General features: G+C 61.6%; 40 protein-coding genes and 1 tRNA gene. 13 read left to right on the top strand and 28 right to left on the bottom strand.

Annotated elements, in window-relative coordinates; all coding sequences use genetic code 11:
- Together B097_RS0105265 and B097_RS0105260 are read left to right on the top strand one after the other, a co-directional pair.
- On the top strand, positions 1 to 198 hold a 198-nt coding region (locus B097_RS0105265; RefSeq protein WP_018581462.1), incomplete at its 5' end, for an integrase core domain-containing protein.
- Between the two features lie 103 nt (positions 199 to 301).
- Positions 302 to 1,939 carry an alanine/glycine:cation symporter family protein gene (locus B097_RS0105260; RefSeq protein ID WP_018581498.1) on the top strand — a complete coding sequence of 546 codons (1,638 nt, stop codon included), beginning with the start codon at positions 302 to 304 and terminating at the stop codon, positions 1,937 to 1,939.
- Here the strand turns inward: B097_RS0105260 and B097_RS0105255 are convergent.
- From B097_RS0105255 to B097_RS0105240, 4 genes are all read right to left on the bottom strand, one after another.
- On the bottom strand, positions 1,936 to 2,553 hold the full coding sequence (locus tag B097_RS0105255; protein WP_026254328.1) for an FMN-dependent NADH-azoreductase: 618 nt from the start codon (positions 2,551 to 2,553) through the stop codon (positions 1,936 to 1,938). The genes B097_RS0105260 and B097_RS0105255 overlap by 4 nt on opposite strands.
- A 162-nt stretch (positions 2,554 to 2,715) precedes the next feature.
- Positions 2,716 to 2,946, bottom strand: a complete 231-nt coding sequence (locus tag B097_RS0105250; RefSeq protein ID WP_018581496.1) for a hypothetical protein — start codon at positions 2,944 to 2,946, stop codon at positions 2,716 to 2,718.
- 364 nt (positions 2,947 to 3,310) lie between these two features.
- Positions 3,311 to 3,387 (bottom strand) — tRNA-Met (locus B097_RS0105245).
- 154 nt (positions 3,388 to 3,541) lie between these two features.
- Entirely contained in the window at positions 3,542 to 6,541 is a 3,000-nt protein-coding gene (locus B097_RS0105240) for a UPF0182 family protein (RefSeq protein WP_081618010.1), read from the bottom strand.
- Positions 6,542 to 6,693: 152 nt separating this feature from the next.
- Between B097_RS0105240 and B097_RS0105235 the strand changes: the two genes are divergently transcribed.
- Together B097_RS0105235 and B097_RS0105230 are read left to right on the top strand one after the other, a co-directional pair.
- Positions 6,694 to 7,200: a PPA1309 family protein gene (locus B097_RS0105235; RefSeq protein ID WP_048403112.1), complete on the top strand. Its 507-nt coding sequence runs from the start codon at positions 6,694 to 6,696 to the stop codon at positions 7,198 to 7,200.
- Positions 7,201 to 7,242: 42 nt separating this feature from the next.
- Positions 7,243 to 7,965: a hypothetical protein gene (locus tag B097_RS0105230; protein WP_018581493.1), complete on the top strand. Its 723-nt coding sequence runs from the start codon at positions 7,243 to 7,245 to the stop codon at positions 7,963 to 7,965.
- On the opposite strand, the gene B097_RS0105225 is transcribed toward B097_RS0105230, so the two are convergent.
- The gene (locus B097_RS0105225) at positions 7,962 to 9,038 is read right to left on the bottom strand and encodes a YlbL family protein (RefSeq protein ID WP_018581492.1); all 1,077 of its coding nucleotides are present in this window, start codon (positions 9,036 to 9,038) and stop codon (positions 7,962 to 7,964) included. The genes B097_RS0105230 and B097_RS0105225 overlap by 4 nt on opposite strands.
- 131 nt (positions 9,039 to 9,169) lie before the next feature.
- Here B097_RS0105225 and B097_RS0105220 point away from each other — a divergent pair, with 131 nt between their 5' ends.
- A complete protein-coding gene (locus tag B097_RS0105220; protein ID WP_018581491.1) occupies positions 9,170 to 10,594 on the top strand; it encodes a zinc-dependent metalloprotease in 1,425 nt (474 codons plus the stop codon).
- A 16-nt stretch (positions 10,595 to 10,610) separates the two neighbouring features.
- Here B097_RS0105220 and B097_RS0105215 read toward each other — a convergent pair whose 3' ends face one another.
- The gene (locus B097_RS0105215) at positions 10,611 to 11,099 is read right to left on the bottom strand and encodes a M48 metallopeptidase family protein (RefSeq protein ID WP_026254327.1); all 489 of its coding nucleotides are present in this window, start codon (positions 11,097 to 11,099) and stop codon (positions 10,611 to 10,613) included.
- Between the two features lie 67 nt (positions 11,100 to 11,166).
- Between B097_RS0105215 and B097_RS13110 the strand changes: the two genes are divergently transcribed.
- Entirely contained in the window at positions 11,167 to 12,033 is an 867-nt protein-coding gene (locus B097_RS13110) for a hypothetical protein (RefSeq protein WP_018581489.1), read from the top strand.
- Here the strand turns inward: B097_RS13110 and B097_RS0105205 are convergent.
- From B097_RS0105205 to B097_RS0105170, 8 genes are read right to left on the bottom strand one after another with little or no spacing between them, the layout of a single operon-like run.
- Positions 12,030 to 14,090: an ATP-dependent DNA helicase UvrD2 gene (locus tag B097_RS0105205; protein ID WP_018581488.1), complete on the bottom strand. Its 2,061-nt coding sequence runs from the start codon at positions 14,088 to 14,090 to the stop codon at positions 12,030 to 12,032. The two genes, B097_RS13110 and B097_RS0105205, sit on opposite strands and share 4 nt — an antisense overlap.
- Positions 14,087 to 14,848: an NAD(+) diphosphatase gene (locus B097_RS0105200; protein WP_018581487.1), complete on the bottom strand. Its 762-nt coding sequence runs from the start codon at positions 14,846 to 14,848 to the stop codon at positions 14,087 to 14,089. Before B097_RS0105200 ends, B097_RS0105205 begins: the two co-directional genes overlap by 4 nt.
- Entirely contained in the window at positions 14,848 to 15,939 is a 1,092-nt protein-coding gene (locus tag B097_RS0105195) for a potassium channel family protein (RefSeq protein WP_018581486.1), read from the bottom strand. Before B097_RS0105195 ends, B097_RS0105200 begins: the two co-directional genes overlap by 1 nt.
- Positions 15,936 to 19,235, bottom strand: coding sequence for an ATP-dependent helicase (locus tag B097_RS12525; protein ID WP_040429409.1), 3,300 nt, complete (start codon positions 19,233 to 19,235; stop codon positions 15,936 to 15,938). Before B097_RS12525 ends, B097_RS0105195 begins: the two co-directional genes overlap by 4 nt.
- Before the next feature lie 10 nt (positions 19,236 to 19,245).
- Positions 19,246 to 22,287: an ATP-dependent DNA helicase gene (locus B097_RS0105185; protein WP_018581484.1), complete on the bottom strand. Its 3,042-nt coding sequence runs from the start codon at positions 22,285 to 22,287 to the stop codon at positions 19,246 to 19,248.
- A gap of 3 nt (positions 22,288 to 22,290) precedes the next feature.
- Positions 22,291 to 23,043, bottom strand: coding sequence for a hypothetical protein (locus B097_RS0105180; protein ID WP_237559426.1), 753 nt, complete (start codon positions 23,041 to 23,043; stop codon positions 22,291 to 22,293).
- 30 nt (positions 23,044 to 23,073) lie between these two features.
- Positions 23,074 to 23,994, bottom strand: a complete 921-nt coding sequence (locus B097_RS0105175) for a DUF3152 domain-containing protein (RefSeq protein ID WP_018581482.1) — start codon at positions 23,992 to 23,994, stop codon at positions 23,074 to 23,076.
- A 21-nt stretch (positions 23,995 to 24,015) separates the two neighbouring features.
- Positions 24,016 to 24,240 (bottom strand): DUF3107 domain-containing protein, encoded by a 225-nt coding sequence (locus tag B097_RS0105170; protein WP_018581481.1) that lies wholly within the window; start codon positions 24,238 to 24,240, stop codon positions 24,016 to 24,018.
- Between the two features lie 126 nt (positions 24,241 to 24,366).
- Here B097_RS0105170 and B097_RS0105165 point away from each other — a divergent pair, with 126 nt between their 5' ends.
- Positions 24,367 to 25,716, top strand: coding sequence for a DEAD/DEAH box helicase (locus tag B097_RS0105165; RefSeq protein ID WP_018581480.1), 1,350 nt, complete (start codon positions 24,367 to 24,369; stop codon positions 25,714 to 25,716).
- Complete coding sequence (locus tag B097_RS0105160; protein WP_018581479.1) at positions 25,713 to 26,915, top strand: Rv3212 family protein; 1,203 nt, start codon at positions 25,713 to 25,715, stop codon at positions 26,913 to 26,915. The genes B097_RS0105165 and B097_RS0105160 overlap by 4 nt, the downstream gene beginning before the upstream one ends.
- On the opposite strand, the gene B097_RS0105155 is transcribed toward B097_RS0105160, so the two are convergent.
- Positions 26,896 to 27,363, bottom strand: a complete 468-nt coding sequence (locus B097_RS0105155; RefSeq protein ID WP_018581478.1) for a hypothetical protein — start codon at positions 27,361 to 27,363, stop codon at positions 26,896 to 26,898. The two genes, B097_RS0105160 and B097_RS0105155, sit on opposite strands and share 20 nt — an antisense overlap.
- A 548-nt stretch (positions 27,364 to 27,911) precedes the next feature.
- Between B097_RS0105155 and B097_RS0105150 the strand changes: the two genes are divergently transcribed.
- Positions 27,912 to 28,172: a WhiB family transcriptional regulator gene (locus B097_RS0105150; RefSeq protein ID WP_018581477.1), complete on the top strand. Its 261-nt coding sequence runs from the start codon at positions 27,912 to 27,914 to the stop codon at positions 28,170 to 28,172.
- Positions 28,173 to 28,262: 90 nt separating this feature from the next.
- Positions 28,263 to 28,337, top strand: coding sequence for a 50S ribosomal protein bL37 (locus B097_RS13905; RefSeq protein ID WP_100227335.1), 75 nt, complete (start codon positions 28,263 to 28,265; stop codon positions 28,335 to 28,337).
- A gap of 83 nt (positions 28,338 to 28,420) precedes the next feature.
- Here B097_RS13905 and B097_RS13470 read toward each other — a convergent pair whose 3' ends face one another.
- The 4 genes from B097_RS13470 to B097_RS0105135 all read right to left on the bottom strand — a co-directional run bounded on the left by B097_RS13470 (position 28,421) and on the right by B097_RS0105135 (position 30,390).
- Entirely contained in the window at positions 28,421 to 28,741 is a 321-nt protein-coding gene (locus B097_RS13470) for a hypothetical protein (protein ID WP_147287123.1), read from the bottom strand.
- Positions 28,742 to 28,775: 34 nt separating this feature from the next.
- Positions 28,776 to 29,054: a mycothiol system anti-sigma-R factor gene (locus B097_RS0105145; RefSeq protein ID WP_018581476.1), complete on the bottom strand. Its 279-nt coding sequence runs from the start codon at positions 29,052 to 29,054 to the stop codon at positions 28,776 to 28,778.
- On the bottom strand, positions 29,054 to 29,647 hold the full coding sequence (locus B097_RS0105140) for a sigma-70 family RNA polymerase sigma factor (RefSeq protein ID WP_018581475.1): 594 nt from the start codon (positions 29,645 to 29,647) through the stop codon (positions 29,054 to 29,056). The genes B097_RS0105145 and B097_RS0105140 overlap by 1 nt, the downstream gene beginning before the upstream one ends.
- 65 nt (positions 29,648 to 29,712) lie before the next feature.
- Complete coding sequence (locus tag B097_RS0105135; RefSeq protein ID WP_018581474.1) at positions 29,713 to 30,390, bottom strand: SOS response-associated peptidase; 678 nt, start codon at positions 30,388 to 30,390, stop codon at positions 29,713 to 29,715.
- A gap of 18 nt (positions 30,391 to 30,408) precedes the next feature.
- Here B097_RS0105135 and aroA point away from each other — a divergent pair, with 18 nt between their 5' ends.
- Both aroA and rsgA read left to right on the top strand, forming a co-directional pair.
- Positions 30,409 to 31,704, top strand: a complete 1,296-nt coding sequence (gene aroA / locus B097_RS0105130; protein ID WP_026254324.1) for a 3-phosphoshikimate 1-carboxyvinyltransferase — start codon at positions 30,409 to 30,411, stop codon at positions 31,702 to 31,704.
- Complete coding sequence (gene rsgA, locus B097_RS0105125) at positions 31,697 to 32,719, top strand: ribosome small subunit-dependent GTPase A (RefSeq protein ID WP_018581472.1); 1,023 nt, start codon at positions 31,697 to 31,699, stop codon at positions 32,717 to 32,719. The genes aroA and rsgA overlap by 8 nt, the downstream gene beginning before the upstream one ends.
- A gap of 16 nt (positions 32,720 to 32,735) precedes the next feature.
- Here the strand turns inward: rsgA and B097_RS0105120 are convergent, their stop codons facing one another.
- Positions 32,736 to 33,230 carry a DUF6912 family protein gene (locus B097_RS0105120; RefSeq protein ID WP_018581471.1) on the bottom strand — a complete coding sequence of 165 codons (495 nt, stop codon included), beginning with the start codon at positions 33,228 to 33,230 and terminating at the stop codon, positions 32,736 to 32,738.
- The gene (locus B097_RS0105115) at positions 33,230 to 33,640 is read right to left on the bottom strand and encodes an HAD family hydrolase (RefSeq protein ID WP_018581470.1); all 411 of its coding nucleotides are present in this window, start codon (positions 33,638 to 33,640) and stop codon (positions 33,230 to 33,232) included. Before B097_RS0105115 ends, B097_RS0105120 begins: the two co-directional genes overlap by 1 nt.
- A gap of 144 nt (positions 33,641 to 33,784) precedes the next feature.
- Here B097_RS0105115 and B097_RS0105110 point away from each other — a divergent pair, with 144 nt between their 5' ends.
- A complete protein-coding gene (locus B097_RS0105110) occupies positions 33,785 to 34,189 on the top strand; it encodes a hypothetical protein (protein WP_018581469.1) in 405 nt (134 codons plus the stop codon).
- 6 nt (positions 34,190 to 34,195) lie between these two features.
- Here B097_RS0105110 and secA read toward each other — a convergent pair whose 3' ends face one another.
- The 7 genes from secA to B097_RS0105075 form a co-directional block, all read right to left on the bottom strand.
- Positions 34,196 to 36,757, bottom strand: coding sequence for a preprotein translocase subunit SecA (gene secA / locus B097_RS0105105; protein ID WP_018581468.1), 2,562 nt, complete (start codon positions 36,755 to 36,757; stop codon positions 34,196 to 34,198).
- Positions 36,758 to 36,915: 158 nt separating this feature from the next.
- Entirely contained in the window at positions 36,916 to 37,587 is a 672-nt protein-coding gene (gene hpf / locus B097_RS0105100) for a ribosome hibernation-promoting factor, HPF/YfiA family (RefSeq protein WP_018581467.1), read from the bottom strand.
- 89 nt (positions 37,588 to 37,676) lie between these two features.
- Positions 37,677 to 38,267 (bottom strand): ComF family protein, encoded by a 591-nt coding sequence (locus B097_RS0105095; RefSeq protein WP_244911213.1) that lies wholly within the window; start codon positions 38,265 to 38,267, stop codon positions 37,677 to 37,679.
- A gap of 19 nt (positions 38,268 to 38,286) precedes the next feature.
- Positions 38,287 to 40,017, bottom strand: a complete 1,731-nt coding sequence (gene lpqB, locus B097_RS0105090) for an MtrAB system accessory lipoprotein LpqB (protein WP_018581465.1) — start codon at positions 40,015 to 40,017, stop codon at positions 38,287 to 38,289.
- A complete protein-coding gene (mtrB, locus tag B097_RS0105085) occupies positions 40,014 to 41,552 on the bottom strand; it encodes an MtrAB system histidine kinase MtrB (protein ID WP_211216842.1) in 1,539 nt (512 codons plus the stop codon). The genes lpqB and mtrB overlap by 4 nt, the downstream gene beginning before the upstream one ends.
- A 46-nt stretch (positions 41,553 to 41,598) precedes the next feature.
- Positions 41,599 to 42,282 carry an MtrAB system response regulator MtrA gene (gene mtrA / locus B097_RS0105080; RefSeq protein ID WP_018581463.1) on the bottom strand — a complete coding sequence of 228 codons (684 nt, stop codon included), beginning with the start codon at positions 42,280 to 42,282 and terminating at the stop codon, positions 41,599 to 41,601.
- A gap of 64 nt (positions 42,283 to 42,346) precedes the next feature.
- Positions 42,347 to 42,544, bottom strand: a 198-nt coding sequence (locus tag B097_RS0105075) for an integrase core domain-containing protein (RefSeq protein WP_018581462.1), incomplete at its 5' end; no start/stop codon positions are given.

Genomic DNA, 42,544 nt, shown 5'->3' with positions numbered 1-42,544 from the left:
TCCCGGATCTTCACCCCGGAGCGCTTGGAGTCGATCGTGGACGTGGAGCTGGCGACCATGTCGTGGGTGCAGTGGTACAACACCCGTCGACTGCACTCCACCCTCGGGATGGTCCCACCCGCGGAGCACGAGGAGACCTACTGGGCCGGGCACGCTACAATCACCGAGTCACCTGAGAGGGTGGCTCAGCCAATCTAACGGTGGCAACAAAACCGTGACGGTTCAGCAGTGACCTAAACCACTAACCTTGGATCATATATTAGTTTGACTATATGCGTATTTATCCTAGATCTGAGGCTTCATGGATCAGTTTGATCAAGTCATTGAATCCGTTGTCGGCCCTGTCGCCGATGTGCTCTCCGCGATTGTTTTCGCGGAGATTCCCATTTTCGGGGGCATTCCCCTCATCGTGCTGTGGCTGATGGCCGCAGCGATCTTCCTCACCGTTTGGCTGAAGTTCCAGCCCATCACGGGTGCCCGCCACTCCCTCAAGGTAATCACCGGCAAGTTCACCCGCAAGACTGACCCCGGTGAGATCTCCAGCTTCCAGGCGCTGGCCACAGAACTGTCCGGCACCATCGGCCTGGGCAATATCGCCGGCGTGGCGGTTGCTGTCTCTGTCAGCGGACCAGGTGCGGCACTATGGATCGCTGCCTTCGGACTTCTGGGCATGAGCGTGAAGATGGCGGAGGCCACCCTCGGTGTGATGTTCCGCCGCATCAATGAAGACGGCACCATCTCCGGCGGCCCCATGTACTACCTGCGCGACGGCCTAAAATCCATCGGATGGAAGAAGACAGGTGGCGTGTTGGCATGGCTCTACGCTCTATTCACTCTGCTCGGTGTGTACGGCGCTGACTTGTTCCAGTCCAACCAGGTGGCGGCAATCCTCTCCTCGTCGTTAGATAATGAGTTCCTAGAGAACAACAACTGGCTGCTTGGCCTGATCATCGCGGTCCTGGTTGGCTTGGTCATCATCGGAGGTGTGACCTCCATCGGCAAGTGGACGTCGCGCATTACGCCAGCGATGGCTTTGCTCTACCTGGTTTCGGTGCTGGCGGTGATCGTGGTCAATATTGATCAGCTTGGAACCGCGCTTGGATCTATGGTCACAGGCGTCTTTTCACCGGAGGGCGTTGCAGGCGGCGCGATTGGTGTGGCGGTAATCGGCATCCAGCGTTCCTTGTTCTCTAACGCGGCTGGCGTGGGTACTGCAGGCTTTGCGCACTCGGCGTCGAAGACTCGTCGTCCCGCGTCCGAGGGTTTCAACGCTATGTGGGGACCATTCTTCGACTCCGTGGTGGTGTGCATGCTCACCGCTACCGCGATCGTGATTACCGGCGTCCATGAAACTGCCGGCGCAGACGTGGAAGGTGTCACGCTAACGGCATCCGCTTTCGCCACTGTTGCATCGTGGTTCCCGTACCTGCTGACCGTCGCAGTCACCCTGTTCGGGTTCTCCACCGTCTTGGCCTACGCCTACTACTTTGAGCAGGCTGGTGTGTACATCTTCGGCGATTCCCCAGCTACCCGCTGGACCTTGAAGGCGATCTGGGTGATCGGCCCGGTCATCGGCGCCTCGGCTTCGCTGAACGCCGTGATCACATTCGCCGATGCTTCCTTCTTCCTCATGGCCATCCCCAACCTGCTGGGCATCTACTTCCTAGCCAACGTTTTACGCCGCGAGATCCTCTCCTACCGCGAGGCCGTCAGCGGCGGGCATATCGACGAAGCCCATGAGCAACTACAAGTGGGGATGGGCGATCACGAGCCTTCCCCCGAGGACGAAGAACTTGCTGCAGCCATCGACGCGCAGGGTATCGACGATGGCCCCTACGCCCCCCAAGGCCCCCGTCACGGTATCGACGAGTCGATCTTCCTCAACTCCAGCGACTCCCCCGATACAGACGCCGGTGGCTCCACCGCGAGAACGCCTTAGATCTTCTTTGCCAAGTCCCTGACGCGTTCGAGTGTGTCATTCATGATTTCGTCGGCACGATGAGGCTCATGATCAAGCCCTTCGGCGATGACGGACGAGACCTCGCAGCCCAGGAATGCGCCAATCTGCTTGATGTACTGGGCGGCGGGGTCATTGCCGCCAAAATGCCCGCCCGATGCCTGCAGATGGACCAACTTCTTGCCCTGGACCAGACCTTCTGCGGCGCCGGTGTCGGTATAGCGGAATGTCACGCCGGAGCGGCAGATCGTGTCCACCCATGCCTTCAGGCGAGTGGGGATGGACAGGTTCCATAGCGGGTTCGCTACGACCACCAGGTCAGCGTTGAGGAACTGGTCGGTGTAGTTGTCATACAAGGTCAGCTTGGCCTGCTGCTGTTGGGTGAGGTGGGCGAAGTGCTCGCCCCCAGCGAGCGCCTCCCAGCCGGACAGCAAATCCATATCGATCTCTGGGATTGCCACTTCATAGAGGCGCAGTTCTTCGACTCGTGCATCGGGGTGTGTTTCCTTGAATGCATCCCGGAACGTGTCCGCCATGGTCATCGACCGAGATTTGTTGGACTCCAGTGGGTGCGCGCGGACAATCAGAACTCTCACGAAAATACCTTTCATATAGATCTATGGTTTCGGAAATTTGAAACGTACAGTATGTACAGATCCACCGTAGCGAGGACTTGCCTACTCCGCTGGACGCGTCGATGAGCAACAAAATACCCCGCCAGACTGAATCTGACGGGGCACATATCGAGGGGCAATTGCCTAGTTGCGACTTGCTACCCTCTCCTCTTCCAGCTTGCGCTGGTTAGCGGTTCCAGGGTTAGCATCGTTAGCCACCATGACGGCCAACACGATGCCGACGATGGTCTGGATAATGGTGAAGATGGTGTTCCAGCCCACCTGACCAGTTTGCATATTGTGGAAGGCTGCAAAAACACCCATCAGGATACCGATGAGGGCGAAGATGAGAATGACTTGGCGGGTACGTGACATAACAATTCCTCCAAAGATTCGACGCAATCAGCTCTTATGTGCCATTATAGCCACAAAAGCATCTTACTGTTGCCTGTTTCACCTATCGACCCTTTGAAACGATCCCGTCACTGTTGGTCTGATCATTCCACTCGCCAACTGAAGGTAAGTCAGAATTTTGGAACCAGTACCGGACGCAAGAAATAATAGAAACAAAATTCAAGCTCGAAACAAACCCAGAGCAGTTCACTCGGCCAGGTTGGCTGGAGCGTGACAGACCTTTTTGCAGTGGCAGAATTTTTTAACGTTGATGTTGCTGATCTTCTCCCCCGGACAGTCAGCCACGACGAAAAAAGCCCCTCTCCCGAAGGAGAGGGGCTGAAGATGGTAGCGGGGGCAGGATTCGAACCTACGACCTCTGGGTTATGAGCCCAGCGAGCTACCGAGCTGCTCCACCCCGCGATGGGTGATCTTCTTTAATTTTTCACCTGCTACCCTTGTACCGGGCAACAATGATCTACTATACATAGCTTCATTAAAAAGGCCAAATCCCCTGGTACGGAACATTTCCGCACCAGGGGATTCAACTTGTAGAAAACTACCGTTTACCAGGTGTTTACTGGGTCAGGCTTTGGTAATCAGCCACTGCCTTATCCAACTCATCAAGTGCACGACCGTATTCCTCGAAGGAGCCGTCGCGTGCGCCCTCCAAGCCGCCCAGTGCATCGTCGATACGCTGCAGCGCGGCATCCGCATCGGCCGGAGGTGCAGCCGGTGCACTAGTCTCCCTAGCCTCCTCAGTGTCCGTCTCCTCCTGCGCCTCATCGTTGGCAGAAGATTCCGTCTCTTCCGGATTCTCGATGGTATTGCCGTTCTCGTCGACAAGATCGATGTCCTGAGCCGCAGCGGAGTCAATACCGACCTGCTCCAGTGCCTGGGACACCGTCGGGGCATAACCGACGCGGCCCTTGTAGAACACCAGCATGCGCAACAGCTTCGGGAAGGCCGAAGCCTGGTCCTTGCGCTGCGAGTAGATCGGCTCCACCCACAGGATCTCGCCACCGCCGACAGGCAGGGCCAGAAGGTTACCGTTGTGCAGGTCGTTCGTGCCCTCCCACAGGGTGCGGTCACGGGCAACCTGGTCAGAAGACATCATCGCGTCCTGGACCTGCTTCGGACCCTGGGTCTGGGTGTTCGTCGGCAGAACACGCATGGTGATCTGGCCGTAGTTCTCCGGATCCGAGGTCACCGTCATGTGCGCAGACAGGAACTCACGGTTCAGGCCGCGGAATGGGGAAATCATCTGGAAGGTTGGCTCACCAGACTCAGGATCAGCTGCCACAACGTAGTACGGCGGCTGGTTCAACTCTTGGCGGCCTTCCGGCGCGGTCGGGTCGTTCGGCACGGACCAGAAAGCGTCATTGTTGAAGAACACGCCCGGGTCGTCCACATGGTAACGGGCCAGCAGCTCGCGCTGAACCTTGAACAGGTCCTCTGGGTAGCGCAAGTGCTCATTCAGCTCATCGGAAATCTCGGACTTCGGCTGCACCGTGTCCGGGAAGACGTTCATCCACGCCTTCAGAACGGGATCCGATTCATCGTAGGCATACAAGGTGACGGTGCCATCGTAGGCATCGACCGTGGCCTTCACCGAGTTACGGATGTATCCAACCTCATTGGTGATCAGACGCTGCGTCGTGCCATCAGGGTTCAACGCGTCCTGCGTAGCACCGCTGAGCGAAGTACGCGTGGAGTATGGCAGCTCGCTAAGCGTGGTGTAGCCATCGACGACCCACTTCACGCGACCATCCACCACGGTGGGATAGGTCTTAGAGTCCGTCGTTAACCATGGGGCGACCCTCTCCACGCGCTCGCGTGGGTCGCGGTCATACAGAATCTTGGACTCGGAGTTCACACGGTCCGACAGGATCATGTTCATCTCGCCGTACTTCAGCGCATACGCCACACGGTTGAACCAGTTGCCCACGTTCACGCCGCCCTCACCGTCGTAGGTGAACTGGCTGGTGTCAGTGTCATACTCCACGTCCGTGCCGTCATCACTACCGACGATGGCGTAATCCATGCCGTCCTCAGCAGAAGCGATCACTGGACCGTAGTAGATGCGTGGCTGCTCAGCGTAAATGCCGAGCTCCTGAGCATCTTCGCTTTCGCGTGCAGCCTGGTTGGTCTGCAGATCAGACACGGTGAACACTGGGAAACCACCACGGGTGGAACCGGCATCCTGAGCCGCCTCGTCGACAGTATTGGCCTGTGCGGCCACGAAGCCGTTGCCGTGGGTGTACACGGTGTGGCGGTTAATCCAGTCGCGCTGGTTTTCACTCAACGCGTTCGGGTCCAGCTCACGGGCTGCAACCACGAAGTCACGCAGCTCACCATCCACCTCATAGCGGTCCATCGACAGCTCGTCGGGGAAACCGTAGAAGTTACGCAGCTGCTGGTTCTGGGTGAAGGTTGGGGAAATGATCTCTGGGTCCAGCAGGCGGATGTTGGAGATCGTCGCTTCCTCGTTCGCCACTTCCTCGTCGGACACGTTGTCGGTGCCCCAGTTCTCGACGTAGTTCACCTTGTCGTTGGTAATCCCGTAGGACTCACGAGTGGACTGGATGTTGCGCGAGATGTACTCGGCTTCCTTGGCCTGGCGGTTCGGCTTAACGGAGAACTGCTCCATCAGCACCGGCCAGCCCTGGCCAATCACCAGCGCAGACAGCACCATCAGGACCACGGCCAGCACTGGCACGCGCAGATCCTTGTACACGATGGAGAAGAAGAACGCCGCGGCCACAACCACCGAGATGATCATCAAGATGATCTTCGCGGGCAGCTGGGCGTTGATGTCGGTGTAAGAACCACCGGTGAAGATGTCATTCTCGTTGTAGAGCAGGGTGTAGCGCTCCAGCCAGTAGCTCAGTGCGCGCAGCAGCATCCACAGGCCGGCGATAACAGCCAGCTGGATACGCGCCGCCTTCGACACGTGTCCCTTTTGGCCCGTGGCTTGGTTGCCAATACGAATTCCACCCAGCATGTAGTGCGCAACGGCCGAAATGACCAGTGCAATCACCAGCAGGGTCGACAGCGTGCCCACAATGGAGTTCAGTGCCGGCAGGCTAAAGGCATAAAACCCGAGATCGCGGCCATATTGCGGGTCCTGCACGCCGAAGGACTCTCCGTTGACCCACAGGAGGAAGGTGCGCCAATTTCCCTGGCCCAGGAAGCCGGCGATGATGCCGACCACCACAGGAACCCAGGTGAGCAGGCTCTTCACGCTGGATTCGATGTTGGCGCGGTAGTGCGCCATGGGCGAGTTCGGATCGATAAACGACAGATCGTCGGGACGCCCGCGCCAGGCCATGTAGGCCGCAAGGTACGTAATCAGACCGCCGACGAGCGCGAAGATCACGAAGAGGACCACGCGCGAGAGGATGACATTATTAAACACCCCCCGATAGTCGAGTTCACCGAACCAGAGGAAATCGGTATAGAGCCCCACGATGGCCGGTAGCAGCACCAAAAGTGCGCCAATGACCACCAAGGTCACCACCCATTTACTGGATGGCTTCTTGATGGGTTGTTGAGGATTAGTCAGGCCAGTAGCCAAAACCGTGCTCCTTAAGAAATAGTGGTACAAGAAGGCGTATAGTCTTCTACTCTAAATTGTCCAACGAATAATTGACCAGAAGGGTTCCCTCATTGTCCGATTCGTCCCCCACCCCACCCACCGAGTTCCCCCAACAAGCACTCAACAAAGCGATGATGGAGGCGGTCGAATTCGTCCACGCCGAAGGCTGGGATGCCAAGCCCACGTTGTTCGCGCTCGTTCCCACGGCAATGCTCGTGGACCAGCTTGCTGAGTTAGGCGGGCTTGACGACGATGCCCAAGCCTCTCCCCTCACCCTGGTCGTGCAAGATCACCTCCCCGAACATATCGACCCGGGATCCGAAGAACTGGCCGACTACTGCGCGCGTCTGGCCTGGCCCCACGAGGTAGAAGGCGTGGTTCTGGCACAGGAGATCATGTTCCGGGATGCGTCCGCGGATGATCCTGAACCGCGCCAAGCCCGCCTCTTCTCAGGTGTGCTGCGTGATGAGGACAAAGAGCTCACTCTCTTGCAGATCCGCCCCTCGGAGGAAGAGATTGCAGAGGCCGGCCCGTTCGCCGAAGATGAGATTTCGCTGCGCGGTGGACCTAACGTGGCACCGGGCGTGATCGCTGCCCTGCGCTACGGCCTTGAGCAGGACCCGGAAGAGGTAATCTAGACTGAGTAGAAAACACATCCCAACACGTGAGGAGTTTGTGCCGTGCGCCGCACTGACATCACCCGTTTGACCGCCGGCATCGCTGCCGGTCTGCTCACCGGCAGCGTGCTCGTCGCGTGTAACTCCGGTGAGGCGGTGGATGACCCCACCACGTCCAGCGCCCCAGCAGAGACCGCGGCGCCAACCAGCGCTGAGTCCTCAAGCTCCCCCGAGACGACGACAACTGAGGAAACCACGGAGGAATCGTCGACAAGCAGCAGTCGATCGTCGACAAGCACAAGCCCAGTTAGCACTGGTGATAAAGCCGACCGCAGGAGCGTCAAAGAGGTGCAGGAGAAGTTCTCCTCCTTGGCGCCGGATTCCCTGTTCGACGAATTTGACTCGTGCACCAGTACAGGTTTGAAGGGATCCTACGATTGTTCTGGGCCGGATGTCGGCCAGTTCCAGTTCTTTGATTCTTCCTCCAAGGCCGCTTCGACCACGCAGCTGTTGACGGAGCTGCGCTCATCCCGTGTTGTGGAAGACACCGGGCGCAAGGTGGTGGGCTGGTCCACGCTGGGCACCACGGCTGTCATCACCGTCGTGGATAACGACGAAGGCCTGGTCCTGCAGCAGATGGTCTCCTCGGATCAGGAAGACCCTGAGACGAAGATTTATGAACTCGGGCTGGCCGAGCGCCCCGCTGACAACGAGAACCGCGAGGAGCGGGACAAGGACGCGGAGCGTGACGACGAGAACGCCTCCGCAAATATCGACAACGCCTAGCGCGTGCAGGTGGCCACTTCTTCGCCTGCCTCGAACGCGTCCATGGCAGCAATAGCATCATCCAACGTGTTGACCTTCGCGATCACTAGGTCGCCTGGGCGCGCCCGAAGAGCTTCTGCACAGTTGTCCGCCGGAGCGAGGAAGAGTTCAGCGCCTTCCTCCTTCGCGGCCGTGACCTTGTGCTGAATCCCGCCGACAGGCCCCACGGTGCCATCTTCAGAAATGGTGCCGGTACCGGCTACGAAGTTACCCCCGTTGAGTTCGCCCGGCGATAGCTTGTCGATCACGGCCAAAGAAAACATCATGCCGGCGGAGGGCCCGCCGATGTCGTTGAGGTTGTACTCCACATTGATGGATTCCTCCGGTTCGGAGGTCATCGTAATTCCGAGTAGGGCAACACCTTCTTCTTCTGGGTGCTCCCCCAGCGTGATCGTTTCGGTGCGTTCCTCGTCGTTACGCTCCAAGGTGAGCTCAAGTGTGTCACCCGGTGCCTTCGAACGGACGATCTCCTGGACCACGCCCGGCTGGGATACTTCGGTGCCGTCGACGGCAAGGATGATGTCCGCGGGTTCGACGGAGCCGTCCGCAGCAGTCCCCTCCACGGTGTCATGTACGACGACGATGGTGGGCTTGCCCAGGTAGTTCATCGCAGCGACCGTCGCTGCCGCCTCCGAGGAGACGAAAGCTTGCTCGTTGCTTTGCTGGATTTCCTCTTCGCTCTTATCAGGCGGCATGACCTGCTCGATGGGCACCATCGTGTCATCGGTGAACAGCCACCGCCCCACAGCCTGCGCCAACGTCATGTTGGTGCGCACAGAAACCGTCGTCATGTTGAGGTTGCCGCTGGTCTCATCCGAATCTACCCCGGTGATTTCCACGACTGGGGCGCCGTCAACCTCACCTAAAGTGTTGAACGTGGGGCCTGGCCCTTGCGCCGCATAGGGCACTGCCAGGGAAATATCGGTGCCTGGGATGTGATCCAAAGTCACCAAACCTGCCAGGGCCACAACTGGAATGGCCCCAAGAACAATCGTTGAGAGCCTGCGATGGGAGGTCGAGCGCGTTTCGTTCACGAAGAACCACCTTAATGCATGTTCACCCGGCGACGTAGTGGGCGTGTGCTCTGTACTTGTTCGCCCACAGCGTTGCGATGGCATGGCTTTCTCATGGCTAGGTGGGGTGGAAAGACGGTACTGTGGGGTGCATGAGTAACGGATTCGGTTTCTCCTTTCCCAACGACAGCAACGACGATAACGACGGCGATAACAACGGCCGCGACGATAACAACGCCAACAACCCGTTTGGCGCGTTCGGCTTTCACGTTGGTGGCCCTCAAGGCGGTGCTGGCGGTCTTGGCGATATCTTGAACCAATTCGGCCAGATGCTCTCCGGCATGGGTGACTCCATGAACTCGGCGAACACCTCCCCCGTCAACTATGAGATTGCGCAACGCACCGCGCGCCAACAGATGGGCAACGTCTCTTCTGTCAGCGATGGCGACAAAAATGCCGTCGAGGAATCCGTGCGCTTGGCGGATCTGTGGCTGAACGACGCCACCACTTTGCCAACCGCAGAGACCCGCGTAGAAGCCTGGAATGCCACTGACTGGCTAGAAAAGACGATGCCGATGTGGCAGCGCTTTGTTACCCCGGTCGCTTCCCAGATGAACCGCGCCCAGCTGGACGCGATGCCGGAGGAGGCCCGCGAGATGATGGGCCCGATGGCACAGATGATGAACCAGGTCAACAGCATGCAAGGCGGCATCCAGCTGGGTCACTCCCTCGGCGAGCTAGCTACCCAGGCGATCAGCGGTTCTGACTTCGGCCTGCCCGTCGCACCTGTTGGCACCACTGCCGTGCTGCCAAACAACGTGGCCCAGATTTCCAAGGACCTCAACGTGGCAGGCCAGGAGGTCTTGGTTTACATCGCCGCGCGTGAAGTTGCACGCCAGCGCCTATTCAAGCACGTTCCCTGGCTGGTGGAGCGCCTCGTTTCATCCGTCGAGGAGTACGCCAATGGTTTGGTCATCGACACCTCCCACTTGGAGGAGGCAGCCCGCGAACTGAACCTTGAATCCGGTGACCCGCAGGCGATCCAGGACGCAATGAGTAAGCTGCAGGGGATGGACTTTTCGCCCCGCATTAGCTCGCGCAACGCCACCGCGACCGCACGTCTGGAAACGCTGCTGGCGTTGGTGGAAGGCTGGGTGGACGTTGTTGTCACCGAGGCTCTGCAGGAACGTTTCCCTTCCGAGGTAGCGATGAGCGAGGCATGGCGCCGCCGCCGCGCCACCGGTGGTTCTGCGGAGCAGGCGTTTTCCAAGATCGTGGGCATCGAATTCGAGACCCCCCGCGTGGATAAGGCCGCGGAGCTATGGCGCCGAGCCACCCAGGCCGTCGGTGTGGGTCGTCGCGACAAGGTGTGGGATCACCCCGACCTGCTGCCCTCTGCCGAGCACTTGGATAATCCGGCTGCGTTCATCGACGCGCTTCTCGACGACGCACCTGACACGAAGTTCGACGAAGAAATCGCCAAGCTGGAAGAAATGCTGCGCAACGAGCCCTCCCCCGATGAGCGTGAGGAAGGCGACGGGAAGGACGATGGCCGCGACGACGGCACGGAGCTCTAAGCAGCTTTAAGCTGCTCTAGCGAAACCGACCGAACGCCTCCAAAAAGCCCTTCGCCCGCTCGGCGAGGGGCGTTTTGTCTGCCCACTGCCAAAAATCCGGCCCATGCCCTGGGATAAATGTGTGCGTGAGCTCATGGACGATGACCGAATCCACCACATAGTCGGGGGCTTCTTTCAGCCGGTCACTAATGCGGATATCGCCCGTGGCCACGGTGCATGAGCCCCAGCGCGTGTTCTGGTTGCTTACCCACCGAATGGAGCCCACGCGTGCTCGGCCGCCGAGGATCTCGTCGTTAAGCTTCTCGGCCCTGGCCTGCAGGTCAGCGTCACTGGTATGGCGGGAGCGGTTCTTGGCGGCTAGTTTGGCCACCATCTCCGCCACGGCGTCTTCTTCTTGTCGTTTGGTGAATGTGGCCGGGATGCGCACCTCAATATGGTCGCCCTTGTCGCGGGCCTGAATGGTGCGGCGACGCTTGGCGGACCGGATCACTTTCACCTTCGACATGACAGACGATTGTAGCTGTGGTGAAATCAAGGCAGGCTCATCACATTCTCAAGGGGGAGAGTTTGTCATGACAGAAGTAGTGACAGAGACGACGTTTCTTATTGCTCGCGGGGTCGCCATCGTCGTCCGCGACAGCGATCACCTGCAGTTTGGGCTTGACGCCACGCGCGCCGGCATCATCGCCACGCCACATGCCGAAGCACTCGCGGAGATCTTCGAGAAACTGCACCAGCCAGTAACGCGTACGTCGCTGGTCAGCACCATCGCTGCCCGCACCGCCACTGATCAAACAACGGCAGGGGTGCTTGTCGACGATCTGATCGCCTTTCGCATCCTCGCCCCGCAGACGCGCGACAGTGTGTACGTGCTGGGGCATAGTCCTTTGGCCCGCGCACTGTGCTCCCACCTGAACGATGTCGGGTTTTCGGTGCGGCGCCCCATGAGGCACGAGACAGATGTTGAATTCATTGGGCGCGTTCCTCCTCCTTCGGCGACGGTGCTCGTCGATAAGCTTGCTTCGGCGCAACCTTTGGCTCTGCGTTTAAGGCGCGTCTCCAACGTTATTTTGCCTGTTAATGCTGTGGACCAGCACGTGGTCGTTGGGCCGGTGCGGATGCGTGGGGTGGGCCCGTGCCTGGTGTGTACCCAGCTGCATTATGGGCAGGTTGATGGGATGTGGAACTCGATCACCTTGCGTTTTCCGGCGGGCCCGCCAAGTACTGATCCCACGGTGATTGCGGCCGGTGTCGCCGCGGTCAGCACGCAGCTGCGTCGCTCGGTTGGCCCGGGCTTGCCGCCCGGGCTCACGCACACGCGCCCAATCCCCGGCGAGGTGGTGGTGGCGGACCCGTTTGCTACCCCGGCCCTCTCCACGCGCATGGTGGAGCGACACCCGAAGTGCCCCGTGTGCAGCGGCGCAGTCGATGGTGACTAATTGAACCCCGCGAGGACCTCCAGGACATCGTCGCCGAAGTTCTCCACCTTGGAGGGGCCGACGCCGGAGATGTCCAGAAGCTCGGCGTGGCTGGTCGGGTTCGCCTCCGCGATGGACATGAGGGTGGCGTCCGTGAATATCATGTAGGCAGGCTGGTTCCGCTCCCGCGACAGATCCAGGCGCCACTGCTTCAACGCGAAGAAAATGTCCTCATTAAAACCCGGATCGCAATCAGCATGCCTGCCTAGCGATTTCTCCGCAGGCGTGTCCAGCGGGAAACCGCACACGCGGCAGCTCTTCGCGCGCTTCAGCCGCTCAGGAGACTTCTCCACCTCGAGTTCCGGGGCGATGCCGTCGAGGAAGCGGGAACGCTTGCGCGACTTATTGCCGCCTTCCTGGCGGGCAAGCGCCCACGACAAGTGCAGATGCACCCGGGCGCGGGTGACACCGACATAGAACAGGCGGCGCTCCTCCTCGATCTGCTCATCGCCGGCCTTAATCGCATGCGAGATCGGCACAGTGTTTTCCACCAGGCCCACGAGGAACACGGCGTCCCACTCCAAGCCCTTGGCGGCGTGCAAGCTGGCCAGCGTGACCCCGTCGACAGCGGGCGGCTGCTTGGACTCGGCACGCTTGTGCAAGGACTGCAGCACGCCGACTAAGTCTGTGGCCTCGCCGTGATTGACGATGCCTTCGATCAAGTCCACCAGCGCACCTAGGACCTGCCAGCGTTCGCGGGCGCGGGCACCCTGAGGCTCTGTGGGGGTCAGCCCCAGCGGAGCAAGGACCTCCCGGGCAGCCTGGACGGGGCTTTGTTGCAGGTGCGGCTGCCTCGTCGCGGCGGTAAGAGCCTGGATGGCTTCGCGCACCTCGGGGCGGGTGAAAAAGCCCTCGCCGCCCCGGACCTGGTAGACGATGCCTGCATCCGACAGAGCCTGCTCAAACTCCGCCGACTGCGCGTTCACCCTGTAGAGGACCGCGATCTCCCCTGCCGGAACACCCGCATTGATCAGGCTGAGGATCTTTCCGGCCACTTCGCGGGCCTCGGTGGGTTCGTCGTCGTAAGCGTTGAAGGTCGGCTGGGGGCCGTGCTCACGCATACCGATCAGTTCCAGGCGGGTGCCCGCGGCCCGGCCGGTGGCCTTCCCAATCACGGTGTTGGCCAGGCCCGCGATCTCCGGGGTGGAGCGGTAGTCCCGCTGCAGCTTCACCACGGTGGCGTTTTCATAGGTGCGCGAGAAATTCAGCAGGTAATCAGGGGTTGCGCCAGTGAAGGAGTAAATCGTCTGGTTCGCATCGCCCACCACTGTGAGGTCATCGCGCTGCCCCAGCCACGCCTCCAGTACGCGCTGCTGCAGCGGGGTAACGTCCTGATACTCGTCGACGACAAAGGTGCGGTACTGGTTGCGGAACTCTTCGGCGACTGCCGGCGAGTTCTCCAAGGCACCGGCGACGTGCACCAGCAGGTCGTCGAAATCCAGCAGCATGCCCTCGGGGCTGGTCTTGGATTCCTCATAGCGGCTGTACACCTCGGCCACCTTGGCGGCGTCCACCGGCGGGGTGCGGTGATAATCGTCGACCCGCTCCTTATAGCCATCCGGGCTGAGCAACGTGGCCTTCGCCCACTCGATCTCACCGAGCAGGTCGCGGACCATATCTTTGGAACTATCCAGTCCCACGCTGCGCGCGGCCCTACCCACTAGCGGAAACTTATTGTCGATCAGCCGCCAGGGCATATCGCCGTATACCTGTGGCCAGAAGTAACGCAGTTGGCGCAGCGCCGCCGCGTGGAACGTGCGGGCCTGCACTCCCCCGATGCCCATCGTGCGGAGGCGGTCGCGCATCTCACCGGCTGCCCGCGACGTAAAGGTCACGGCAAGCACCCGGTTCGGGGAGGCCTGCCCCTGGTCAATCAGATGCGCAATGCGGTAGGTAATCGTGCGCGTCTTACCCGTACCTGCACCGGCCAGGATGCACACCGGCCCGCGTGGTGCGGTGGCGGCGACGCGTTGGTCGTCGTCAAGCACACTCAGATCAATCGTGCCCTGCTCCATCATGCGCCTGCCTTTCTAATCTCATGCTTGCCTGCACGCCACGTGTCGATGAGACTGCGCGCCAACGATCCGGGCAACGGTAGCGGCAAGCGGTCCACGTCATCGCGTGTGGCCCAGATGATATCGGCAAGTTCGCCGTCGGTCTCTGCGGCCGGAGGCTCGTCGGTACGCTCGGCGAAAAATCCCATCATCAACGATCCCGACATGGCCCACGGCTGCGATGCCCAATAGGTGACATTGTGGCAGCCGTAGCCGGTTTCCTCCTTGACCTCGCGCGCGAAAGCTTCCTCCAGGTTCTCGCCGTGCTCGACGTAGCCGGCAATGCAGGAGTAGAAACCGCGGCGATGGCGGTTTTCGGCCAGCAGGATGGCGTCAGCTCGCTTATCGACGACCACCCCAATCACCGCCGGGTCTAAACGCGGGAAGATGGGCCAATCCCGATCGCCACGAGCCACGAACCCGGCCTCGTCGTAACGCAGCGGGGAGCCGTCGGCGGGATCAAATAGGGTGCGCGCCCGGTTGGCCAGCAGGCTCACCGCGCGTGAAATCGTCCGGTTCTGCGCAAAGTTGCGGGCATAGGCCACCCCGTGCGCGGAGACGTGGCGCACCACCTCACGTGGGACCCGCACCGCATACGTATCGTCGCTGACATGGACGGACACGCCAAGCGACTCCCCCGCCGCGCTGGCCACGTACAGGGGGCGGCCGGACTGGTCGACGGGAAAGGCACCCTGGTCGTCGAGAAGTAGATAGCGTGCCATTATTCGCGCGGGACCTCCGGTTCTGCCGGGGCGTGGCGGATATACAGGAGGCGGTCGCCCGGTTCGACCGTCTCGGCCTCTGGCGAGTCCAGGCGGTACAACTCGCCGGAGCGCACCAGCCCCAGCACGATATCAGCCAAGTGGCGGGGATTAGCACCCACCTCGTCTTCGGAGATGGGGCGTTCTGCCACGGCGAAACCTTCGTCGGGGCTGAGCAGGTCTTCGGTCATTTCCACCACGGACGGGGTGACGGTGGCCAGCCCCAGCAAGCGGCCGGCGGTCTCTGAGGAAATCACCACGGAGTCCGCGCCGGATTGGCGCAGCAGGTGTTGGTTCTCTCCCTCGCGGACGCTGGCGACAATCATGACGGACGGGGCGAGTTCACGCACCGACAGTGTGCACAGGACAGCGGTATCGTCGCTGCTGGTGGCCACTACCACGGATTTCGCGCGGGTGACGCCGGCGATCTTTAACACGTCCGACTTGGTGCCGTTGCCCTGCACTGCGACCAGCCCGTCGGATTCGGCGCGCGATAAAGCGGTGCGGTCATTGTCGATGACCACGATATTTCCTGGGGCAACACCGTCGGCCAGCAGCGCGTCGACGGCAGAACGGCCTTTGGTCCCGTAGCCGATGACGATGGTGTGGTTGCGCACTGTTTTCCTCCAGCGTTGAATTTGAAGCGTTCTGCGTGAGTCCTCGGTCAAGACGGACAGGGTGGTGCCGACCAGCAGCATCAGGAAAGCGATGCGCGCCGGTGTCATCACCAAAATATTAAACAGACGAGCGCCTTGAGTCACCGGCGTAATATCGCCGTAGCCTGTCGACGACAGCGACACGGCCGTGTAGTAGACCGCATCAATGAACGTCAGTTTTTCCGTGTAGCCGTCCCTGTCCAGGTAGACGAAGAACGCAACGACAACCAAGATCACCGCGGCGTAGGCGAAGCGGCGGCTCATCAGCGCCCACGGGCTGGAGCGGAAGTTTCCCGGCATGCGGATGACTTCCAGCAGCGCGTGATCCGGCTGTTCCGCAAGTTCTACGTCCCCACGGAACCGGGCCCGCGACCGGATTTTCGGTAATCGGCTCACGACGGGCCTGCCTTCCTTTTCTCACTGTTGTCTCCTTGTGAGAACTCTAGTAGCTTTTCCAATTCTTCCCGATCCGGCACATCTCGCGGAGCGAAATCCTCCCCGGTCCGCACGTAGAAAAACGCTGTGGCTACGTCGCGCCCGTCGTCGGCAATGCGCTTCCACGCCTCCCGATACACGGCGAGCTGAATCTTGGCCGTATCCATCTCCGCCCCCGTGGGGCGCAGCCCGGTCTTCCAGTCCACCACCCACCAGGTGTCGTCGATCAAGAACACCGCGTCCATGCGTCCGCGCACCACCGAGTTGCCCAGCGCGATCTCAAAAGGATGCTCAATATACCGTGGTGTCTTCTGCGCCCAGTGGCTGTTCTGGAACCCCTCTTTCAGCATCACCAGTGTGTCCGCGTCAACGTCCGCCTCATCATTACCGGGCAGCTCGTCCTCATCGAGCAGCGGGCGTGCCCCATAGAAGTCTTCGATCCACTCATGGAACGCGGTGCCGCGCTTGGCATAAGCGTTGGGCTTAAATGGCACGGGCCGCCTTGCCCGGCGCGCGAACTGTTCTGGGTCCGCCTTGATGGCCACCATGTCGGAGGCCGTCAACTCGCTGGGCACTTCCACGTCCACGTCGGGCGATTGCAGCGCCTCATATTCCTCGATCAGAGCGGTGGTGTCGCGTTCCCACAGGTCGAAGAGTTCGCCGGAGGTTGCTTCCGGCAGGTCTTTCAGGGCTGCATCGATTTCTTTAGTGGCTTCGAGCGTTCGCTTATCGACGACCTCCTGCGGCCACGTGCCCTCTTCTACCTGCGGGTGGGCTGACTCCTCGTCGGCAGCTGCTTCCTCACTGCTGACCCACGTTGCGATCTGACTGTCGTCGACAAGCGAGCTGAGTGCCTCGAAGTGTTCGTAGGGCCCTGTTGCCTTCGTCGTCGTGGGCGTGGCTGCTGAGCCGGTGATCAGCAGCCGGCGTTCGGCGCGGGTGATGGCCACGTAGAACAGCCGCGCGGTTTCTTCGGCGGATGCCTGGCGTACTCCTTTGAGGAATTCTTGTCCGGCATCTTCGAATTCTTTCTTGTCGCTGGCTTCTTCGATGGCGGTGAATACTTCGCTGGGCAGGCGTTGGACCTGGGTGAGGAAGGTTTCGGCTTTTGCCGAGTAGGTGCGCTGGTCTGCGTGGACGACGGCGACAGTGTCCCATTCCAGCCCTTTGGCCTTGTGGGCGGTGAGAATCTGCACGCGGTCGGTGCGCACCGCGACGGTGCCAGGCGTCAGTCCGTCCTCGTGTTCGCGGGCTAGCGCGAAGTAGTCCAGCAGCCCGTCAAGGCTTGCGCCCGGGTAGGCGGCCACTTCGTCGGCAAGCCTGTCGAGGTGCACCGTTCCCGTGGTACTCGGCCGCGAGAGCACTTCGGTGCGGATGTTGAACAGGGAGATGATGTCTGCGATGACGTCCGGCAGCCGTTTGCCCAGGCTGTACATGCGCAGCTGGCGCAGTTTCGACGATAGTTCCCGCAGTCGGCGCAGCCCCTCCTTGCTATAACGTTCCGGTTCGCCGAGGTCTGCCACTGCGTCCGTTAAGCCTGCTTGTTGGTCGGGGTAGCTTGTCGCTGCGTGCGTATCGACGACCAACTGGTCCAGCTCTTGCCGAAGCCGGTCCAGGGGGTCAGTCGGATGCTGTTCCGCATCATCGTCGACGCCCCCGGCGTCGGCGTCGGCGTCGGCTTTATCGCTGTTCCCTGCAGCGGTGAGGTTGGCTGCTCGGTTGGCCAGAGCCACGAGGTCGGCCGCGCCAAGCCCGCAGGCCGGGCCGGTGAGGATGCGCAGAGCTGCCTGAGAATCGTCGGGGCGCACCAGCATGGTGGCCAGTGCGACGACATCGGCGACTTCGGGAACGTCCAACAGGCCCGCCAGTCCCACGATTTCGTAGGGAATCCCGCGCTGATCTAGCTGCTCGGCCATGAGTGCGGAGTGTGCGTTCTTGCGCACCAGGACCGCTGCAGAGAACTCATCCTCGCTATGGAACTGATCGGCTAGGGTGTCGGCGACGAACGCCATCTCTTCCGCCTCGGTGGCGAAAAAGCCCAGGGTGACCTCACCTGGGTCTGGGTTGGGGCGCGATTCCAGCCGTGCTACCGCGCGGGTGGCTGGGCTTTTGCCCAGCACCGCGTCGGACACACTGTTGGCAAGTGCGAGGACTTCTGGCGGGTTGCGCCACGAGGTAGTCAGTTCACGCTTAGGCGCGGGCTGGCCGTCTGGCAGCGGGAAGTCTTCTACGAAGGCTGCGAGGTTGGCGGCGGTGGCCCCGCGCCACCCGTAGATTGCTTGCATGGGGTCGCCTACCGCCGTCACCGTTAGAGGTGTGCGGTTGTGCTGACTGTGGTCCTGATAGTCGCGGCCTTCACCGAAAAGGCTGCGCAGCAAGACGCGCTGCGCGTGGGAGGTGTCTTGGTACTCGTCCAGCATGACCACCCGGAATCGGCGACGCTGCGAGGTGCCCACCTGCGCGTGGTCGCGGGCTAGACGCGCCGCCACCGACATTTGCTCATTAAACGTGACCACACCGCGCTGTGCTAGTTCCTGTTTCAAGGCGGTAACCAGCGGCAGGTAGTCGCGGCGAAGCTGTTGTGCGTTCAGCCACCTCTCCATAGTTTTGGTCAGTTCGGTGCGCTGCCGGGGACCCTTCGGCAGCGAGTCCACCTCCGCGATGAACGCATCGGCTTCTTCGCGGACCCACTCTGGCGGGTGCAGGTCATTGTCCATCTCCGTGACCAGGGCGAGCAGGTTTTCGGTCACGGTCCCCACGGTTGAACTTGCGCCGAGTTCTCCGGTGTAGTTGGTGACCACATCGCAGGCGATTGAATTCAGCTCCGCTGCGGTGATCAGGCGCGCGTCCGGTTCCACAGGCACCAGCAACCCGTATTCGCGCACCAGGTCCGCGGCGTAGGCATCGTAGGTGGCCACTGTCGGCGTAATCACGGTGAGTGCGTCGGCCAGCGTTCCTGTCGGGTCCAGGCGGCGCATCAAGTCCGTATTGGCGGCCAGGGTGCTCAGCCGGTCACGAATGCGGCGCCCCAGTTCCTGGGCAGCCTTGCGGGTAAATGTCAGCCCAAGAATTTCCACAGGCCGGGCAAACCCGTTGGCCACCAACCACACCACACGTGACGCCATGGTTTCAGTCTTGCCCGCGCCGGCGCCAGCGACGACCAGCAAAGGTCCAGGGTCCGCCCCAATGACAGCCGCTTGCTGATCAGTCGGGGGAAATTTTTGGCCCAAGTAGTTCGATAGGACCTTCGGGGACATGGGGTTGTTGTTAACCACGGGTGATGTCCTCTCCTTCTGGCTGTACGGGGCACATCGCCCGCACTGGGCAATGTTCACACTGCGGTCCTGTCCGCGCGGTGATGGTGGGGCCGGTGAGTTCGTCAATCAGCGGGGTGACGCGCTGGGTGAACTCTGCTAATTCCTCATCAGTTTTCGCTACTTGGTCACGGGTGGTGACACTCGCCGCAGCAGTGGCCGGATGAACCAAGAGTGCGCCACCGACCTCAATGGGGTCTTCGTCGCCACGCGCCGTGCGAATAGCGTTCCCGCCAAGCGTTCCGTGTGCCAATGCCAGCTGGTAAGCGGTCAGCTGCGCATTGTCGCGCGTGGCGTCCACGGTGGGCGCGTTCTTCCCAGTCTTCAAATCGACGATGATCGCACGGCCTTCACCGTCGTGCTCAAGGCGATCGAGCCGGCCACGGATGCGCAGGTCCGGGGTGACCTCCACATCAACCGGCAGCTCCGTACCGACGAGCGTAAACGCAGCGCGTGACGACGAGACCCACTGCGATGTGCGGTCTAGCAGACGTTCGAACTGTTCCAGATCGCTCTCGCGCTGCCACGACGGCACCTCTTGCACCTGCTCATAGGCCTCCATTGTCTCCCGGCGCGCCAGTTCCTCGTCTGCCCCGTTTCCAATGGCTTCGAAGTAGGCGTGCACCATGGAACCGCGCACCATGTGGACGGTGCTGGTTGTCTGGATCAAACGCTCCATGACCTCCTGGAGCGGGCATGCGAGCAAGCCTTCGATACGTGATGGCGACAGCGCCCGAGGCGTGTCCAAAGGCTCATTGGTAGAAGTCTCCGTTGTGGTGTACCACTCCTGGTGCGCGGCCCCCGGAATGGAGGCTGCGGTGAGTCTGGCAAGTTGACGGGTTGCCTGGGCGCGCACGGATTCGGAGACATCCTCGGCGGTCACTGCCCGTCGCAGCTCGGCGATCAGGTCCGACCGCGACAGGACGCGCGCTGTGGACGGCAGCGCGGGGATGTCTTCTGCCCAGTCAGGATCGTCGTCTGCGTCGTGTTCAGTAGGTGTAATTCCGAAGTGCTCACAGAACTCTTCGATGAAGCGTGACGGTTCTTGGGCTTCGTCGTCGTCCGGTGCGTTGACCGCTGTGACCAGCAAAGAGGACGTTGCCCGGGAGGTGGCGACGTGGAACAGCCGGCGTTCTTCCTTGAGCCGATCGGCGCTGTGAGAGACCGGGATGGCTGGGTCAATGCCTGCATCGAGCAGATCGATCAGGTCCTCCTGGCCGAACAACGAGCCTGTCTCCCCCAGGCTTGGCCAGCTGCCTTCCTGCACGCCTGCAACCACGACGTGGCTGAACTCGAGGCCGACAACACCGTGGGCGGTCAGCAGCGAGACCGCGTCAGGGGTGGCAGTTCGGCGATCACGCACGCCGGTCGGCAACTCTTGCTCGGAGATGTGGGTGATGAATGCTTCGATGCCTGCCTCTGGGCGGCGTTCGGCGAAGTCACCAGCGGCGTCGAAAAGCGACATCATCGCGTCCAAATCGCGGTCCGCTTGTGAGCCTGCTGCCCCACCGCGCAGGGCGTGCGCCATCAGCCGGTCGCTGAGTCCCGTGGCGTTCCACACCGCCCATAGGATGTCTTCCACTGTTCCGTCGGCGGAAATGGCGGCGTGGCCTGCCTGCATCACGGTGCGGATTCGTTCCAGGATGTCCAGTTCGCGGTCAGTCAGCATGGAGCCGAAGTCTGGCAACGGAGCCTCAGGCCGCAACAACTGACGCAACGTCTCTTCCGCGCGCGTGTCCGGCGAGAAGCGACGCAGGCCACGCAGCAGACGACGCAGCGTCACCGGATCAGTCCCGCCAACAGGTCCGAGCAGCAGGTCGCGCCACTCGCTAGTACTCAACTCCTCAAAAAGTGCGCGCACGCCCAAAATCATCGCGGCCACGATCCGCTGCTCACTGAGCACGATGTCCGTGGGGTTAATCGCCACGGGAACCCCGGCCTGCAGCAAAATGCGGTGGATTGGTTCCAGCATGCCGGTCGACCGGACGACGACGGCGATCTCACTCCAAGCCACCCCATCATCGAGGTGGGCGCGGCGAACGTGGTCGGCGATGACGCGGTGCTGGGTGGAATCGGTGTCACTAATCACCACCTGACGCTGTGACGTACGCCGTGACTCACCCAGGTCAATCGTGGTGGCATCTAGGGAGGAGAAAAAGGCTGGCGAGGCACCTCGGAAGTGGAAGACGGATTGGTCCAGGTCACCACCGACAACGGCGAGGTCTGCCTGCTGAATTAGCTGCTCCAGCAGTTGCCCAGAGGTGGGGTCAAGGTGCTGGGCATCGTCGATAAGCACGGTGTGCCACCGGGACTCAACCGGCTGTTCCAGCACTGCCGCGACAAGCTCCGAGGCGGAGTAGCTATCCACGCCCCATAGGCGCATCACCTGTTGGTATTCAGCGAGGAAGTCCCCTGCTGCGGACCAGATCGGCATCTGGTGGCGCGCGCCCAACTGGCGCAAATCATCCGGTGTGAGCTGGCGTTCCACTGCACGCAGCAAAAAGTCGCGCAGCTGCCGGGCAAACCCCACGAACGTGAGCGCTGGGCGCAGTTCTTCCGGCCAACTCCCCGTACCGTACTCGGCGTTACCATCCAGCAATTGCCTGATGACCGCGTCCTGCTCAGCGCCGGAAATCAAACGGATTTGGTCCTGGGCGCGCTGGCGCACAATCGCAAAGGCAAGGGAGTGCACCGACCGAACCAGCGGCTCATTGGCCACAAAACCCGAGTCCGCCACGCGCTCCGACAACTCACGGCGCAGGCGTGCCCCCGACTCCTTCGAGGCAGTGATCACCAAAACACCATCCGGGTCACCCGTTCGTCGGATCGCCTCCATCGCCGTATCCAGAAGGAAGCTGGACAAGCCCGAGCCAGCCTGGCCCGTCACCCGCCACACGCCACGCGTAGGTAGGTCAACGTCCCAGGTCCGCTGCGGAATGTGAGGCTCCCGCGGGACCAGGCGTGCGCGCGGGTGGGGAGGAAGTTCGACAACCATAGGTTAGATTGTCGCAGACTCCTCGGACATGAGGATGCTACGCACCCGACCAACATTCGAACGCGCATTCGACGACTGGTTGCGCACCAAGATTTCGCGGTAACGCAATGCGCGCTCCGTCAGCTCCCCGATGTTGGGAATATGCGCCCAGCGGTCTACCACCGCGTCATCAACAGCCCGGGCGATCAGCGCGTCGACCAGCACCAATGCTGCCGTATAACCATGAGGGCGCAACTGGCTGGTCGGAACAATATCAGTCAAGGCTGGGGGCATCGTGCCCGAGTAGATGGCGCACGCCAGAAAATCGGCATGGCACACCTGTACGGGACCCGATACCTCAGCACCCTCCCACGCGGCGGCGTCGGCACGCGCCCACTGATCATCACGATTCGATGGTGGTGCTTCACAGGCGGCAGCTGCGTCGTCGAAACGCAATGCCGCAGCAATAGTTTCGTCGACCCGGCGCGCAGTGTCTCCCTCGATGAAGTCGCTCGCTTTGAAACCGCCGACGACGAATCGCCCGTCAGTCGCCCGGACGGGACGGGAGACACGCACGCCATCCACGGCAATCTTCTCGCGCACCTTCGCGGCCCACGCCGAAGTACTGGTCGCTTGCGCGAAGACAGTGTTCCCGATCAGCACCCCGTTATCCCACGCCGGGCCCAGGGCCTGCGGGTGGGCAGGCTCGGCTTGGAACGCCGAAGCGACATGACCTGGGACCACGCCAGACATGTCGCACTCTTGTGAATCAGACACAATAATTCTCCTCACTACAATCCGAGCGCGCTACAGCACGTCGGGGCGCGGGAACGGCCACGGGTTTGCGCGGCACGTATCGGAGTTATCGGGGTACACCTCGGTGGGATCCAGCTCGTACAGCTCACCATTGTTCAGGCTGAGCGTTTGCTGCATCATGATCGGCGCCAACGCTCCATCACGCCCGCACGGCTCGTGCGCGGCATAACCCAAGCCATGACCGACTTCGTGGTTAATAAGATACTGCCGGTACGCACCCACGTCACCCTGGAAAGGAGTGGCGCCACGCACCCACCGCGCCTCATTGACGACGACGGTGTTTCCACCACCCAAGGTGGTGCGGCAGCTTGTTTCCATCTCTAGGTTCACCCCGCACATCTCTGCGGTAGTACCCACGCTGGTCAGCTGGATGTGCATGTCGGGATCATCTTCAGGGCTGACGTGTTCGAAGCGGTAACGCGGATCATTGGTCCACCCGCGCGGGTCGGCCAAGGTGGCGTCGACAAGCGCCGCAAAAGCATCATCGCCACCGTACCCAGCGGTGTCCACCCCGTTTTCCACCTCGACGACGAACTTCACCGTCATCTCAGTGCCCTCACCCGCGGTCATGCCCGGTGTTCCGACAACGCGGTAAGTCCCATCCCCCTTTTCGGTGAAGGGACCACCAGGAGGCAGGTCATTCAGCTCCAACTCCGGCAGCGGGCTTGCAGCAGGGTCCGGTCCGCGCTTATCGACGGCCGACTCGTCGCCGTTTTGGGCCGTGGTTAATGTGCCGCTGGACTGCAGAACCGGTTCCGCAGGTGTGCGCACGATGTCTACCACCAAGAAGATTGTGATCACGGCCAGTACGGGGATGGCGTAAGCACGCCACCCCCACTCACGGGCGAAACGAACCAGAAAGGAATCGCTCGTTGAAACTGACTGATCATCATGATCTACGTGGTCGGACATAATGGCTATTAACTTAGCGCATTAGCCTGCGAAGCCCACTGCGTGAGGTGCGGTCTGCCCCACCTCGACATAAGAAATACGCTCGGTGCGGATGACAAACTTGCGGCCCTTCGAGTCCTCCAAGGTCACCGTTGGTTGGTTCGATTCGATCGCCTGGTTGATCTGTCCGACGACGTCGTCCTGCTCCGACTGGCTAGAGATGACCAGTTCGCGAGGGCTTTCAGCTAGTCCAATTTTGATATCCATAATATGAGAGTTCACTATCCTTTTCGGTCGTTTTACTTCGGCAGGATTCCGCGCAGGAACCTACCCTTTGGTCCGCATCTTGTGCGGTGGTGATTCCATTGTAATCAGGTCCGCTAGACTGGGTACGTGTCCTCCGATGTTGCAAATCCGAATCCCACTACCCCGTCATTTGCCGAACTCGGCGTGGCAGCAGAGATCACAGATGCGTTGGCCGCGCACGGTATCACGCATCCTTTTTCTATCCAGGAGCTGACTCTCCCCCTTGCCCTTGACGGCACGGATCTCATCGGCCAAGCGCGCACGGGTATGGGCAAGACCCTCGCGTTCGGGGTTCCCCTGCTAGACCGTGTTTTTGACGATGCTGACATCGAAGAATTAGACGGCACTCCACGCGCACTTCTTGTGGTCCCCACCCGCGAGCTGGCGGTGCAGGTCGGCGAAGACCTGAACAAGGCTGCGGCCAACCTCCCCGTCACCGTCTACACCATTTACGGCGGGCGCCCATATGAGGAGCAAATCGACGCCCTGAACAAGGGCGTGGACGTGGTTGTGGGCACCCCAGGCCGCCTCCTTGATCTCTACGAGCGTGGAAATCTCACCCTAGAAAAGGTGGCCATCCTCGTTCTGGATGAGGCCGACGAGATGTTGGACCTAGGTTTTCTGCCCGATATCGAAAAGATTCTGGAAGCATTGACCCACAGCCACCAGACCATGCTGTTTTCCGCCACCATGCCTGGTCCGATCCTGACACTGGCGCGCACATTTATGCACAAGCCGGTACACATCCGCGCAGAGGCAACCGACGCAGGGGCTACGCATTCGACGACGGAACAAGTAGTTTTCCAGTCCCACAAGATGGACAAAATCGAAGTCGTCGCCAAGATCCTGCAAGCTGAGGGCCGCGGCCGCACCATCATCTTCACCCGGGCGAAGCGTTCGGCCGCTGAGGTAGCTGATGATCTTGCACAGCGCGGTTTCTCCGTCGGCTCCGTCCACGGCGATTTGGGCCAGGAAGCTCGCGAGCGTTCGCTAGACGCGTTTCGCGACGGGTCGATCGAGATCCTCGTGGCCACCGACGTTGCCGCCCGCGGCATCGATGTCGACGATGTCACCCACGTGATTAATTATCAGACCCCAGATGATCCGATGACCTATGTGCACCGAATCGGACGCACCGGCCGCGCCGGCAATTCCGGCACCGCGGTCACCCTGGTTGGTTTTGATGAGATGCACAAGTGGAGCGCGATCAACTCTGATCTTGGCTTGGAGCAGCCGGCTCCGCCTGAGTGGTTCAGCAACTCGCCTGAGCTCTATGAAGCCTTGGACATTCCCGACGATGCCTCCTCCCGCGTCGGCGAGCCACGAAAAGTCTTGGGCGCTAGGCCCGCACGCCAACGCGGAAGCTCGCCGCGCGGAGGCTCTCGTGGCCGATCGGGATCTCGTTCCGGACGCCGTTCCCGGGGCCGCCGCTCATGAGTGCCCCACTCCAACGTTCTCGTGGAGACCTCATCGCCACCGGCGTTATCGCGCTGATCGCTCTTGTTGCGGTGCTCATCGCCTATTTCAGCGCGCCAATCCGCTCCGCAGAGCTCAACCCTGCCTCCGAGGAATTCGCCGCGGACACGCACCTTTCTGCCGTTCCGGGGTCCGTGGAGGAGATCGCGCGTATCGACGATCACTCGCCCGCGTTGAAGCCAGTCATCTCGGACGGTGTCACTATCGGTGCAAGCGGCAACTCAATCGCAGGTTATGCCCCCGACGGGACCCAGTTGTGGACCTATGAGCGTGCCGCCGATCTCTGTGCTCTTGCGACAGCTTGGGGCAAGGCGGTAGCGACGTACCGCACCAACCTGGGATGCGGCGACGTAGTGGCCATCGATGCCGCCACCGGCGAATACGCAGGAACGCGCTCCGCGCCAGCACCCGAAGAGGTAGTGAGCATTTCCTCGAATGATCGCGTGGGAACGGTGAGCACTCAGCGCGTGGAACTGTGGCGTAATGACCTCGTTCGCACAGTGGAGTACGGTGACGTCGAAGCACCGCAAGAAGCGGACATGCAGCCCAACCCCGGCTGCACGATCACATCGGCGCTGACCCGCACAAGCTTGCTGGCAGTCACCGAGGTGTGTGGGGGCACTACCTGGCTGCGGCTCCAGGACACCACCCCGGAAGATTCCCGTGCACCCGAAATCATGGCCAACGCCCACCTCTCGGACGGCGCTGTGCTGGTCGGCATTGGCCAAGACGTGGCGGCCGTGTTTGACCCAACGACAAACGACGTCATCGGCATCAACTCCATCGGCGTGGAAATCACGCGATCCCCAGTGCAGCCCCTTGGCGACATTCCTACGCCATACGAACCCGCTGTGGCGGACCTCCCCCACCACATGACCTATTTTGATGGGTCGCGCCTCATGCTGCTGGACCCCAACACGATGAGAGTCACCTCGATCTATGAAGACGCACTAGGCACCGGTATCGCCGTGGCTAACCGATTGCTCTACCCCGTTGACGGCGGCATCGCCGTCGCCAATTGGGACACCAAAGCGGTGGAAACCACCATTCCAGTCGACCGCGGCGCGCATACCGGCCCTGTCTCGCTCGGCGTAGCGGGCGAGTCGATCGTCGAAAAGCGTGGCTCTGAGCTGGTATTTCTTAGCGCCCGTAACGCGTAGCCATCCACGCTGTGGACTGCGGGTGCAAGGTGCCCCCAAGGACCAAGACCACGGACAACCCCGTTACGATTCCCAGCAGAATCGCCCCGCCTTTGAACATGAAGAAGACCACCGAAAACAGCAGGATCTGCATAAAGACAAGCAGACCGCGGCCCCAGGTCGCGCCGCGCAGCAAAGCGATGGCGCCTGCTGCGACGATGCCGAACACGATCCAGATATACACCGCAGTGCCTAGGCCAATGAATTGAGCATTGGCGCTGTCGGAAACGATCGCGGGGTCTTCCTCACCCTGCAGATCGCGGACCGCCAGCGTGATGCCGTACACGATTGCCGCCACGGACTGCACGAGGGCCACGATTGCGGCGAAGCGCAGCGGCGCTGGCGGGCTCAGGCTCACGGGAGCATCTGAAGCGTCGGCGGGATCATTCAAAGCATCGTTGTTCGTCACGGAAGCTAGTCTAGCCTGCCCTAAAACGGCCTATTGTGAAGGCGTGGTTACATGCCGGTAAATCCACGCGCCCCCGCTTTTGCGCCTATCACAAGGCGCCGCAGAAGCAAATTCCGCGCCCTATCCGATAGTGGGAAAGGTCCACATAATTTGACCTTTGCAAGAAAGTGCTTATTGACGCTTTACGACGATTAGCCCTGTTCAAGCGCATATCGCACCATCGGGCTTGTAGTTTTACCCACCCAAGCAATAGGGGTCTAAGTATTATATTTACGTGATCTTGGTAACAAAATGCGCGCTACCCCTAGCGGAAATCTTGATTACATGTCATTATTCTCGGGTAGCAAAAACAACCGGCTGATGAATCAGCCTTTAACTCCAAGCCGCCACGGAGTTAACGCTAGGTAAAGTTGATGGGCCTCGGAACCACCGTAGGACCGCCGTCCCACCACCTAGAAAGCACAATCTTTGCAACAGCTTCCAACGAGGGGGCTGTTAGTGGTGCGCACAACACACGCTGTTGAACGATTTTTAAGGAGCATATCACCATGGATTGGCGCCACGAAGCTGTCTGCCGAGACGAAGACCCAGAGCTGTTCTTCCCAGTCGGAAACTCCGGCCCTGCCCTATCCCAGATCGCGCAGGCCAAGCTGGTCTGCAACCGCTGCCCAGTCACCTCCATGTGCCTGAAGTGGGCACTGGAAACCGGCCAGGATGCTGGTGTCTGGGGCGGCCTGTCTGAAGAAGAGCGTCGCGCACTGAAGCGTCGCAACAAGACCCGCGGCCGCCGCGCACGCGTTACCGCATAAACACCGACCCTAATTTCCCACCGGCGAGACCGAACACTAAAGTCAGTGGGGAGAAACTAACCACTGACGAGATTTAAAGGAGGCCCGCACATGTCGAAGCGTGGTCGTAAGCGTAAGGATCGCCGCAAGAAGAGCGCAAACCGCGGTAAGCGTCCAAACGCATAAGAACAGCATCTCAAGCGAAACAGCACCCCACCACCGTTCTGGTTGGTGGGGTGCTGTTTTCTCTGCTTACTAATTACTCACCATTAATGCGTCGAAAGTTCTGGAAAACGATCATTCCAAGCCTCTGTAACGGTGCGGTCTAACGTGACAGGCCAGAGGCGGAGAAGCAGGTCCTTGTTAACCAATTCTTCAATTTGCTCCTGCGTAGCTGACCCAAGAATTTCCGCGTAAGCAGCTTTTGTCTGCCCATCGTGAGAAAGTTTGATACGTACTTCTTCACGGGTGACCCACATAATAGAATGCGGAATATTGAGGACCCCCGTGGCAGGCCCTTGAAGATCATCAAGGGATTCAGGGATAGCAAAGGGTGGTCGAAATTTGCGCGTTAACTGTCCTTGCGTCATTGCTGGCCTCTCCCCACTCTGCCTCCAGCAGAAACTACTGGAAGCGCATCTCCTGGTACGTCACCGTGATCCGCTCAATGATGCGGGTGCGTAGCGTCTCCGGCGCCGGCTCACACCCGGAACATCCCCGGACAAGTTCGCGTACTGCGCGCTCAGACTGCAGCTGATGGAAGCATTCCGGGCACCGCGAGATTTCCTGCTTGATCTCTTCGGCACGAGCAGCAGTGGTGTCATCGTCGAGAAGCTCGCACAGCAACGCTTGCGCCTGACCGCAGTTCCCGCTGCAATTACCTTGGTGGTCTTGCATGCTCATTACTTGGTTCCTTCCTGCATGTCGGGATGGTCCAACCCAATGCCTTTTTCGGCCGCTACATCCTTTAACAACGCGCGGAGTTGTTTTCTTCCCCGATGCAGCCGACTCATCACAGTTCCCACCGGCGTGTCCATGATCTCGGCGATTTCCTTGTACGCCAGATCCTCCACATCGGCCAGGTAGACCACCATGCGGTAGTCGTCGGACAGCGAGTTCAACGCCTCCGTGATCTGCGAGTTCGGCATATTCTGCAGCGCTTCCACCTCAGCGGACTGCAGCCCAGTCGAATCGTGGGAGCTGGTTGTATATAGCTGGCGGTCCGTCATATCCTCCGTGGAGGTTTCCAGCGGCCGACGCTTCTTCTTCCGGTAAGTATTGATGTACGTATTCGTCATGATTCGGTACATCCACGCCTTCAGGTTCGTCCCCGGCTTGAAGCTGTCGAACGCATTAAACGCCTTCAGATACGTCTCCTGCACCAGGTCCTCGGCATCCTGCGGATTGCGCGTCATGCGCAGCGCGCCACCATACAGCTGGTCCAGCAGCGGCATGGCTTCATCAGTAAAGCGCTCGGTCAGTTCAGTCTGCGACATAACGGCCATTGTAGGGCACGCGCTTAACGACGATCACCTGCGCCCGCGCCCGTTCCAGAACAACATTAGAAGAGTGTTGTCGGAGCCGATGCATCAGAAAGCAGCTCCTCATAATCATTGCGCACATTGCCCACGGCGGGGTCTGCCTCCTGCCAGATCAGCTCGTCGGCAAGCGCGCTCGGCCGGATCAACTCCAAAGCTTCCTCCGGGGTGCCACTCACCCACTGCGGGATCTGCTCACGCGTGAGAAAAAGAGGCAACCTGTGATGCAGCCACTCGATGCCGCCGTGAGAGTCGGTGGTGACCATCGTCGTCGAGAAGCCTGCCCCGTCGCCACCGCCGGTATCCCATAGGCCGGCGGCGTACAGCATGCCCTCGGGGCGGCGCACATAATAAGGCTTCTTCTCGTGCCACTCGTAATAGCCGTCCAACACCATGATGCTGCGGCGCGATTTGAACGCGGAGCGGAATGAGGGCTTATCGGCCACGGTCTCCCCTCGCGCATTAAACAGGGGCGGGCCGGAGTCGTCCTTCTTCCAGCCAGGCAGCAGCCCCCAGCGGGCGGGGTCGACGGTGGCCAGGCCCTCGTCGATACGCACAAGCGGGACCTTCTGCGTGGGCGCCACGTTGTAGCGCGGGCCCGGCAGGCCGTCCGGGGCGTGGACCTCGCGCACGCCGGGTAGCCCGCCGATTTCTGCCATGAGCTCATCGCCGGTGGTAAAGAGTACGAAACGTCCACACATGCCTCTATTATGGACTGCATGACCGATCTTTGGCCTGTACCCGTCGCCGATGGCCCCGTCACCCACACGCAAGTGGTGCCCGGGTCCAAGTCCATCACCAACCGCGCCTATATTCTTTCCGCGCTTTCCTCCTACCCATCCAAGCTGGTAGGGGCGCTACGCTCGCGCGATACCGACCTCATGGAAGCCGCCATGGCCGCCATGGGCGTGAGATTCAACCACGCGGAAGGCACACAAGGTGCGGATGATGTCGACGAGATTACCGTCACCCCCGGCGAACTCACCGGCGGCGAGGTGGACTGCGGGCTGGCCGGCACCGTCATGCGCTTCGCCCCGGCCGTCGCGGCCTTCGCCAGCGGGCGCGTGCTTTTCGACGGCGACGCCTACGCCCGCAACCGCCCCATGGGAGAGATCCTCGATGGCTTGCGCGAACTCGGCGTCGATGTCGCCGGCGATTCCCTGCCCTTCACCGTCCACGGCAAAGGGCGTGCCGACGGCGGCCGCGTAGAGATTGACGCCTCTGGGTCCTCCCAGTTCGTCTCCGGGCTGCTGCTAGCCGGCGCGCGCTTCGACCGCGGGCTCATCGTCCACCACACCGGCGCGACCTTGCCGTCGATGCCGCATATCGAGATGACCGTCGATATGCTGCGCAAGGCCGGCGTGGAAGTCACCGCGAGCGAAAACGAGTGGGCTGTGAAACCCGGCGCGATCCAGGGGCGGACCTGGCGTATCGAACCGGACCTGTCCAACGCCACCCCCTTCTTGGCCGCCGCTGCGATCACCGCGGGTGTGGTCCGTATCCCGAACTGGCCGATCGAAACCACCCAGCCCGGCGACGTCATCCGGGACATCTTGGCGCGCATGGGCTGCGAGGTCACCCTGCATGCCGAAGGCCCCACCCACACTCTCGAGGTGCGCGGGCCACAGCGTGGCAACCTGCGTGGCATCAGCTTGGACATGAGCGATATCGGCGAGCTCACCCCCACCGTCGCGGCTCTGGCGACGCTGGCCAACACCCCTTCAGAACTTACCGGCATCGCGCATCTGCGCGGGCATGAAACCGACCGGCTTGCGGCGCTGACTGCAGAGATCAATAACCTCGGCGGCAAGTGCGAGGAGCTGGCCGACGGCCTGCGCATCACCCCGGCACCGCTCACGGGTGGCACGTGGCACTCCTACGACGATCACCGCATGGCCACGGCCGGCGCGATCATCGGCACCGTGGTTCCCGGCGTGCAGGTCGAAAATATTGGCACCACCTCCAAGACCCTCCCCGGGTTCGAGCACATGTGGGCGGACATGATCCGTGGCTAGGCGCTATTACGACGAATCCGACGTGCGGGTGCGCCCCGGCAAAGGTTCACGCCCCCGCACCAAGGACCGCCCCAAGCACAAAGACGCCGAGTTCGGCATGGTGGTCACCAAAGACCGCGGCCGCTGGGGCGTAGTCCTCGATTCTGACGGCGAGCAGCGCTTGGTCACGTGCATGCGCGCCCGCGAGATGCGCCGCACCTCCATCGAGGTAGGCGACCGCGTCGGCGTAGTCGGCGACACCTCGGGCAAGAAGGACACCTTGGCGCGCATCGTCAAGCGCGAAGATCGCACCTCCGTGCTGCGCCGCACCGCCGACGACACCGATCCCTACGAACGCATCGTCGTCGCCAACGCCGAAGTCCTCCTCATCGTCTCCGCGGTGGCCGATCCCCCACCACGTACCGGTTTCGTCGAACGTGCGCTGATCGCGGCGTTCGTCGGCGGCATCGAACCGGTCATCTGCCTGACCAAGTCCGACCTCGCCGACCCTGCCGAGTTCGCCGCCGAATTCGCCGAGCTCAACGTGGAGGTGCTCACCACCGGCATCGACGACGACCTCACCGCCCTACACGCGCGTATCGACGACCGCGTCTCCGCTTTGATCGGCCATTCCGGGGTGGGCAAGTCCACCCTGGTCAACCGCCTGGTACCGGACGCGGACCGCGAAACCGGCGATGTCTCTGGCGTGGGCAAGGGACGACACACCTCCACGCAGTCGGTGGCTTTGCAGCTGCCGGAAGGCGGCTGGATCATCGACACCCCGGGCATTCGTTCCTTCGGCTTGGCGCACGTTTCCCCCGACGATATTGTCGCCGTATTCGAGGACTTGGAGGAGGCCTCCGCCGACTGCCCCCGCGGCTGCACCCACGCAGGCCCGCCCGCGGATCCGGAGTGCGCCTGGGACAAGCTCGACGAGGATACCGCCACCTACCGCCGCGCCATGGCGGTACGACGGCTCCTCGGTGCCCTGCGGTCCAACAATGAGTGGGACGTCAAGGACCTCCAGGAAGGCTAGAGCTGTCTAAAGCCGTCTAGAGCAGCTCGATCAGGAAAGGCAGCTCCGAGGGATCATAGAAGGCCAGGTAATTGTCCTGCGCGTCGCCGACTGCCAGCTCGGCGTCCTGATCGCCGAGGTCTGCGGCGTCGACAAGTTCGATCGCCTTGGCAGTCGCTTCCTCTGCTTCTTCCAGATCGACGTGGATCGCGGCCACCTCCTCTAGGCGCACCGGGCCCGCCACCTTGACCACGGATTCACCCATGTCTGGGTGGCCTTCCGCCTCCACATCCACGGATACGACGACGCGGCGGTGCGGGAATTTCTCCTCATCCCCGATCGCGAGCAGCCGGATCGAGGCCAACGCGGCATCATCGAATGCCACCATCTCGATTTCTTCCTGGTCACCCGAGGTGAAAAACTCCGTCAGCTCAGGGGTTGCCGCGAAACCCCAGCCATTACGGACCGGCATCTCACCGGCCTGCTCCAGAGTCTCCAGCATGGCGAACGTGGCGGGAATGTAGACGCGCACTAGAACTCGCCCTCGATGTCGAACAGGGACTGGATCTCCACCACAGTGCGGTCGAAGCTGGTGTGCAGGATACCAATCATCCCGTTTTCCACCGCTGCGCGCACGTTCAAGATGTTGTCGTCGATAAGCACCAAGTCCACCAACGCCACATCGAGCGCGTCGGCAGCGGCCTGGAAAGCTGCGCGCTCGGGCTTCTCGTAGCCGATCTCGCCGGAGAGCAGTACGGCATCGACGTGGCCGCGGAACTCCCATTCGCGAATCGGATCAGCCCCATCGCCGCCGGGATCGTTGGACAGCACCGCGGTGGCCACCCCCGCCTCACGCACCGCGGCGAACAGCGCCTGCCACCGGCGCTGATCTTCAGCATCGGCGTCGAGCACGCCGACATAATCCACAACGAGTCCTCGCATAAAAAGTCTTCCTCTATCTTGATCAATCTTGGGATGTAATCCNGCACGACGTCCCCGCCATGCGGGATCGTGCCTATCGTGCCACAATGATACCTAGCCCACGTCGTATCTGCTCTCCCGAAATCCCCATTCGAGGAGGCAAACATGCTTTACCCCGTCCCTGGCCACACGTTCCTTCAGGTGCTCGTCCCTGACACCACCAGCTCGGCGCAGCCTGCGCTTGAACGCAGTGCGCGTGACGACGACTCCAGCGCAACCGCGCCGAGTGTCCCGCGTCGCTCCGCTGCCCCACTGGTCAAAGTGGCCCTGGATGCCACCTTTGGTATCCGCCAGATCCAAGCGCTGCAACGCGTAAGGTTCAGCCGGACCGTACTGAACAACGTGATGTCGCAGCGCCGCCGCGTCCACCGCCAAGGACCAGTCACGCTGGAATCCTGTCACGTGCGCGAAGACGGCGAGGTCTTTGGCACCGCCGTGTCCGCCGGGCGCAGATATGGGTACGCCGCCCGCATGGATCGCGGACGGCTCACCAGTTTTCTCGTGCTCTAGGCCGCTCTAGGCTTCGGTGACCGAAGTATCTTCCGCGGAGTCCGCGTTTTCTGCCGGCTGGAACTGCTTACGCAGCAGGAACAGCTGGCGGACGGTCTCCTCCTTCACAGCGTCATTCATCGCGTTGAACATGTCGCCGCCTTCCTTCTGGTATTCCACCAGTGGGTCGCGCTGCGCCATCGCACGCAGGCCGATGCCCTCCTTCAGGTAATCCATCTCATAGAGGTGCTCGCGCCACTTGGAGTCGATGATCGGCAAGATCACCATGCGCTCAATATTGCGCATCTGGGAGTCACCGCCGATGGCGCTCACGTTCGCTTCCAGCTCGTCGTAAGCCTTGTTCGCATCGTCGATAAGCGCCTCGCGCAACTGGGAAGCACTCAGCTCACCGGGCGAGCCGTACTCGGAGCCGTCGATGATCTCCTGCGGGCTAAACGTTGGGCCGTAGAGGCTGTCCAGTGCATTCCACAGCTCGTCGAGGTCCCAATCCTCCACGTAACCTTCGTAGGTAGCGCCGTCAACGTAGGCGCCAACCGTCTCGTCGATCATGCGGCGGATCTGGTTCTTGATGTCCTTCGCCTCAAGGATTTCGCGGCGCTCGCGGTAGACCACCTTGCGCTGCTCGTTGAGGACCTCGTCGTACTTGAGCACGTTCTTACGCATCTCAAAGTTCTGATTCTCCACCTGTGCCTGGGCACCCTTGATGGAGTTGGACACCATCTTCGCCTCGATCGGCACATCGTCCGGCATGTTGAGGCGGTTCATCATGTTTTCCATGGACTGGCCGTCGAAACGCACCATCAGATCATCACGCATGGACAGGTAGAAACGGGTCTCACCCGGGTCTCCCTGGCGGCCGGAACGACCACGGAGCTGGTTGTCGATACGGCGGGATTCGTGGCGCTCAGTACCAATCACGTAGAGGCCACCGGACTCGCGCACCTGATCGCCCAGCTTCTTCGAACGCTCCCTTGCCTGCGGCAGCTGCTCGTCCCAGGCTTCCTGGTAGCGCTCCTCATCCTCGAAGGGGTCCAGGCCCTCATTCTTCAGGCGGTGGTCCAGCAGGACCTCCGGGTTACCGCCCAGCACGATATCGGTACCGCGGCCGGCCATGTTGGTGGAGACCGTCACCTGCTTCGGCAGGCCTGCCTCGGCGATGATGCGGCCTTCCTCTTCGTGGTACTTCGCGTTCAGCACATTGTGCTTAATGCCCTTCTTTTGCAGCAGCTGGCTCAAGTACTCAGAGCGCTCCACGGACGTAGTACCGACCAGCACCGGCTGGCCGTTTTCGACGTGCTCGGCGATATCGTCGGCCACGGCCGAGAACTTCGCCTCCTGCGTCTTGTAGATCAGGTCATCGCGGTCGATGCGCTGGTTCGGACGGTTCGTCGGAATCGCCACCACGTCGAGGCCGTAGATCGAGTGCAGCTCAGCCGCCTCGGTTTCTGCGGTACCGGTCATACCGGCCAGCTTGTCGTACATGCGGAAGTAGTTCTGCAGGGTCACCGTTGCGAGGGTCTGGTTCTCATTCTTGATCTCCACGCCCTCCTTCGCCTCGATCGCCTGGTGCATGCCCTCGTTGTAACGGCGGCCGGCAAGGACGCGGCCGGTGAAGCCGTCGACGATCATGACCTCGCCCTGGCGGACGATGTAGTCCTTATCGCGCTCAAACAGTTCCTTCGCCTTGATCGCGTTGTTGAGGTAGCTGACCAGCTGTGAGTTCTCCGGCGCATAGAGGTTGTCGATGCCCAACTGGTCCTCGACAAACTCCACACCTTCTTCGTTCACACCGATGGTCCGCTTGCGCTTGTCCACCTCATAGTGAATGCCCTCGCGCATGCGCGGTGCCAACTGCGCGAACACGTTGTAGAACTGCGAAGAGCCGTCCACCGGGCCGGAAATGATCAGTGGGGTACGGGCCTCGTCGATAAGAATCGAGTCCACCTCATCCACGATGGCGAAGTTGTGGCCGCGCTGCACCAGGTCATTGAGCGAACGCGTCATGTTGTCGCGCAGGTAATCGAAGCCCAGCTCATTGTTGGTGCCGTAGGTAATGTCCGCGGCATAAGCCACCTTGCGCTCCGGCGGGCGCATCTCGCTCAAGATCACGCCGACCTCAAGCCCGAGGAAGCGGTGCACACGGCCCATCATCTCCGCGTCACGCTTGGCCAGGTAGTCGTTGACGGTAACGATGTGGACGCCCTTGCCCTCCAATGCATTGAGGTAGGCCGCCAGCACCGAGGTCAAGGTCTTGCCTTCACCCGTCTTCATCTCCGCGACATTGCCGAAGTGCAGTGCCGCGGCACCCATCACCTGGACCAAGTAGGGCTTCTGGCCCAGCACGCGCCATGCGGCTTCGCGGGCGGTGGCAAAGGCGTCGAGCAAGATGTCGTCCAAATCTGCGCCGTCCGCCAGCTGCGCCTTGAACTCGTCGGTCTTCGCCTTGAGTTCCTCGTCGGTCAGCTTGTCATAATCGTCGTTAAGAGCGATAACATCTTCAGCGATCTTCTTCAGACGCTTGACGGTACGGCCTTCACCGGCCCGGAGCAGCTTGGACAGTCCAAACACGTGTTTTGTCCTTTGTCTTGGGGGTAAAAATTCTAGTATCAACGAGCCATTGTACGCACGCTCCAGACCCAACTAATGATTTGGGCGCTCTGGGCAACGCCAGCAACGGCAACGCCCCCACCTTCAGGGGCGGGGGCGTCTGAGCTACCGGAAGAAGTTTATGCCTCTTCCTCTGGGACCAGGGAGATCAAACCGTAGTCGAATGCGTGGCGGCGGTACACCACGGATGGGCGACCGGTCTCTTCATTCACGAAGAGGTAGAAGTCATGTCCCACCAACTCCATTTCGCTGAGTGCCTGGTCCACGCTGATCGGCGTGGCCGAGTGCTCCTTGGTGCGAACGATGTGGCCCGGTTCGACATCATCGACGGTGCCCTCGTACGGGTCGACCTCGTACTGGCCTGGTTTCTTCGCCTTTGCCTGCTGTGCCTCTGCAACCAATTCGGCTGCAACCTGGCCTGTGGACTTCGGCGCGCGGTGACCAGACTTCGCGGTGTTGCGGCGGACCTTCACCTTGCGCAGGGAACGCTCCATCTTCGCCAGCGCGGTCTCCAGCGCTGCGTAGAAGCTGTCCTCTTTCGCCTCGGCGCGGGCGATGTGGCCCTTACCGGTTGCGGTGATCTGAATCCGGTCCGACTGTGCTTCGCGACGCGGGTTTGGCTCATGCTGCAGTTCAACGTGGAAGAACGTCAGGGTCGGATCCAGCTTCTCGATCCGCGCCAGCTTCTTGTTCACGCGTTCCTGAAAGTGCTCTGGAACCTCGACATTGCGGCCGGTGATGGTCACCTGTGCGTCGGGGCTCAGGACTTCATTGTTTTCTGCAGTGGTCATCTGCTTCCTCCCTACTAGATGGGGACTGGTTGTATCTCCCATCATACAGCTGGTCATAACCACATAGGCCAAAACCCCCAATTAATTTCCTAGGCGGCAGCGATCACCACCGCCGCCACCACGTTCACGCCCCGACTGAGCAGGGCCGACGCCGTCGCCTGCAGCGTCGCCCCCGTGGTGACGACATCGTCGACAAGCACCACCTGCCCGCCCGGAAGAGCCCCCACGCGCACCCGCCCCGCCAAATTCTTACGCCGCTCGGCCGCGGTCAGCTCAGCCTGGTCGGTGGTCGCGTCGTCGATACGCACCGCCTGAACCACCGGATAACCGGACGCCGCGCAGATCGCCGTGACCGGATCACCACCTCGCGCGCGTGCCGACGAGCGCCTGGTCGGGGCGGGAAGCAGCACAACCGGCGGCGTGATCTCCCCTCTGACCTCGAGGTATTCCAACCCGGCGCGCAGCACCGCCCCGACGTGGCGCCGCACGGCAAGGTTGTTGCGTTCCTTCATCGCCAGGATCACCCCGCGATGGGCGCCGGAATACGTACCCATCGCGAAGACTGGGACGTGGGGGCTGGCGTGCGGCACGACGCGCTCTGGCGGGACCGCTAATTCCCTCCGGCAGGTAGCGCAGAGGTGTTCGCCCGGCGCGCCGCACCCAGCGCAGTGGCGGGGCAAAAGCAGCTCCCACACGGTGCTAGTTGGCCACCACTGGGGCCGCACGCACGCCCTGCAGCCCGGGCACCTCGCGCCAGTTCGGGTAGTCGCTGCCCTGGGTGGGCAGCTGGAGGAGCGCGTTGGCGTCTGTGGCGTAGATCATGGTGGGGCTGGAAGCCACCATCACGACCGGCGCGTTGATATTACCGGTGGACAAGGTGGTCACCGCGGAGCCGTCCTGCTCCACGCGCAATACAGGGGCATCCGGGGAGGACGTTCCGACGATCAACGCGCCGTCTGTCTTCCACTCCGCGGAGATGATTGAGCCGCCAAAGTCGGTGGCGTATTCGAGCACGTTGACGATGCTGCGCTCACCGGCCGCGGATTGCCCCACGATGCCGGTGAAGAGGCGGCCGTCGATGATCATGGCGACACGCGAACCCGAACGGGACAACCGCAGCACGGAGATCTCCCCGTCGATCTCCTCGAGGAAGGTCGCGCCCACCTCGCTGCTGACCACCTCCCCAGAGGCTGTGGAGCGGACCGCGCGGATCACCCGGTCCCCATCGATGGCCACCCAGGCCACATTGCCATCCCCTTCGAAACTGGGTCGCGTGATGGCGTTGGCGCGCAGCACCTCAGTCTGCGGAGTAACAATACCGCCGACGGAAAAGGCTTGGCCTTCGTCGTCAGGCAAATTGAGGACGGCGGCCGCGAAGCCATCGGCTGTGATGTCGATCGAGGAAATATCGCCGGCGGTTCCCAGTGGCCCGTCGACGGGTGTGGCCTGCTCATTCTCCACCGAGTAGAGCCGGGAGTCCGTCAACGCATAGAGTTGGGCAACCTCCTGGTTGATCGCCTGCGGGTTCATGGTGGCGAAGTCATCAGGGTTGAAGCCATCGTCGTTGTCAAGCAACGGTGCCCCGTCCGCCGCAATCCGGTAGGGGCCGCTGATGCCGGCCCGTGCCAGCGTCCAGACCACCTGGGCGGCGAACTTCGTGCGTCGCTCCTGGTCCATGCTGGCCAAGCCGGTGAACTCATACACGCCGTCGGTCTTGCCGATATAGGCGCCCTGCTCCGGGAAACCCTCGGCGATGGCAGGGGCAAGCCGGCTGGTCGGGCCGGCCGCGATCAGGCTGAGCAGCACGGAATCGAGGGAATCGGTGCCGTCGAATACCCAGCGCCGGTCCGACACCAAGGCCTCGCCAGTGGAATTCAGGAAGTAGATGTGATGCGGGTGGTACTGGTTGCTCAGCTCCGTGCGTTCCATGATCACGCCGGCTGGCAGGGACGCTACCCGCCACTCACCATTAACCTGCTCCAGCTGCACGGTCGCTTCGTACACGCCGTTTTGAGGCACGTAAGCGCCACCCTCTTCCAAGGAGCCGATCACCTCACCGCGCACCGACAAGCTGCGGCGCTGCGCGTTACCGCCGGGCTGGGTGGTCAGGTCGATGCGGTCGACGATCAACGTGGAATCGTGCGGATCCCACGCCTCCGCGGCCGAGGCGGTGAGATAGTTGCGGGCGGCGGAATAGTCGCCGGTGGGGATGGCTGACGCGGCGTAGAAATCACGCAACAGCAGGTCCGGCTCCAAACCGGGCTGGGGCTCATGCAGTTCGTTTGCGGCCACGTTGCGGTCGAAAGTGCGCAACGCCTGCGGTTCCGTGTTCGACGGCAGCCTAGTGCAGGACCCGAGGGCCAGCGACGCAGTCGTCACCACGGCCAGGGCCGAGACCGCAGCGGCCCGCCTGCGCTTTCTGTGGATCATGGTGTTGCCTCCAGGGTGGGTCCGACCGGTGGGCTCAGCGGCAGCGGTGCTTCAGCAAACCCAACTCCGGACTTCTTCGGCAGGACCAGCCGGAACTGGGAGCCCACCCCCGCGGTGCCGCCGGCGTCGAGGATGCCCTTGTGCAGGGCGGCGTCCTCACGCGCAATGGCAAGGCCCAGCCCGGTACCGCCGGAGTGGCGTTTGCGCGAGGCGTCCGCGCGCCAGAAGCGGTTGAACACCAGCTCCTCCTGGCCGGGTTTCAAACCCACGCCGTTATCGGTGACTGTGTAGGCCACCGCGTCCTCATTTTCGGCCAGCCGCACGTTCACCGGGTTGCCATCCGAGTGGTCAAGCGCGTTGGCCAGCAGGTTGCGCAGGATCCTTTCGATGCGGCGGGTATCGCCCTCTATCGTGACGGGTTCTTCCGGCACGTCGAAGGTGACGTCCACGTCCAGCTCTGCCGCTAGGTGCTTGGTCTGCTGCCACGCCGATTCCAGCGGGGCCTGGGCCTTGATGGTGGACACGGCGAGGTCCGCCACGCCGGCGTCGTGACGTGAAATCTCCAGCAGGTCCCCCAGCAGCGCCTCGAAGCGGTCAAGCTCGCGGATCATCAGCTGGCTGGCGCGCTTCGTGTGCGGTTCAAGCGAGTCCTCGTCGGCGGCGATCATGTCCGCCGCCATACGCACCGTGGTCAGCGGCGTGCGCAGCTCATGGGAAACATCGGAGGTGAACTGGCGTTGCAGGTCACCATATTCCTCGAGTTGGTGGATCTGGCTGGAAAGCTTGTCGGCCATATTGTTAAAGGATAACGCGAGCCGCGCCATCTCGTCTTCGCCCTCCACGGCCATGCGCTCCCGCAGATGGCCTGAGGCGAGGCGCTCCGCGATGCGCGAAGCAGACCGGATCGGGCCCGTAATTTGCTGGGTTGCCAGCCACGCGATGCCGACCAACAGCACGATGACCACCAGCGCTGCCGTGGCGAGTAGACCGCGCATCAACGCCATCGTTGATTCTTCGGACTCCATCGACATCACCAGGTACACCTGCAGGTTTTGGATGTCAGCTTCCGTCGGTGTGCCGATGATCAGCGCATTAAATGCCGTCCCGTCGGCGCGCTCCAGCGGCGCGAACTGGTAGGACACCTGGCCTTGGGAGACGAAATTGCGCAGGCTTTCCGGGATCCGGTAGCCCTCCGGACTCGCGGTGGCCTCTCCGCCGATGCCTTCAACAATCAGCACCGGTTCGAAAACCGCAGGGGTTTCCGCGGTGTTTTGGCTCTGGCTGGTCAGGGAGGCCCGGGCAGAGTTCAGCCGCACTTGCATGCTTGACGACGAGCCCGTGGCATTAATCTGCTGCTCCACTGTGGCGCGGGCGCGATCAATCTGGCTATCGGCAACATCGATCTTGGTGTCTACCAGCCGCTGAGTGACCACAGTGGACAGGGCAAAGGCCAGCAGCAGCATGACCGCGCCTGAGGCGATCAGGACGGAACCAATGAAGCGCACCTGCAAAGAGGTCCGCCACGATTCGGACAGGTAGGCGCGAAGCCTTTGGAGTCTGTGGATCAGAGGACTGCCCCCACTACTCGCCAGGAGTGCCGGTCTTGTAACCCACACCGCGCACAGTCAGCACGATCTGCGGGTCTTCCGGGTCCTTCTCAATCTTGGAACGCAGACGCTGCACGTGAACGTTCACCAGGCGTGTATCCGAGGCGTGGCGGTAGCCCCACACCGATTCCAGCAGCTCCTCACGGGTGTGTACCTGCTTCGGCTTGCGCGCCAGCTCCAGCAGCAGATCAAACTCCAGCGGGGTCAGCGAGATTTCCTCGTCGCCACGCTTGACCATGTGCTGCGGCACGTCGATCGTCAGATCGCCCACCTCGATGATCTCGGAGGGGTCCTCGTCGTTGCGGCGCAGTCGCGCCCGAATGCGTGCCACCAGTTCCTTCGGCTTGAAGGGCTTGGTGATGTAGTCATCTGCGCCCGACTCCAGGCCCAGAACAACGTCCACCGTGTCGGTCTTGGCGGTGAGCATGACGATCGGCACCGCGGACTCCGCGCGAATCGCCTTGCAAATATCCACACCGTTCATGCCAGGGAGCATGAGGTCCAACAAGATCAGGTCCGGGTCGTGTTCCCGAAAAGCAGGGACCGCCTCGTTGCCATCATTGACGACGACGGGGTCCAAGCCCTCAGCCTCGAGGACAATCGAGAGCATTTCGGAGATTGCTGGATCATCATCGACGACAAGAATCTTGTTGGACATGCCGGCTCCTTTAGGCGGTACAGACCTTTTTACAGTTTGAACCGTCACGGTTTTGTTGCCACCGTTAGATTGGCTGAGCCACCCTCTCAGGTGACTCGGTGATTGTAGCGTGCCCGGCCCAGTAGGTCTCCTCGTGCTCCGCGGGTGGGACCATCCCGAGGGTGGAGTGCAGTCGACGGGTGTTGTACCACTGCACCCACGACATGGTCGCCAGCTCCACGTCCACGATCGACTCCAAGCGCTCCGGGGTGAAGATCCGGGA

Origin of the sequence: Corynebacterium pilosum DSM 20521 = CIP 103422 (assembly GCF_000373805.1) — a bacterium.
Taxonomy (GTDB): Bacteria; Actinomycetota; Actinomycetes; order Mycobacteriales; family Mycobacteriaceae; genus Corynebacterium; species Corynebacterium pilosum.
Note: the sequence above shows the minus strand (reverse complement) of the source record. Positions and strands in the feature narration are given on the sequence as shown.

Coding starts and splice junctions, on each gene's coding strand:
- hpf (WP_018581467.1), bottom strand. CDS start 37,587: ATGACCACTGCAGAAAACAATGAAGTCCTGAGCCCCGACGCACAGGTG.
- B097_RS0105215 (WP_026254327.1), bottom strand. CDS start 11,099: ATGTCGAAGGTGAAAGTGATCCGGTCCGCCAAGCGTCGCCGCACCATT.
- B097_RS0105185 (WP_018581484.1), bottom strand. CDS start 22,287: ATGGTTGTCGAACTTCCTCCCCACCCGCGCGCACGCCTGGTCCCGCGG.
- B097_RS0105220 (WP_018581491.1), top strand. CDS start 9,170: ATGAGTAACGGATTCGGTTTCTCCTTTCCCAACGACAGCAACGACGAT.
- B097_RS0105260 (WP_018581498.1), top strand. CDS start 302: ATGGATCAGTTTGATCAAGTCATTGAATCCGTTGTCGGCCCTGTCGCC.
- B097_RS13110 (WP_018581489.1), top strand. CDS start 11,167: ATGACAGAAGTAGTGACAGAGACGACGTTTCTTATTGCTCGCGGGGTC.
- B097_RS0105250 (WP_018581496.1), bottom strand. CDS start 2,946: ATGTCACGTACCCGCCAAGTCATTCTCATCTTCGCCCTCATCGGTATC.
- lpqB (WP_018581465.1), bottom strand. CDS start 40,017: ATGATCCACAGAAAGCGCAGGCGGGCCGCTGCGGTCTCGGCCCTGGCC.
- B097_RS0105170 (WP_018581481.1), bottom strand. CDS start 24,240: ATGGATATCAAAATTGGACTAGCTGAAAGCCCTCGCGAACTGGTCATC.
- B097_RS12525 (WP_040429409.1), bottom strand. CDS start 19,235: ATGTCCCCGAAGGTCCTATCGAACTACTTGGGCCAAAAATTTCCCCCG.
- B097_RS0105200 (WP_018581487.1), bottom strand. CDS start 14,848: ATGGCACGCTATCTACTTCTCGACGACCAGGGTGCCTTTCCCGTCGAC.
- B097_RS0105135 (WP_018581474.1), bottom strand. CDS start 30,390: ATGTGTGGACGTTTCGTACTCTTTACCACCGGCGATGAGCTCATGGCA.
- B097_RS0105140 (WP_018581475.1), bottom strand. CDS start 29,647: ATGTCGCAGACTGAACTGACCGAGCGCTTTACTGATGAAGCCATGCCG.
- B097_RS0105175 (WP_018581482.1), bottom strand. CDS start 23,994: ATGTCCGACCACGTAGATCATGATGATCAGTCAGTTTCAACGAGCGAT.
- aroA (WP_026254324.1), top strand. CDS start 30,409: ATGACCGATCTTTGGCCTGTACCCGTCGCCGATGGCCCCGTCACCCAC.
- B097_RS0105145 (WP_018581476.1), bottom strand. CDS start 29,054: ATGAGCATGCAAGACCACCAAGGTAATTGCAGCGGGAACTGCGGTCAG.
- B097_RS0105110 (WP_018581469.1), top strand. CDS start 33,785: ATGCTTTACCCCGTCCCTGGCCACACGTTCCTTCAGGTGCTCGTCCCT.
- mtrA (WP_018581463.1), bottom strand. CDS start 42,282: ATGTCCAACAAGATTCTTGTCGTCGATGATGATCCAGCAATCTCCGAA.
- B097_RS0105115 (WP_018581470.1), bottom strand. CDS start 33,640: ATGCGAGGACTCGTTGTGGATTATGTCGGCGTGCTCGACGCCGATGCT.
- B097_RS0105160 (WP_018581479.1), top strand. CDS start 25,713: ATGAGTGCCCCACTCCAACGTTCTCGTGGAGACCTCATCGCCACCGGC.
- B097_RS0105205 (WP_018581488.1), bottom strand. CDS start 14,090: ATGATGGAGCAGGGCACGATTGATCTGAGTGTGCTTGACGACGACCAA.
- B097_RS13470 (WP_147287123.1), bottom strand. CDS start 28,741: ATGACGCAAGGACAGTTAACGCGCAAATTTCGACCACCCTTTGCTATC.
- B097_RS0105235 (WP_048403112.1), top strand. CDS start 6,694: ATGATGGAGGCGGTCGAATTCGTCCACGCCGAAGGCTGGGATGCCAAG.
- B097_RS0105150 (WP_018581477.1), top strand. CDS start 27,912: ATGGATTGGCGCCACGAAGCTGTCTGCCGAGACGAAGACCCAGAGCTG.